Raw genomic sequence first — 48,062 nt, 5'->3', positions numbered from 1 at the left:
AATGTGGTCATCGAGCGAAGTCGAGATGTGAAATTTTAACTGGTTGTAAAAGTCCTCTACTGTTCTCAATACTTCTTTTACTTTCGTTTTACTACAGCAAAAGAAACTCGAACTGACAAGGTTTTCGACTCCGCTCGAACACCGTGATGTAATCGTTCAAAAATTAAAATAATGTGGTCATCGAGCGAAGTCGAGATGTGAAATTTTAACTGGTTGTAAAAGTCCTCTACTGTTCTCAATACTTCTTTTACTTTCGTTTTACTACAGTAAATGAAACTTGAACTGACAAGGTTCTCGACTCCGCTCGAACACCGTGATTAGATCGTTAAAAAATTAAAATATGGGTCATCGAGCGGAGTCGAGATGTAAAATCTTAACTGGTTGTAAAAGTCCTCTACTGTTCTCGATACTTCTTTTATTTTCGTTTTACTACAGTAAAAGAAACTAGAACTGACAAGGTTCTCGACTCCGCTCGAACACCGTGATGTAATCGTTCAAAAATTAAAACAATAAGGTCATCGAGCGAAGTCGAGATGTGAAATCTTAACTAGAGGTAAAAGTTACAGACTCAACCCAAAGGCTCTTTAAAAAAATTAGTCTATAAAACAGGCTAATTCATATAGGCAATTCTCCAAAACGTCTATTGGGTACTAAAAAGAAAGGAATTAGTTTTACCTTTGAAAAGGGATCTTCTAAAGTGGGTTTACAAAACACGAAGAGGAGCTATCCCCATAGAATTGATAAAAAAATAAAGATGTATAAAAACAAAAAAATAACGTTGTTCTCTCATCTCTTAACCTGGGTGGTTTTGTTTAGCATGCCCTATATTTTGTCTTATGAAAAACAAGATATCAATAGAGTGATTGCTCATTTTTGGATTCCAATTTTCTTTTATGCGGTGCTATTTTATTCCAACTTTTTTTTATGGATTGATAAGTTTTTGTTTGCCAAAAAAACGGTTCAGTTTATAGTCATCAACATAGGGCTGATTGCTTTGTTTATGACTTTAAAAGAGCAAATAGAAAGTGTTTACTTTGAAGAGTTTTTAAGAAAAAAAGCAGATAAAAATGAAGGGGGAGGACCTCCGTTTTCTTTGTTTATTTACGTGCAAACGCTGTCTTATATTGCTCCGTTGTTGTTTTCTATAGCTATTAAAGCCACTAAAAGATGGGCAAAAACAGAAGCAGAGCGTAAAGAAGCAACTACGATTAAGCTGCAATCAGAATTGCAACATTTACGCTATCAAATTCAGCCTCATTTTTTCTTTAATTCTTTAAACAATATTTACTCTTTGGTAGATATTTCACCAGAACAAGCCAAAACTACCATACATAGTTTGAGCAAGTTGATGCGTTATTTGTTGTATGATACCAATACAGAAATGATTAGCTTGTCTAAAGAAATAGAATTTATTAAAAAATACATTTCTTTAATGGAGTTAAGGTTGACAGATAATACGGTAATTCATACTCGTTTTCCTGCTAAAAATACAGAAGTTAAAATAGTTCCTTTGTTGTTTATTTCTTTAATAGAAAATGCGTTTAAACACGGAGTATCTTCTCAACATAAAAGTGATATTGAGTTTGAAATGTATATAGACAACGATATTTTGTATTTTACTAGTAAAAACGACAATTATCCAAAGGAACAAAGTGACAAAAGCGGTTCTGGAATTGGCTTGCAGAATTTAGAAAAAAGATTGCAATTGCTATATCCTAATAAACATCAATTTACAACTAACGTAGTTAACAATCAGTTTGTGGCTCGGTTAGAAATACATCTTTAAAAAACAGAAAAATGAGTATTAGTTGCTTGGTAATAGACGATGAACCCATTGCTTTAAGTTTGGTAGAAAGTTATGTGTTAAAAACCCCTTTTTTAAGTTTAAAAGGAAAATTTAGCAATGCAATTCAGGCCATGGAGTTTTTAAATACAGAACCGGTAGATTTATTGTTTTTAGACATTCAAATGCCCGATATAACAGGTTTAGAACTATCTAAAATGATTCCGCAACAAACCCGTGTTATTTTTACCACCGCTTTTGATGAATATGCCTTGGAAGGATTTAAAGTAAAAGCCTTAGATTATTTGTTAAAACCGTTTGATTATGCAGAGTTTTTGGTAGCAGCCAGTAAGGCCAAAGAATGGTTTGATTTGGTTAACAAACCCGATGTCAGCATTCAATCCAACTTACAAAATGATTTTTTGTTTGTAAAATCTGAGTACAAGCAGTTAAAAATTAAACTAAATGATGTGTTGTATTTTGAAAGCATGAAAGATTATATTAAAATTTGGCTAATAAATGAAAGCAAGCCTATTTTAATGTTGATGAGTTTAAAAGCTTTGGAAGAAAAATTACCCGAAACAAAGTTTATGCGGGTTCACCGATCTTTTATTGTGAATTTAGAAAATATAGAAGTGATAGAGCGTAGTCAAATAATCATCAACAAGCAACGCATTACCATATCAGAACAATACAGAAACAAGTTTTTTAAATACATAGAAAACAACTCTCTTTTATAAAAAAAATCCAGTAATTACTTACTGGATTTTTTAGTGGTATCAACTGGTTTTAATAAGCCATTTCTACTATTTTTTCTACATCGGCAGGAGTTAGGTTTTGGTGTTCTCCCAATCCGTTCCATCCTCTGTCTGTAAATCTTTTAGAGATTTCTTGTGCAGTTCCTTTGTAATCTTTTGTGTAATCAGACAATTTAGTATCTATGTCTAAACTCTTAAAAAAGGCTTCTGTTTTGGCAATACCTGCTTTGGCTTTTTCTTCCAAAGTTCCTTCGGTAACATTCCATACACGCTCTGCGTACTGTGCTAATTTTTCTTTTTTAGTTTCAAAATTATAAGTGTAATGGCTTGGAGCAATTACAGCTAAAGTTCTAGCATGGTCTATTCCAAACAAAGCGGTTAGTTCGTGTCCAATGGCATGTACTGCCCAATCTGTAGGAACTCCTTTCTGAATCAATCCGTTTAAAGCCATGGTACAACTCCACATAAAATCTGCAGCAGCTTTGTAGTCTTTAGGATTGTTAATAACGGTTGGAGCAATTTCTATAAGCGTTTGTAAAATACTTTCTGCAATTCGGTCTTGCAACAATGCATTTACAGGATAGGTCATGTATTGCTCTAGCACGTGGTTAAAAGCATCAGTAACTCCATTCACCAACTGTCTTTTAGGAATTGAGTGAATAACGGTAGGATCTAAAACTGAGAATTGAGGAAACAAACCAGGACCTCCCATGGCCAATTTTTCTTTGGTTTCTGCTCTTGTAATAACTGCACCCGAGTTCATTTCTGATCCTGTAGCAGGCAATGTTAACACCGTACCAAAAGGCATTCCCTCAGTAGTTCTAATGTTTTGCGTTAAAATATTCCAAGGAGCTTCTCCTTTGTACAAGGCTGCAGAAGCTAAAAATTTAGTTCCATCAATAACAGAACCACCACCTACAGCTAACAAATAGGTGATTTTTTGCTCTTTAATTACACTTAAAGCTTCCATTAATACCGCATATTCTGGATTGGCAGGAATTCCACCAAACTCAACAACATCGTATTCTTTTAGAGCAGAAGTTACTTGATCGTAAATCCCATTTTTCTTAATGCTTCCTCCTCCAAACAATAATAATACTTTGGCATTTTTAGGTATTTCGTTTCCAATGCTTTCTATTTGATCTTTACCAAATAAAATTTTTGTTGGGTTTTGATATTCAAAATTCTTCATTCTGTTTAAAATTTTTGGTTTGTATTTATCTTGTGATCGATAGCAATTCTTTTTGTAAACAAAGGCAATTATTCAATTACCGTTACCAAATCTTCTGTGCTTTTTCTAACTTTTACCAAAGAAGACAACCAATCGTTATCTGCATCTCTGTAGCCAATAGGCAACAATACAGTACTTCTTAATCCTTTGGCTTTTAGATCTAAAATTTCATCAACAGCAGCAGGATCAAAACCTTCTACAGGAGTAGCATCTACTTCTTCATAGGCAGCCGCAGCAATAGACATTCCAAAAGCAATATAAGCTTGTTTGGCAGCGTGCTCAAAATTTACAGAGGAATCTCTTTTCGGATATGCACTTAACAACATTTGTCTGTAGTTTTCCCATCCTTCGTTTTTAAAACCACGAACTTCATTGGTCAAATCAAACATATAATTAATACGATCTTCTGTGTACGTATCCCAAGCAGCAAACACCAATAAATGAGAACAATCGGTAAGTATAGATTGATTCCAACCCACCGCTTTAATTTTTTCTTTGATCTCTTTGTTTTTAACTACAATAATTTCAAAAGGTTGCAAACCACTAGAAGTAGGAGCTAACCTTGCAGCTTCTATAATCTTGTTTACTTTTTCTTCGGGTACTGCCTTACCATTCATTGCTTTGGTTGCGTACCTCCAGTTTAATTTATCTAATAATTCCATATCTATATGTTTTTATGATTTGTGTTCTGTTATTTTTATACTATCCCAAGCCATTTTAAAAGCTTGTTCTTTACTTTCGTCGGTTAATTCGTAATCATCTCTTTGTTTTGCATTGATTAAAAAAGCTAATGGATACACCGCATATGCATACAAAACGTAAGGACAAGCCTTTTTTATAATACCATCAATCTGACCTCTTTCCCATAAATCGAGTAGGGGTTGTAAATGTTTAATTCCTTCTTTTCTACTTTCATCATCTATAATGGGAGTATTGTCACAATGAGATAAAAACAAAGCTTCTGCTACCTCTTTTAGTCTATAATCTGCAATTTGATACCAAATAATTTTAAAACTTTCTTCTACAGGAGTATTATTCGTATAATTCTGAAAAATAGCTTGTGTAAATTTTTGTTTTACATGCAAGTAGACATTATTAATTAGGTCTTGTTTGTTTTTGTAATACAGATAAATGGTTCCTGGAGATATGCAAGCTTCCTTGGCAATTTTAGACATAGGAGTGGCATGAAAACCATTGCTAATAACCAATTTAATGGTTGCATTGATCAATGCATTTCTTTTAATATCACTCTTACTTAATGCTACCATGTGTTTTATTTGATAAGACAAAGATAATAAAAATGAATGAACATTCATTTTTAAAAAGATTAATATTTTTTATTGTTTTTTTAAGCTGATTTACAGAGTGTTATAAGGAAGTTGTGCAAAAATTAATTTATTTCTATTTAGAAATTAAACCTTTATTAAAACCTAGGGTCAAAGCTTAGATTCGATTATTAAATTGATATAAAATAAGATTATGAGGTAGGGATATTTATGTAATAGAATCAAAACAAAGAAATAATTATAATAAAAACTAAAAACATTAAAGAAAATGAAATCACAAAAAATCACAGTTATCGCATCAGCAATTTGTTTATTTGCTACCGTTAGTGCTTTTTCACAAGAGCAAAAACCAAAACCATCTCCAGAAAAAATGTTTAAAAAGTTTGATACAAACAAAGATGGAAAAATTACAAAAGAAGAGTTAGAAGGAAAAAAGATTGCAAACAGATTTGATAAAATTGATAAAGACGGTAACGGTGCTATTTCTTTAGAAGAGTTAACAAACTCAATAAACAAACAAGGGAAAGGAAATGGTGATAAGCCTAAAAAAGCAAAACCTGCTCATAATCATGATGAAGATGATAACGATGGAGGAGAAGAATAACTAATTCTTTAAAAAAAAAGCACTTACTATTATTAGTAGGTGCTTTTTTAGTTACAAGTAAATAACTGAGTCAATACATAGTTTTTTTATATGGTTCTGAAAAAATAATTCTCTAAATTTAAAGGACATAATTTAAACATATTTGCTATGACAACAAATTTACTTTTAAAGATGAGAATCTTTTTATTACTGTTTTTAGGATCCATAGGTTTTATCTCAGCCCAAACAGAAACTATTTATATAGATTTTGGATACGGTTCTACAAGTAGTGCCTCTCCTTGGAACAACATTACCAACAATACACCGGGTACTGTTACCAGCCTTATTAATACAAGTACTGTAGAAACAGGGATAGGACTTAAAGTTACAGATGGTTTTGAGGGAATTAATGGAACAGGTACAACTTCCCCGAACGGAAGTTTAGGTTACCCATCTAACGCTACAAGTGATAGTTTTTTTGGTAGTACATCAGATACAGCTTCTTTATTACTTAGCAACTTGGTAGTTGGTAAAAGTTATACCATAGACTTTTTTGGATCTAGAGTAGGTGTTGCAGACAATAGAGAAACTGCTTTTGAAGTGGTTGCAGAAACAACACAAACAGTTTCTGTAGATACTGCAGAAAACACGAGTAATGTGGCTACACTTACTTTTAAACCCAAAGCTGATGGAACTGCAGTTATAAATGTTGCAAAAGGACCTAACAATACCAATAGTTCTGGATTCTTTTACTTAGGAGCTATAGAATTGGAGTATGCTACAGAAGCTCCAACATTCTCTAACAATGCCTTGTTGGTAGATTTTGGAATTAACACCAATACAAGTGCTGCAAACTGGAACAATTTAACAGATCCTTTAGCAACAGGTAGCCTTAGCAACTTGGTAAATAACGGAGGGACTACCACCAATATTAGTTTAGCCGTTACCGATGCTTTTAACTATATCAATGAATTTGGTACCACCAAAGCAGGTCAGAGTTTAGGGATTCCGGCTACAGCAACTGCAGATAGCTTTTTTGGAAACACCACAGAGTTTGAAGGAAAAACAGAAACTTCTGGAGCGATAGCGTATAGTAATTTTGATCCAGATACAGATTTAACGCTAACAATTTATGCATCTAGAGTAAATTACGAAGATACAGACAATAGAGAAGCACAGTATACCATTGAAGGGTTGACTACTGAAACTGTATACCTGGATGCAGAAAACAATACAAACAACTTTGTAACCACCACAGTAAAACCAAAAGCTGATGGTACTTTAACAATTACTGTTTCTAAAGGACCCAACAACAACAATCCTAATGGGTTTTTCTATTTAGGAGCTATGGTTGTGGAGTACGATTCTACTCCGTCTATTACGGTTAGCAATCCTAATGGGGGAGAGTTTTGGCAACAAGGAAAAATAACCAAAATTACTTGGGATTCTTCTAATATTTTTGCAAATGTAGATTTAGAATATTCTACAGACAATGGTGCTAATTGGAACGCTATTGCATCTATAACAAACAATACTACAAATACTTATAATTGGACAGTGCCTAGTGCTGTTTCAGAAAATTGTTTGGTAAGAGCAACTACAAATTCAGTAAATGATATTAGTGATGCTGTTTTTGAAATTTCTGATGATGAAACAATATGTAATATTGTGGTTTTAGGTTCTTCTACTGCCGAAGGAATTGGAGCTTCTTCTACAGACAAAGCTTGGGTAAATTTGTATGCTGATGCTATTTATCAAAACAACACAAAACTGAATGTAATCAACCTAGGAAAAGGAGGATATACCACCTATCATGTTTTACCTACAGGAAGTTCAATTCCTAGTGGAGTGACTGCAACAGTAGATACCGAAAGAAATATTACCAAGGCATTGAGCCATGATCCTATAGCGATTATTGTAAATTTACCTTCTAATGATACTGCGGAAGGATATGCGGTGGCAGATCAATTGTCTAATTACAGTACTATATACAATCAGGCAGCTAGCAACAGCGTACCTATGTGGATTGCAACTTCACAACCCAGAAATTTTTCAGCTCCAGCAGATATACAAAAACAAATAGATGTTAAAGATGGTATTTTATCAGCCTATGGTACCAAGACCATTAATTTTTGGACAAACATTGCAGAAACAGATGGAACTATTTTAGCAAGTTTAAATTCTGGTGATGGTGTGCATTTAAATGATGCAGGACACGCATTGTTGTTTGACAAAGTATTAGCAACAGATATTGATGATTTAGAATGTGAAGACGATACAACATTAGACGTAGCTGAACTTGATGTTACAGATACTTCTTTCCAAACCTATCCAAATCCTGTTAAAGACAACTTAAACATTCGTTTTACAACTCTAGATAACGGAACATTTACTTTACAATTGTATGATGTTTTAGGTAGAAATATATTAAGTACATCTGCTAAATTTAGCAAAGGAGACAATGTATTTACGTATAGTTTGAGCGAATTAACTCCTCAGATTCTTGTAGGTAAAATTGTGTTTAAAAAGGCTAATGGAGAAGTATCTCAAAAACAATTAAAATTAATTATTGAGTAACCCTTATTTCTTTACACATAAAAACTAGTTAAAAAAAGCACTTACCAATTTTGGTAGGTGCTTCTTACTTTGTGGCATTTTGTTTGAAAGGTTTTGAGAAAAAATCACACTAAGAGTTACACAATTAGATGTTGTTTTTCTTAAGTAAAACAGTATCAGAAAGATAACATTAATAAGAAAATTCCTTTTATGAAAACACTCTATTCTATTTTAGATTTGGCTTTAGTTTCTAAAGGTCAAACTTTACAAGAAACCTATAACAATACATTGCAATTGGCACAACATGCCGAAAAACAAAAATATACTCGTTACTGGTTGGCAGAACATCACAACTCGTCTAACATAGGGAGTAGTGCAACCTCTGTTTTAATTGGGTATGTAGCCCAAGGAACACAAACCATTCGTGTAGGATCTGGGGGTGTTATGTTGCCCAACCATTCTCCCTTAATTGTGGCAGAGCAGTTTGGAACTTTAGGTTCTTTGTATCCAAACAGAATAGATTTAGGATTGGGAAGAGCTCCCGGAACAGATAGAGAAACGGCAGAGGCCATTCGTTCTGATTTTATGCAAGCGACTCATTCTTTTCCCAACGAATTAAAAAAAATAGAAACGTATTTTTCTACAGACAATGCTAGCTCTAATGTCCGTGCCACTGTAGCAGAAGGGGTAAATGTACCTATGTATATTTTAGGATCGAGTACAGACAGTGCTCATTTGGCAGCCAAAAAAGGATTACCTTATGCGTTTGCTAGTCATTTTGCAACCACACATTTGTGGAACGCACTAGATATTTATCGCAATGAGTTTAAGCCTTCTAGTGTTTTGCAACAACCGTATGTAATTGTAGGGATAAATGTGATTATTGCAGATACCGATGAAGAAGCAGAACGTTTGTACACCTCTTTAATCCGTATGATTATGGGCTTGTTTACAGGAAAACGAGATTTTGTACAACCACCCACAGCTATGACCGATGATTATAGAGAAATATTAAAAAATCCACAGATTCATCAAATGTTAAAGTATTCTTTTGTGGGGAGCAAAGCCACAGTAAAAGCTCAGGTAAAAGAGTTTAAAAAACAAACTCAAGCAGATGAGTTGATTGCGGTAACCAATATTTATGATGTAAAAGATCGAATTAAATCTTACCAATTGTTTTCTGAAATTATGGAAGAATTGAATGCTTAAATTCTAATGCCTATTTTTACAGAAAACCCATTGCTTTGATTTTAAAATACATTCAAAAACAAACAACGTTATTTATTTCTATAAGTATTATTTTTAGTGCTACGTTGTTTGTTTTTTTTGCTACCGAAGCTAGTTTTAACGCCATAGACAAAGCTTCTTTGTGGGTACGTAATTACTTTGGCTATTTTTATCTTTATGTAGGTTTGGTCTGTGTTTTGGCTTTGTTGTGTATTGCTTTTTCCAAATACGGAAATATCAAACTAGGTAAACCTTCCTCTAAGCCAGAACACTCTTTATGGGCATGGATCGCTATGTTGTATAGTGCAGGTATGGGATCTGGTATTTTGTTACGTGCTGTGCAAGAACCCGTTTTTATGCAGCAAAATCCTCCGTTTTCTTCTAATCTATCTACGGAGATTCTAGCTTTAGAATTCACCTTTTATCAATGGGGATTAACCGCTTGGGCATTTTATGGTCTTTTTGCAGTAATTGTAGGTTATGCCATGTATCTTCAAAAAAAGAAAGTAACCATTCACGCAACCATAGAGAATTATGTAAAAAGTAATTCAGTAAAAAAAGGAGTAGATGTTATTACGATTATTACCACTGTTTTTGGATTGATCGCTGCTATAGGTTTAGGAACTACTCAAATTAATGGGGGACTGAATCATATTGCTGAGTTTGATTTTGGACTTAATACCACGCTTTTTCTTTGTGTGTTGATTGTTTCTGTAGCCTGTTTTTCTGCTTGGCAAGGAGTGAATAAGGGAATTAAAATATTTTCTAAGTTAAACATAATCATCACCTTTGCACTACTATTATTTGTGTTTGTAACAAGTGATGTAAATGCAATTTTAAGCTCTTTCTGTATGGCTACTTACCATTACATTGTAAATTTTATTCCGTTGAGCTTGGCTTTAGAACCTTACAATCCAGGGATCCAATTTTTAACAGGTTGGACTTTTTATTATTGGGCTTTTTGGTTGGCTTGGGCACCGTTTACCGGTATTTTTATTGCTCGTATTTCTAAAGGAAGAACCATTCGGCAATTGTTGTTAGGAGTTTTAATCATTCCGTCTATAGGGACTTTTTTTTGGTTCTCTGTTTTTGGAACTTCAGCCTTTAACTTGATTTATGAATGGGGAACTTACAACCACGAGTTTGGCAATGTGTTTTCTTCTATTTTTGTGTTTTTTGAACACTATCCCTACGCTACATTTTTAAACCTAACCGCTATCTTTTTGTTGATTAGTTTTTTAATCACCTCGGTAGATTCGGCTGTTTTTGTATTGAGTATGTTTACAGACAAAGGTTCTAAAAATCCTAGCAAAACGCATCGAGTTATTTGGGCGGTATTTATTTTATTAGCCACCATTGCTTTGGTGCTTTTAGGAAACATAAAGGCAAACATCAATGTTTTAGAAACTGTACAACGCTTGTTAATTATAACATCTTTGCCCTTTTCTTTTTTAATTGTTTTGATGTTAATTTACTTTGTAAGAGATCTTAAAAAGAACTCCCAAAAAACTATGGAGTCTTAGTTTCTAATAAATGTACAACCTTAGTTAACGACTCACATTTAGCCTCTGCAATGGCATATTTAGGATTAGATGTGCTACTGGTTAAAACAATGGTAAAAGCTCTAGATGCTTTGGCAGCAATCATTCCTGTAACCGAATCTTCTAAAATAAAGCATTCTTCAGGTTTGGAATTTAGCTTTTCCATCACCCTAATATAAACAGCAGGATTGGGTTTTCCGTAGATCTCATCATCAGCACTACAAATTTCATCAAAATAGCTTTTTACGTCTAGTTTGCTTAACACAGCTTCAATAATTTTCCAGCTAGAAGATGTAGCCAAACCTATTTTAAACTTTTCTTTTTTTAAATACATCAACAAATCGTTTAAACCTTTTATGGCTTTTCCGTTTTGGAGAATGTTAGTAGCTACCTGATCTATAATTAAAGTTTCTAATTCCTTAGCATCAATTTGTAAATGGTGTAAGTCACACCAAGTTTTAGCAACCAAGTCAATTCTTTTTCCCATGGTATGGATTTCACAATCTTGCACGGTAATAGCAACCCCCAAATTTTGTAAAATATTAATTTGTGCTTGTTGCCAAAAAGGTTCAGAGTCTATCATGACTCCATCCATATCAAAAATAAAGGTGTTTCTCATACTTTAAATGTTGATTAAATAGTTTTTCTCATACATTTTATCATATACATCTTTGCTAAACATATATAGTTGTGCAGGTTTTTTAGATACTCCTATTTGTTTTTCATCCAACGGAATAATGTATTTTTTATTGATAAGTTTTCTTCTAAAGTTACGATTGTCTATTTCTATATCTAAAATAGATTCGTACACGTCTTGTACATCATTAATCGTAAACTTATTAGGTAACAATTCAAAAATAATAGGCTCAGCCAAACACTTTGTCTTTAAATCTTCGTAAGCCTCTAGAATGATTTTTTTATGATCAAAACCTAATTCTGGTAATTGGTGAATAGAGAACCATTCTGCTTGGTTTTTGTTATGAGTCAAATCTACATCTTCTGTTTTTACTAAAAAGTAATAGGCTATGGTTACCGTTCTAAAGTTGAATTTTTCGTTATCAATCCAAAGAATGTCTTTTTCGTTCCTCAATCTATCAGGATCTCCAAAAGCTTTAAACTGTTTTTTGTATTGATTGGTCAATCCTGTCAATTCTTTTAAAACTCTGGTAGCTGCATCGTCTAGCTTTTCGTGTTCATATATGTGATATCCTGTCAATACATAATCATCTACCAATACTTTATGGTCTGTTTCAGACTCTAAATATCTTTTGATTAATAATAAGTTTAATGATTTTGTATTGGTGTCATATCCAAACACCACACAATCTACAGATATATTCGAGTTTTTAATCAATTCCGTCATCTATATGTTTTTTAAGTTCAATACTCTTTGTTTAATAAACGTAGATAATACACTAAATATTGTTTTCTATCTAAATTTTATATTTACAAATATAGTGATGTTATTTTGTAGTATCATCATTAAAAACACTGTATTTGTTGGTTTTAATTATTTTATTGTCATTTTTTTTAATTTTTATTTGTTTTCTACTATTTAAATTATATACATTTGTAAAACAAACGTCATTTGTACGTTTTATAAAAAACAAACAAAATAACACTTCATATCATGGAATTAAAAATGAATAAAAAGTCTCAGAAAAAATCAGCAAAAACAAACCATACTGTTTTGACAATTTCTCTAACACTAACGATGTTGTTTTTAGGGTTGATGAATGTAAATGCACAAGAAGCAGAAAAAGCAACAGATACCTATAAAGCATTTGATGCCGGTTTACGTGTAAAGAACATGCATTTATGGCATGGGTTTGTTGTACACCCTGGTGCAATGATCGCGACCAACTTAGATTTTTATTCAAGAGATAAAAAATTCAATTTTGGAGTTTGGGGAGGTGCTAGTTTTTCAGGAACCGATGTAACCAATCAAACTACAGGAGAAACGGTAAGTTCACATTACAAAGAATTTTCTATTTATACTTCTTATAAGTTTTCAGACAAGTTTTTTATAGAAGCAGTGTCTCACAACAACTATACAGGTGTAGAAGAAAGAGGAGATGATTTGCATTATTGGAGTTATGACATTACACAAGGATACAATTTTGTAGACGTAAACTTTGGGTATAACATTACCCCAAACACCTTATTGTACTTAGCAACCATTATTGGTGGTGGTTCTGGAGATTATGAAGTGAAAGATGATGGTTCTACAGAAAACTCTTGGACTCATTATTTTGAAGTAAAAAGTAAAGTTTGGGAAAGAGAAAACACTAGTTTGTCTGTTTTTGCAGGAGGTGCTTGGTCTTTTTTAACGGACAAAACTTTTTATACTAACAATTCAGGTAACCTAATTAATGTAGGAGCTACATTAAGCAAACAAATTAATGTAGGGAATTTTAAATTGCCTGTAGATGTTACAGCAATGTGGAATCCAGAGCAAGAAAAGACAGTTCTTCAAGTAGATTTGGTTATCTTTTAAAGAACATCAAAAAAAACAATAAAAATTATTTAAAAAAATACAAATCATGAAAAAATCAAACTTAAAATTTTCACTAAAAAGAATTGTGAAGCCTTTAATGATTGCTGCTTTTGCTTTTAGCGTTGTTAGCTGTGCAGAAAAAATAAATTCAGCAGAAAGAGATGAGAACAAAACAAAAGCAACTGGTGAATTGATAGAAAGTAAAATTCCGTTAGAGAGAATTAAAATAGGGTATTGTTCTCCAACTTTAAACGCTCCTTATTACCAGGCATTGATGCAGAGTATTAAAGCGACTACAGAAAAAAATGGAATGACTTTGTATGCTGCTGATGGACAAGATGATATCAACAAACAAATTTCTGCCGTAGAAGATTTAATTACCAAAGGAGTAGATGCGCTGTTGTTAAACCCTAAAGATCCTGATGCTTTAGTAGGAGTAACCAAAATGGCAAAAGCTGCAGGTATTCCAGTATTTATTATAGATGGTTCAATAAGTCCTTCTGCAGATTATGTAACTACCATTCAGTCGAACAATTTAGCGAACGGTGAGTTGGCAGGAGAGTGGTTGGTGAAAAACTTTAAAGGAAAACAAATGAATATTGCTTTATTAAGTGGTAATGCAGGAAACCCAGTGGGTAGAACACGTAAACAAGGTTTGTTGCAAGGAATTACAGAAGAACAACTAAGATCTCAAGGAAAAATAGATTTGAATGTGAAAACACAAGCCTATACAGAATGGTCTTATGCAGGTGGGTTAAAAGCCATGGAAGATATTTTGGTAGCATTCCCAGATGTAAATGTGGTAATTACAGAATCTGATGTTTGTGTATTAGGAGCTATTAAAGCCATTAAACAAGCAGGAAAAACAGATGATATTTTAATTGTTGCAGGTGCAGATGGACAAAAAGAAGCGATTAAGTACATTATGGAAACTGATTTTTATGGTTGTACTGCTATGAACAGCCCAGTACAAATTGGGAAAAACGCAGTAAAATATGCAGTGCAATATTTAAATGGGAAAAGAGACTTTTCTAAAACATCTTTTACAAAACCGTTGTTGATTACCAAAGAAAATGCAGCTAAGTATTACAATCCAAACGCAATATTTTAATCTTAAAACCGAATTCATATGCAAAATTCAGAAAGCGATTATCGTTTAGAAATGACTGGAATCTCCAAAAGTTTTGGTGTTGTTTCGGTACTAAAGGATGTAAATCTAAAAGTAAAGCCAGGAGAAATTCATGCTTTGTTAGGAGAAAACGGTGCAGGTAAATCTACCTTGATTAAAATATTAAGTGGAGTGCATCAAAAAGATAGTGGGCAAGTTTTACTTAACGGACAAGAAATCAACCCAAAAAACACACACGACGGTCAGGTATTGGGAATTAGTGTGGTGTTTCAAGAATTGTCTTTGGTGAATGATTTGTCTGTTGCCGAAAACATTTACCTACACAAATTAGGAAGCAGCAAGTTTTGGATGAACTGGAAAGAAATCACCCAAAACGCACAAGAGTTAATAGATTCTTTAGGATTTGAAATTGATGCTTCTGCTACCGTTAGAAATTTAAGTATTGTACAAAAGCAAGTAGTAGAAATTGCCAAAGCTTTGTCTGAGGATACAAAAGTATTGGTCTTAGATGAACCCACTACGGTTTTTGATCCTACCGATACTAAAAAACTATTAAACAATCTTTTTAAGTTAAGAGATAAGGGAATTTCTATCATTTACATTTCTCATCATTTAGAAGAAGTGTTTAAAATAGCAGATACCATTACGGTGCTTAGAGATGGAGTAGATACAGGAAGTTTAACGGCTTCAGAAACCCATACAGATCATGTAATTAAATTAATGATTGGTAGAGAATTAAAGGATTTGTATCCTGCTAGAAATTCTAAAATTGGGAAAACTCCCATTTTTGAAGTCAAAAACTTAACCGCAAAAGACAATTTGGTACACGATGTTTCTTTTGATGTAAAACCTGGGGAAGTTTTAGGAGTTGCTGGTTTGGGTGGAAGTGGAAGAACAGAAATGGCTAAACTTATTTTTGGACTGTACAAAAAGAAATCTGGTAGCTTGTTTTTAGAAGGGAAAGAAATTAAAACTCAGACTCCGGTACAAGCTGTAGCACATAAAATTGGATTTGTATCTGAAGACAGAAAAGAAGAAGGAGTGTTTTTACCCATGTCTATTAAAAAGAACATTAGTGTAACCAACTTTAATTTTATCACAAACAAACTAGGATTTTTAAAGATGGACAAGGAACAAGAAAACGTTTCTAGCTTAATCACCAAATTGAATATTAAGACTCCTAGTTCCGAAATAGCGGTTAAAAATTTAAGTGGAGGTAATCAACAAAAAGTAGCATTGGCTAAATGGTTGAGCATAGATAGTAAAGTAATTATTATTGATGAACCTACTCGTGGAGTAGATGTTGGAGCCAAAATAGAAATTTACAATTTGATTAATGAAGTGGCCGAAAAAGGAGTAGGAGTGATTGTGATTTCATCAGACATGCCAGAAATTATGGGAATTGCTGATAGAATTCAGGTCATGCACACCGGAACTATTTACGGAGAACTTCCCAAAGAAAAATTCTCAGAAGAAAACATTTTACGCTACGCAATAGGGAAACCTTTAAAATAAAAACTTAGACAATCTTAAAAAATATAATATTATGAATGCAACTATAAAACAACAATTAAGCTCACCAGGAGGATGGCTTTCTTTTTTAATCAAATACAACACTATTTTTATTTTCATCTTGCTGGTTATTTTTTCAGCATGTATTTCAGATGTGTTTTTTACCTCTGTAAACTTATCTAACTTATTAAAACAAGTTTCGGGAATTGGAATTATTAGTGTAGGTATGTTGATTGTAATCCTTACGGGAGGAATTGATTTGTCCGTAGGTTCTATGGTGGCTTTACTAGCCGTAACCTTTGCTATTCTGGTCAATTTGGTCATTTTACCCTTGGCTATTTTAGGAACCATTGCTATTGGTTTTGCTCTAGGAAGTGTAGCAGGGTATTTAGTAGCTTATCAAAAAATGGCACCTTTTATAGCTACGTTAGCTTTAATGACCATTGCCAGAGGATTAGGATTTATTTACTCTAACGGATCTCCAATTATTTTTGAAACCAAAGGAGGTTTGTTTATGTCTAATTTTGCAAACAACTCACTTTTAGGAATTCCTAACATTGCTTTGGTCTTTTTTATTATTGTGATTGGAGCCGCTATCATGTTAAAATACAATGTGTTTGGTAGATTGATTATTGCGTTGGGGAGTAATGAAGAAGCTGCACGTTTGTCTGGAATTAAAGTAAACAAATACAAATTTTTAGTCTATGCCATTTCTGGAGCGTTGGCTGCAACGGCTGCTATTATTGTCGCTTCAAGAACCAATTTAGGATCTCCAAACATGGGAGTCTCTTGGGAATTAGATGCCATTGCTGCAGTAGTAATTGGTGGAGCTAGTTTAAGTGGTGGTAAAGGAACGGTTGTAAATACTTTAATGGGAGTTTTAATCTTAGGGTTGATTAGCAACATTCTAAACTTATTAAATGTTCCTTCTTATCCGCAACAAGTTGTAAAAGGAGCCATTATTGTTTTTGCAGTATTGTTACAACGTTTTGAAAGCAAATAATCTTTTAAAAAAAAATCACATGAAATCATATAAATTAAACAATCAAAACTTGTCTTTATTCAAAGATCAAGTTGCCATTCCAACATACGACAGAAGTCAAGTAAAAGCAGGAATTGTACACGTAGGTATTGGTGGTTTTCACAGAGCACATCAAGCTTTGTACACAGATCAATTATTGCATGAGCCGAATGCTAACGAGTGGGGAATTTGTGGAGTTGCTTTGTTAGAATTTGATCAAAAAATATACAACACGTTACAAGAACAAGACGGTTTGTATACGTTGGTGGTAAAAGAGTTAAATGGAACATTTACCAAAAAAATTATTGGTTCTATGGTAGAAACGTTGTTTGCTCCAGAAAATCCATCCAAAGTGATTAAAAAAATGGCCAGTGTTCATGTGAAAATCATCACCTTAACCATTACAGAAGGAGGATATAATTACAATGAAGCTACGGGAGAATTTGATTTTAACAATCCACAAATTCTACACGATTTAGAAAATCCGTTAGCTCCTAAAACCATTTTTGGATATTTAACACAAGCGTTAAAAACTAGAAAAGAACAAGGGTTGGCAGGAGTGACGATTCAATCTTGTGATAACATTCAAGGAAATGGTCACATGACAGAAAAAATGTTGTTGAGCTATGTACAACAAGCCGCACCAGAATTGGTGTCATGGATAGAAAATAACGTTTCTTTCCCTAACAGTATGGTTGATAGAATTACCCCAGCAACGGCACCAAAAGACATTACAGACTTGCAAGAAACTTCTGCAATAGAAGATGCTTGGCCAGTGGTTTGTGAGCCTTTTAAACAATGGGTGATAGAAGATGATTTTGTAGCGGGTAGACCTGCTTGGGAAAATGTAGGAGCACAGTTTGCAAAAGACGTTGTTCCTTACGAAAAAATGAAGTTGAGTTTATTGAATGCAGGACATTCTGTGTTGGGGATTTTAGGAGCTTTGGTAGGTTATAATACGATTGATGAAGCAGTTCACAACAAAAACATAGCGACTTTCTTAAAAAATTACATGGATGTGGAGGTCACTCCAACTTTAGGAACTTTAGAGGGAGTTGATTTAGAAGTATACAAACAATCTTTAATAGAGCGTTTTGGAAACATCAATATCAAAGATCAAATAGATAGAATTTGTTCAGAGAGTTCTGCTAAAATTCCAATTTTTATTCTGCCAACGGTACAAGCACAGTTGCAAGGTAAAAAGTTAGTAAAGCATGCTGCTTTTGTATTGGCTGCTTGGGCGGTTTACAGCATTGGAACAAATGAGCAAGGGAGTGCTTTGGCTATTAAAGATGCTTTAAAAACAACATTGCAAGCTACTGCAATTGAGTCTCAAAAGAATCCAAAAGCATTTTTAGAAATAGAAACGGTGTTTGGGAATTTAAAAGAGAATGATCTGTTTGTAGATGTGTTTGTAAAAGCCTATGAAAATATTACAGCAAACGGAGTTGAAAAATGTGTGATAGAAATTAATAATACACTTTAAATTGGGAAAAAGATGAAAAACATAGTTTGCTTTGGTGAAGTGTTGTGGGATGTTTTTCCTAATCACAAAAAAATAGGAGGTGCACCATTAAATGTTGCTGTTAGACTACAATCTTTAGGCAATAACGTTGGCATGATTAGTAGTGTAGGACAAGATACAGATGGTGATAAAATCATAGATTTTGTAAAAGAACACGGTGTTGATGCGAATAACATTCAAATCAACCCTGCGCAGCAAACAGGAAGTGTAGCGGTAACTTTAGACGATGAAGGATCTGCTACTTATGAAATTGAGCATCCTAGAGCTTGGGACAAAATAGCATTGTCTAACACTGCTATTGAAAGCACCAAAACTTCCGATGCATTTATATTTGGAAGTTTGGCAGCAAGAGATCAAGTTTCTAGATATACACTTAACGAATTGTTAAAAATTGCTCCGTATAAAATTTTTGATGTGAACTTAAGAAAGCCTCATTACAGTTCAGAAATTTTGAATGAGTTGATGCATCAAGCAGATTTTATCAAGTTTAACGATGATGAGATGTTAGAGATTGTAAAGAATTATACCACTGATATTGATACTGTAGAAGAAGCTATTCAGTTTATAGCCAAACAAACCAACGCAACTTCTATTTGTGTAACCAAAGGAAACAAAGGAGCCGTGTTGTATTACAAGGGAGAACTTTATCAAAATCCGGGATATAAAATTACAGTGGTTGATACCGTTGGAGCTGGAGATTCGTTTTTAGCCTCGTTAATCAATCAACTGTTAAACAATTCTACACCACAAAAAGCCATTGATTTTGCTTGTGCGGTGGGAGCAATTGTCGCGAGTAGAGAAGGTGCCAATCCTACTATTGAAACTGCAGCAATTGAACAATTAATGAATACATAAGTATAATTAAATACCCCTATATTTTATATTTAGCACTTTTTATCTTTGTTGTGGGGATAAAAGGTGCTTTTTTTATTTTTAAGATTCTGAATAGTCTAATTTTTCAAAAAGATTACGTTTGTAGGTAATTCCAATAGGAATGGTTTCTTTCTTTATTTGGATGACATCTTTGTCAATCTTACAAACTTTTTGAACAGCAATAATGTATGATTTGTGTGTTCTTACAAACAATTCTGAAGGAAGTGTTCTTTCTAGTTCTGATGTGGTGGTGGTAGCCACATAAATACGTTTCATGGTGTACACTTTTACATAATTGCCATAACTCTGTAAAAATAAAATGTCAGAAAGAGGAATATCTACAAAATCACTTCCTATTTTTAAGTTGATGAATTCTGGATGTTTGGGAACTGTTTCTGAAAGCAGACCTTTACTTTTTTGATTGAGGTGCTCTATCGCTTTTAAAAAACGAGGATAAAAAATGGGTTTTAGCAAATAATCAATCACTCCATGGTCGTAGGCTTTTAAAGCAAACTCGCTGTAGGCAGTTGTTAAAATTGTTTTGGGAGGATTGTCTACTTTTTGCAAAAGTTCTAAACCTGTAATGTCTGGCATATCTATGTCTAGAAACATCAAATCTACCGAGTTGTTTTCTAAATAAGCAATGGTATTGGTTCCGTTGTATAATTGGTGTACCAACGTTAATGAACTGCTTTTATTTATGTAATCTGTAAGTACATAATGAGCAGCAGGTTCATCATCAACAATAATACATTTTATCATTTTGGTTGCCATACAATTCTAATCTAGTTTTATTTTTAAAACAACGTTGTAATCAGGCTCTTTGGTTATTTTAATAGTGTATTTCTCACCATAAATCAACTCCAATCTTTTTAACGTATTTTTAAGTCCAATTTTGGTAGACACAATCTCCTTTTTGTTTTTTGGAATGGAGTTGCACACTTTAAATAGTAAGTTGTTTTTTTCTACACGGACATCAATCTTAACAAAACAATTTTCTGTGGTTGCACTCCCATGTTTAAATGCATTTTCTACAAAGGTAATCAATAACATAGGAGCAATGTTGTAGGTGTTTTCTTTGGCAATATCACTGTTAAATTTGATATAGCAACGGTAACCTACACGCTCTTTTTCTAAAAGCACATAACTTCTTATAAAATTAATTTCATCCTCTAACAATACTTTGGGAGCATCGCTACTTTCTAACTGATATCTCATCAATTGAGAAACATGCATCACCAAATCAGAAACACGGTCTGGATACTTTAAACTAATCCCGTAAAGTGTGTTAAAAGTGTTGAATAAAAAATGTGGATTTAGCTGTTCTTTTAAAGAGTTTAGCTGAACGTTGTTGTACAATAATTTCTCTTTATCAAGTCTTTTGTTGTTTCTATAAAATTTAAGAATTAAAGAGATAGATAGGATACAAACCAAGGTTACCATAAGTGTAGCTCCTTGAAACCCTAGATTTTTTTGTGCGATGGACTTGTATAAAAAACAGTTTTTATAAATCCAAAAAGAAGTAGCATAATACGTAAGTACTGTAAACACACAAAGCAAAACAACGGTGCTAAAAAAATAGACTACTGGCTTGTGTTTTTTTAACAACAAGGGCAGTAAAAAGATTCTATTTAATTGCGCATGTGTGTACAAAAGCAAAAAATAAATACATCCTCTTAGTAAACTAGGAAACGATTTGATTAAAATCCAATCGTTTAAGGTAAATAACAAAAATGAGAACAAAAGAATAAAAAGCTCTTGCCACCATTTATTCTGAATAATTCTACCAAGGTACTTGTTCATTAAAAATAGGTTTAAAGAACAAATTAATTAAATAAAATTGACTTGTAGCCGAACTAAATGATGAATTTAATTCGTCATTTGATAAGTTGAATTGGTCATTTAACAAAAGGAATAGGGTTGTGTATCAGCTACTTTTGACCAAAAATAAATTTAAAATGAATTCAATTACTTATTATTCAAAATTGTATTTAAAGAGAATGCTCTTTTTGATTTTTCTAAGTTTTACTTGGTCAAAAGCACAATCGCAAACACTTAATTTAAAAAATGCCATAGCTAGCGGAATGGAAAATTACGGAAGCATTAAGGCCAAAGAAAATTATAGCAAAGCCGCTACAGAAGAGATTGCACGTGCAAAAAGAACGTATTTGCCCAATTTTAATTTGGCAGCACAGCAAGTGTACGGAACTGTAAATGGTCAGAACGGACCTATGTACGGTTCTGGAGGCTTGGGAGTAGCTTCCTCTGGTTTGCCTTTAGAGGAACAAAACTGGAACGCAGCCTTTGGTTCTTTGTATTTGGCCAATGTAAATTGGGATTTTTTTACGTTTGGAAAAATTAGACAACAAATACAAGTTGCCAAAGCAACATCTGTACAATCAGCAAAAGATTTAGAACAAGAAAAGTTCAAACAAAAAATAAAGATTACCACGTACTACCTTAATTTATTAGCGAGTCAGCGAATGTTGGTGTCTCAGCAAAAGAATTTAGACCGTGTGATTGTTATTCAGCAAAATGCAGCCTCACGCGTAAAAAATGGCTTGTTGCCAGCGGTTGATTCCATTTTAGCATCGGCAGAAGTATCTAAAGCCAAAATAGCTTTAAATCAAATCAAACAACAAGTTAAAACGCAAAACAATCAATTAGCGAGTAGCATAGGAATAGTGGCTCGTGAGTTTGTTTTAGATACCCATTTGGTTTCTAAAACACCTCAATCATTGACTTTCTTTGAAGAAGAAACAGTTTCAGAAAATCCTATTTTATCTTTTTACAATAGTAAGATTGAAGTAGGGACTTCTCTATTAGAACTCAATAAAAAGGAATTGTATCCAAACTTTTCTCTATTTGGAGTTTTTCAGACAAGAGGTTCTGGGTTTAGTTCCAATTATGCCACCAATCAAAATGCATATACAACCAATTATCTAGACGGAATAGATCCTGTAAGACACAATTACTTAATGGGAGTTGGTTTGTCTTGGAACTTGACCGAGGTGTTTCGGATTTCTAAAAAAATCACCACTCAAAAATTCATCAATACAGGATTAGAAGAAGAGTATAAAATGATTGACAATGAGTTAAATAATCAACTAAACGAATCTAACACACGCTTGCAATATGCTTTAGAAAATTACAAAGAAGCTCCTTTGCAAGTACAAGCGGCTCAAAAAGCTTATGAGCAAAGAATGGCACTTTACAAAAACGGATTGACCAATTTGGTAGATGTTACACAGGCTTTATACATTTTAAATAGAGCAGAAGTAGATCAAGATGTTATCAATACCAATGTTTGGCAAGCTTTGTTAATGAAAGCTGCTGCTACGGGAGATTTTAATCTGTTTTTTAATCAATACAAACAATAAAAAATATGAACTTAATAAAATTCGCACTCCAAAAACCCATCTCTATTATAGTCCTTGTGTTAGGATTGTTCTTTTTTGGGATTGGAGCTGTAAAATCGGTAAAAGTAGATATTTTGCCCAAAATGGATTTACCCGTTTTGTATTTGGCACATCCGTTTACAGGATACACACCAGATCAAATGGAGTCTTATTTTGGTAAAAACTACATCAATATTATGTTGTTGGCCAATGGCGTAAAATCTATTGAAACCAAAAACTTACAAGGATTGACCTTGATGAAAGTAAGTTATTACGAGGGAACCAATATGGCACAGGCAACGGCAGAATTAAGTGCTTTGACCAATAGAGTACAAGCCATTTTTCCTCCAGGATCGCAACCTCCTATCATTATTCGTTTTGATTCTTCTACGCTACCCATTGGTCAATTGGTGTTGAGTAGTAAAAAAAGGAGTAATAACGAGTTGCAAGATATGGCCAATATTTATGTGCGTTCTTCATTTACATCTGTTCCGGGGTTATTATCTCCAGCACCATTTGGAGGAAGTCCTAGAACGATAGAGGTGAATGTAGATCCGGCACAATTAAGAGCTCATAACCTTACTCCAGATCAAATTGTAGAGGCGATTAAGTTAAACAACCAAACCGCACCGTCTGGAAATGTAAGAGTGGGAGAAAAAGATTATTTAACACCTACCAATAACACCATTAAAGATTTAAAAGATTTTGAGAAAATCCCTTTGTTTAAAGGAGATGTACAGAATTTGTATTTGGGTGATGTAGCTACGGTAAAAGATGGAGCCGATATTATTACAGGGTATGCATTGGTCAATGGAAAAAGATCGGTGTATTTAAACATTGCCAAAGCAGGAGATGCTTCTACTTGGGAAGTGGTGAAGAATTTAAAAGCAGCCTTGCCTAAAATTCAGAGCACTTTGCCAGAAGATGTAAAAGTAAGTTATGAGTTTGATCAATCTGTGTATGTAATGAATTCTGTAAAAAGTTTAATTACAGAAGGAGTGATTGGTGCGGTGTTAACTGGTATTATGGTGATTTTATTTTTAGGAGATAGAAGAGCGGCTTTAATTGTGATTTTAACCATTCCGATTTCTATTATTTCTGGAGTCTTGTTCTTAAAATTATTTGGACAAACCATCAACCTAATGTCTTTAAGTGGTTTGGCCTTAGCGATTGGTATTTTGGTAGATGAAAGTACGGTAACTATAGAAAATATTCATCAACATTTAGATATGGGCAAACCTAAAGCATTGGCTATTTGGGATGCATGTAAGGAAATTGCGTTGCCTAAATTGTTAATTCTACTTTGTATCCTTGCGGTATTTGCTCCTGCATTTACCATGACAGGAATTCCGGGTTCTTTGTTTTTACCATTGGCATTGGCAATTGCTTTTTCTATGGTAACTTCATTTTTACTATCACAAACATTTGTGCCTATTATGGCCAATTGGATTATGAAAGATAAAGGACATGGAACTCCAAACGATACAAAAGATGGAAAAGCAAAAAAGAAAACCCTTTTTGAAAAATTTAGTGAAAAATACCAGGCGTTTATTGATAAAATGTTACCTAAAAGAAAAGGAATTTCTTGGGTGTACTTGTTAGGAATTACTAGTGTTGCAGCTTTTATTTTTGTCAATATAGGACAAGATGTATTTCCTAAAGTAAACTCTAGCCAGTTTCAGTTAAGATTGCGTGCCCCAGACGGAACACGCTTGGAACGTACCGAAGAAAAAGCCTTGAGTGTTTTAAACGAAATTGAAGGACTTGTAGGTAAAGAACACATTGGAGTTACCTCTGTATATGTAGGGAAACATGCTCCGTTATATGCCTTAAATCCTATATATCTTTTTATGGCAGGATCTCATGAAGCCGTGTTGCAAGTTTCTTTAAAAGATTACCATGCAGATATGGATGTTTTTAAAGATCAACTAAGAGCTAGAATACACAAAGCTGTTCCTGATGTAAAAATGTCTTTTGAAGCCATAGAACTTACCGACAAAGTATTAGGACAAGGATCTCCTACACCTATAGAAATTAGATTGGTAGGAAAAGACAAAAAACAAAATGAAGTTTATGCTAATAAAATTATGGATAAAATGAGGGAAGTCCCTTATTTTAGAGATGTACAAATAGGACAATCTATTCATTACCCCGCATTAGATATTACAATTGATAGAGTAAAAGCGGCTCAATTAGGAGTAGATATGAATGATATTTCTCGTTCTCTTGTGGCAGCAACTTCCTCATCTCGTTATACAGAAAAAAATATTTGGATAGATGAAAAAGTAGGATTTCCGTACAGTGTACAAGTGCAAGTTCCGTTAGATAAAATGAACACGGTACAAGATATTAATGAAATTCCTTTGCTTAAAAATTCGGCAAGACCTGTGTTGGGAGATGTGGCAAGCATTGAACAATCAGAAACACATGGGCAGAATAACAATTTAGGAGCCATGCCTTATATATCTATTACAGCAAATACAGACCACACCAATTTAAGTACAGCTTCTACAGATGTAAAAAGAATTGTAAATGAGTTAGGAGAATTGCCAAGAGGGTTGGTAATTGAACAAATTGGTTTGGGTAAAGTTTTGGTAGAAACCATGAGCAACTTAAACATAGGATTGTTAGTAGCAATTGTAGTGATCTTTTTAATGTTGTCTGCCAACTATCAATCTTTTAAAGTATCCTTTGTAGTACTAACAACCGTACCTGCTGTAATTTTAGGGTCGTTGCTATTGTTATTAGCTACCAATTCTACCTTAAACTTACAATCTTATATGGGAATTATTATGGCCGTGGGAGTGTCTATTGCCAATGCCGTTTTGTTAGTAACCAATGCAGAACAATTAAGAAAAGTAAGCGGAAACGCTTTAGAAGCAGCCAAAAAAGCAGCCTCTCTTAGATTGAGACCTATTATTATGACCAGTGTGGCCATGATTGCGGGAATGTTGCCCATGGCTATTGGACATGGAGAAGGAGGAGAGCAAGTTGCTCCACTAGGAAGAGCTGTTATTGGAGGCTTGTTATTTTCAACCTTTACGGTATTGCTAATCCTTCCCTTAATTTTTACGTGGATTCAGAACAAAACAAGTACAGCTTCTGTATCACTAGATCCAGAAGATACAGAAAGTAAGTTTTATATAAATAAACAATAAAGACATGAAAAAATACATTATCAAATCAACACTAATAATTGGCTTGCTTGTAGCAGTAGGCTGTTCTAAAAAAGAAACAAAAGCAACACCCGTAGCAACGGTGGCTCCAACACCCAAAATAGAAACTTTTGAGTTGAAAAAAGACAAACTATCCTCAGAAGTAGTAATTCCTGCAGAAATAACTGCTTTTCAATATGTGGATTTGTACGCAAAGGTGAATAGTTATGTAAAAGAGTTAAAAGTAGATATTGGGAGTGTGGTAAAAAAAGGTGCTGTTTTGGTGGTGTTAGAAGCTCCAGAACTGACCTCTAAATTAATAGCAGCCGAGGCACAATTACATGCACAAGAAGCAGTGTATATGGCAAGTAACAGCACTTACAACCGTTTGTTAGAAACCAGCAAAATAGAAGGAACCATTTCTAAAAATGAAATAGAACAAGCATTGGCAGTTAAAAATGCAGATTTTGCAAAATTACAAGCAGCCAAAGCAATGCACAAAGAGTACGAGGTAATGCAAAGCTATTTAGAAATAAAAGCTCCTTTTAATGGAGTAATTACCGCTAGAAACATTCATACAGGGGCTTATGTTGGGCCTTCTGGAAAAGGATCGGTATTGCCTTTGTTAGAGTTGCAAGATGTTAACAAATTACGATTAACCGTATCTGTACCTGAATCGTACACTGGGTTTTTGGATGTAAATGTTCCTGTTAACTTTAAAATACATTCGTTGCCCAACCATCAGTTTTCTGCCAACATTACTAGAAAATCTGGAGTGTTAGACAAAAAACTAAGATCTGAACGTGTGGAGATTGATTTAGAAAACAACCCAGTTTTAAAACCGGGTATGGTTGCCGAAGTAACCATTCCTTTAACCCCAAAAGACAGTACTTTTGTAGTGCCTAAAACATCGGTATTAACGTATAGCGAGGGTACTTTTGTAATCAAATCTGTAGGAGGAAAGGCACACAAAGTAGCGGTTAAAAAAAGAAGAGAAACGGCTGACTTTATAGAAGTGTTTAGCAAGGGTTTAAACACCAACGATCAACTTGTAAAAGTAGCGAGTGAAGAAATTAGAGAAGGAGTAACCTTGGCTATATAAACACTCTTTTAGTATATACAAACTAAAACCCCTCCCTAAAAATGTGATTTTTAGAGAGGGGTTTGTTGTAATATATATTATTTAAAATTCTTTACGTACTTTTTGTGGATTGTCATGTATAAAACCACTAGCACCTTGTTGTACTAATTGTTTTATTATAGGTGTTTCCATAGCTTTAACAGTCATCCAAATAGGGATGTTTTTTTTGGCTAAATCAGTCACTAATGTAGGATGGTCTTCTAACCAATTTGGCCACAAACGAATGGCATTTACTTTATGTAAAATAAAAACATCTGTTTGTTCTGGTTCCGGAATAAAGCCCAATACTTGTACATTGGCATCTAATTTTTTACAAGTTTTTAATTCTTCTAAAGTTCTAACACCTATACAAACTTGTTGTTTTAGTTGGTGTTTTTCTAAAAGTTGAAATAATAGTTGGTAATCTAAACGTTCACCTGCTTTTATGTCTAACAACAACTTACTATTCCCTTTTTTTACTAAGACCAAGGCCTCTTGTAACGTAGGGATTTTTTGTAGCTGTCCTAAAGACAATTCTTGCAATTCTGCCAAGGTACAGTTGGCTAGTTTTTTAGAATTTCCTGTCATGCGTTGTAAAGAAGCATCGTGAAACAATACCATTTTGTGGTCTTTACTTAAACGAACATCGGTTTCTATCATGGCTACATTTGTGTCCATACAATGCTGAAAAGCAAGCAAGCTGTTTTCTGGAATATTGGCTAAAATGCCACCTCTGTGTGCTATTAACAAAGGAGCTTTTTCTTGAGAAAACCCCAACAAATTAGAACAGAAACAGATAAGTAATAGAATGTTTTTCATGATTTGTAAATTTAAAAACCTTGGAATTCAAAGGTTGTTTAATTTATAGCATTTAGAGGTTTTTAGAGTATTAGCTTATTGTTAAGGAAAAGAATACAATGATAGTTATAAACTATTTGTGTTGATAACATTTGTTATCGTAGAGTATAAGTTTTTTTTAATTTCTCTATTTTTAAAGGGAAGCTTAAAGCTCTAATAAAAATTACATGGAATACATATATTTAAATGGTAAAAAGTCAGTTGCTATTCAATACAAAAAAGATACTTCAGAAGTAGAAAGTGTATTAATTAATGGTTCTGTTCATGATTTTAAGGAAGAAAAAAATCCTAATAAAATGGATTATGCAATTGGTTCAAAACGCAGCATGTATAAACAATTTTTAAATAATCAGTTTGAAAATTTATCAGTATTAACTGGAGCTGGCTCTTCTGTAGGAATTGGAGAAACAAATAAAGGGAGGTTATTAACTCAATTATGGGATGATGTCGAAAATAAAATTACTTTAGAAGTATTAAATAGATTTTGTGATTTAGTAGATTACAATGATAAATATGAGGATGGTAGTCGTATAAAAAACCTTGAAAAGCTATTATCAATAGCTAATGTTGCAAAGAATTATATTTTTGATAAACCCGAAAATGGTACTTCTTTAATTAAAATTGATGAAATTATTAATAAGATTGAAATTGTAATAAAAAAGAAATGTACAATAACATTACCAAAAGAAAGTCCTCATAAAGAATTCTTAGAAAAAATAACTAAAAGAAAAGTAACAGCCCCTAGAGTCAAAGTTTTTACATTAAATTATGATACATTATTTGAACAAGCTGGTAGAAATAGTAATTATACTATCATTGATGGTTTTTCATTTTCCATTCCTAGAAAATTTAGTGGTAGGAATTTTGATTATGATATCGTTTCCAGAAACTCTAGTAGAGTTAAAGAAGAAGATAATTTTATAAATAAAGTTTTTCATTTATACAAACCACATGGTTCTATTGATTGGGAAAGGGATAACAAGGGAGATATTTATCAAAAAGACAATGTTAAGAATTCTTTGATGATATACCCAAAAGACAGTAAGTATGAAAGTTCATACGATCAACCTTTCTTTGAAATGATGTCACGTTTTCAACAAAGTTTAAGAAACGACAATGTTCTATTAATTTGTATAGGATTTAGTTTTAACGATAAACACATCGTCTCTGCAATAATTGAAGCTTTAGAACAAAATCCAAGTTTTCAGCTTATGGTTGTAAATAAAGGTATTGATGAAAAGTCTGAAAGTTTTAAACCCTTTTTTGAAGCTGCTAAAAAATACAATAACATAGCTTTAGTTGATGAAGAGTTTGCTGATTTTGCTAAACATTATCCAGATTTAAAATCTTATAATCATGAGGATAGTAAAAAAATTATCATAAATAATAATATTTCTACAAATGTCTAATATTAGCCCTTTCAATCACACTCATTTTATTGGTTATATAAATCAAGTTACACCTCAATTTGTAAAAGTTCATTTTCCTTCTTCCGTTTTAATGAAATCTTTTTCATTTTATGGAGAACAATTAAAAGGAGGTTTAGTAGGTAATTATGTAGTTATAGAAGGTGAACAGTTTGGTTTTTTAGGAAAAATATTAGAACTAAATTTACCTGAAAAAGAACGTTTAGAATTGAGTGAGAAATCATTTAACACTAAAGAGTTTCATCCTGTAGGAAAGGTTGAAATATTATTATCTTTTGAGATATTTAACCCATCTAAAATTGATAAAGGTCTAAACTCTTTACCTGTAATAGGTGCGAAAGTTTTTATTTGCTCATCAGAGTTTATAAAAGATTATTTTAAAGGGTTTGGGGTTACAGAAAATGATAAAAATGATGCTCCAACAATTGATTTTGGTCATTTGACTTATGATAAATCTACTTTAATAGAGCTATCACAACAAGCTCTTTTCGGAAGGCATTGTGCTATTGTTGGAACCACGGGAGGTGGAAAGAGTTATACTATTAGTAAACTCTTAGAAGGTATTGTTTCAAATGGAAGCAAAACAATAATAATTGATGCTACAGGAGAGTATAATAATCATGATGAAAAGGATTATTCTGAGGAGTCTTTAGTTTTATCCGTTAATTCTTATTTTCCTTATTCAAGACTCTCAGTTAGTGATTTATTTGCATTATTCCGTCCTGCTGGACAAGTGCAGCAACCTATATTATTAGAGGCTATAAAGTCTTTAAAAATTGTTCATTGTTTGATGAGAGATAAAGAACAATATGAATTTACAGAAGACGAAAATATAATTACATTTAAGATTAAAATAAAAGATGGATCAAAGAAGGATTTAATTATTGAAAAAGGTTGCTTAAAAAAGCAAGGAAATGAAATAAGTCCATTTGACAGATGTTATTTTAAATATGTAGATGAAATTGAAGATAATACAAGAAGTGATTTTGAAATTCTGAATCTTATAAAACAGATTCAAAATGAATGTTTTCAAATTAATGGAACAAAATGGAATACTTATGTAGATAGTCGAAACTCTAGTAACAGCACAAGTTTATTAATGCGTATAAATAATGTTCTAAATAATGATTCTTTTAAAAAAATATTTGGTTTTCAAATAAATGAAGAAATTGATTTAATCGAAGCAATTAATACTTTTCTACAGTCAGATAATAAATCCTCAATATTAAGGATAGGTTTTGAAAAAGTTCCTTTTAATTTTCAAGTAAGAGAGATTTTAGCTAATGCAATAGGTAATTACTTATTAAATCAAGCTAGGTCAGAAGTTTTTAAAGATAACCCTCTTGTTTTTTTTGTTGATGAAGCACATCAATTTTTAAACAAGAGTGTTAAGGATGATTATTTTGAATCAGAATTAAATGCTTTTAATTCAATAGCTAAAGAATGTCGTAAATATGGATTGTTTCTTTGTATTGCAACACAAATGCCTAGAGATATTCCAAATGGAACATTAAGTCAAATAGGAACTTTTATTTCACACAGATTAATTAATTATCAAGATAAAGAAGCTGTAGCAAATGCTTGTTCAACAGCAAATAGAGAAACATTAGCTTTTTTACCTGTTCTTGGAGCAGGTGAAGCAATATTAATGGGAGTTGATTTTCCTATGCCTGTAATGTTAAAAGTTAAAACACCAGAAATAAAACCAAATTCAAGTACTCCTTTATTTAAGAAAAGATAAACGAGTTTTAATCTCTCAACATTGAGCAGAATCAACATCGGTTTTCCGTTAATTTGCAAGTGTTTACGTAAATTTAAGCAACGTAAAACATAAAAAAATATGCGATCTCTCTATTACTTGCTTATTCAAAAACCATCAGAAATACCAAGTCCACATAATAATGATCCTTTGGATACATCAAGCCCTTTAGAAATAACGGTTTACATTATTCTGCCCATTCTTATTTTTGCCTTGTATTTTTTATGGAAAAGAAAAAGAAGAAAATAAACGTTTCTATTCTATTATAATAAGTACTAAACCCCCACAACTCTAGAATGTTCCATAAAATAGGAGTCTAAACGTTTGATACCTGGTGTTAATTTTTCGGAATAAATTACATATTGGCATTTTGTAATACTTTCTGTAATTGCCAATAAAGATTTGTAGGCATTTGCTTGTGCTAAAAATTCCGCATCATCAATACTAAACAACTTTACCTGAGACAAGTTTACTCCATACAACCTAAGCAATTTGTCTAGGGTATTAGGAGTTACAATTAAAACATCTACACCTTCAAAAATTTCAGATTTTAACAAATCAATATGTTCTTTTTCGTTGGCATGATATACACGTATTTCGCTGTATCGGGTATAAGCCAAAAAAGCTTCATTCATTTCTTTTCCTTTGTCATTATCTGCTACCAATACAATAGCTCTAGGAGTATTTCCTTCGGCTTCGCATTTTAATTTTTGTAACGTAGTTAAAACAAGAGTCGTTGTTTTTCCGCTGTTTTTTTCTGCGGTACAAAACAAATTGGTACCACTTTTAATTAAAGAGATGCTCTCTTTCTGAAAATCTGTAGGAGTGTTTATTTCTAAACGTTCTAAAGTTTCTAATAGGTGAGAATGTAATTTTTTAAAAGGTGCAGGAAATACAGGCATAAACAATAAATTTTTAGAGACTTTTTAGGCCTCAAAATTACAAGTTTTATAGGCTAAATAAATAAAATTAAACAAAATTTATTTAGAGCATTGATTTGTAGTGTTTTATGTTCTTTAAAATTATATAAATAAAATTTTAATTTAAATATTTTAATTTAAAACTATTGCTACTATTGTCTCATAATAATTACACCAAATCAATCTGTAACCATAAGTGTTCTAGTAAGATAGGAGGTAGATAAACAATATTTTAAAACAAAAAAAACATAAAATGAAATCACAAAAAATCACAATTATTGCAAGTGCAATTTGCATCTTAACTTCTGTAGCATCTTTTTCTCAAGAAAAAGAAAAACCATCACCAGAAAAATGGTTTAAGAACTTAGACAAAAATAAAGATGGTAAATTAACCAAAGCAGAATTAGAGGGTAAAAAAATTGAAAACAAATTTGATGCTATGGATAAAGACGGAAACGGTTCTGTAGTTTTAGAAGAGTTTTTAGCATTTGCTCAAAAAGGAAAAAAACCAAACGTGGCTAAAAAGCCTATGAAGATTGTAGACGAATCTGAAGACACTGAAGATACAGAAGACGGAGGAGAAGAATAGATCTAATCTTTTTCTAAAATAATATTGAACTCTTTGCTATGCGTAGCAAAGAGTTTTTTTATGCAAGGGGGTTCGCAATCAGTTTGATTAAATAGTATATTTGAAAAAAACTCAAACAATACTTTTCCCTTTTGAAAAAATCATCTATAAAAAATTTAACGATAAGTCAAATTGTAGAAATCCTTGGTGAAGCTGACCAAGGGGATGGTTTGCATGTGAATATATCACGAGATAAATTTGAAGAAATCCCTATAAAGTATCCTTTTAGGAGTGATAATTTTTCTATTATGTTGCTTCTTTCGGGTAGTTTTACTTTACAGCTAAATTTAATTTCACATACACTTGTTAAAAATGAAGCCATTATTGTAAAACCACAAACAGTAATGCACATACTTAAAATGTATCCTCGCTTAAGTTTGATTTGTATTAGTTTTACCGTTGATTTTATTCTTAAAAACGGATTTAAAAAAGAAGATTTTGATGCTTTTGAGTTTTTTACTGCCAATAATATTCCTAAGATAAAATTAACAGAAGAAGAAATGGATTCTGCTGTGTCTACAGCAGAAATACTAGAAAGAAACAAAAGGTTTTCTTTAGAAGATATTCCTTATAAAGAAGAGTTAATTCAGTCTTCTTTTAAGTTTTTATTGTATCATTTTGCATCCCTTTATAGAAAAACATATCCTAATTTAGGAGCTAATTTATCTAGGCAAGAGGATTTAGGACTGCGGTTTGTAAACTTGTTAAATGAAAATTTAAAGCAAGAAAGAACCGTTCAGTTTTACGCAGACGTACTTTGTGTAACTCCAGGGTATTTGTCTAAAGTATTAAAAGAAGTTACAGGAAAAACAGCCAATCAACTGATAGACGAAGCGGTTCTTTTAGAAGCTAAAATATTATTAAATACACCTAGTTTAAGTATTGCTGAAATTACCGAAGAATTGCATTTTAGCAATGCCTCTTTTTTTGGGAAATTCTTTAAAAAACACACAGGCCATTCTCCTTCAGCTTTTAGAAAAATATACAAAAAACATTCAGTCTAATAACAACGTTTGTGTACTATGTGTTTTTACGGAGTGTAGCTAGTAAACTAAGTATTACTAAGCCTTTGTTTTATTTCACATTTCCTAAACAATAAAAAAAATAACGGTTTTAGACCAATTTATACTTTTTATAGACCTTTTACAATTGTTTCAATAAGGGCAAATTTGTAGTGTAAAAAATAACTAAATCAATATTTACACAAACAACCATATCTATGAGACATTTATTAATGCTAACAGCATTCGCTTTTTTGTTAGCAAGTTGTTCCCACAAAGAAGAGCCTAAAATTAAGGAACCAACACAGAAAGCAACGGTAAAAGAAATTACATCCACTTCCGAAAATGAACTACTAACCTATAGCGGAACTATTGAAGCAGACAATATTGTTTCTTTAGGGTTTTCCGTTGGGGGGAGAGTAAACCATCTAGCTGTTCAAGAAGGACAAAGAGTTGAAAAGGGACAATTATTGGCTTCTATAGAAGACATTAGTTATCAAAATGAATTTATTATTGCAGAAGCCAGTGCAGAACAAGACACCGATAATTTTAACCGATTGAATGGTTTGTATAAAAAAGGAAGTTTGCCAGAACGTGACTTTATTGCTGCAAAAGTTGCCATTGCCAAAGCAAAAGCAAATAAGAGCATGGCTGCTAAAAATTTAGCTGATACCAAATTATATGCTCCATTTACGGGGATAATTACGGCAAAAACCACTGAGATTGGTGCAACTGCTACACCTGGAGTTCCTGCATTTACCATTATGAAAACTGATAAAATGTATGCAAAAGCATCTATTACAGAGTCAGAAATATCTAAACTAACTCTTGGCAAAGAAGCTACGGTTACCGTTGCCTCTTTAAACCAAACATTTAAAGGAACTATAGATATTTTAAACCCTAGTGCAGATGAACTTACCAGAACGTTTACAGTGAAAGTCGGTTTAGACAATAGTGACCATAAATTATTACCAGGAATGATTAGTAGCATTCTAATAAACACAGGGAATCCTGTGAACGTGATTAGCATTCCTTCTGTTTCGGTAGTGAGAGATGCTAACGATCTATTGTATGTTTTTGTGGCAGAAAATGGAAAAGCCATTAAAAAAAGAATCACCGTTAGTGGTTTTAAAGGCAATAATATTATTGTAACCTCTGGTATAAAAGTAGGTGATAAAGTGCTAGTAGAAGGGCAGAAAAATGTAAAAGAAGGACAGGCAATTGCTTTGTAATTTAATCCGAAAGACACTTTAAAAATGAAAAAAGTAAAAATAAATTTCATAGAAGCTTCTATGAAATACCATCAGGTAACGCTTGTAATAACTGCAATTCTTATGATTGTAGGTATTTACTCGCTAATGACTATGGCCCGAAGTGAAGATCCTCAAATTACAGTACGTAAAGGTTTGGTAGTTGCTGCTTTTCCTGGAGCTGATGAAGTTCAAGTAGAAAAACAATTAACAGATCAATTAGAGCAATATTTATTTGGTTTTGAAGAGATTAGAAAAGAAAAAACAATTTCTGACACCAAAGAAGGACAAGTAATTGTAACGGTAGAACTGAATGAAAACGTAAAAGATACAGATCGATTTTGGTCTACATTACAACGTGGATTGAGTACCACTTTTAGACAAAACTACACAACACCTCCTGGAATGATTGGACCTATGGTGAATAGTGATTTTGGAGATGTAGTTGCACAAATGATTACCGTTTCTGCACCCGGACGTAGTTATGCAGAACTAGAAACCTATTTAGATCAATTAGAAGATGGATTGAAAGTAATTCCGGAAACTTCTAAAATTAAAAGATACGGAGGACAAAAAGAACAAATTTATGTTACTGTTAAAGATGAAAAACTAAAACAATATGGATTTGATTTTTCTACCATTGCTCAAGTTATTCAAATGGAAAACAATACTGGATATGCTGGTGGAATTACGTTAAAAAATTCGGAAGTTTCTGTGTTTGCAAAGAATCAATACAAAAATGCAACTGATCTAGAAAACCAAATTGTGTACAGTACTCCTAACGGAAAAGTAGTTCGCTTAAAAGATGTAGCAAGTATAGAACGTCGTTATCAAGAAACTGAAAGTTTTATAAAAGTAGGAGACGATAAAGTAACCATGATTGCTATAGAAATGCAACCAGGAAACAATATTGTAGAATTTGGAGAAAAACTAGAAGTTGCTGTACATAAAATAGAGCAAGAACTACCTGAAGATGTAAAAATACAGACAATTGTAAATCAGCCAGAAGTGGTAGAGGAAAGTATTAGCCACTTTATGCTAGAGTTTGCCATTGCTATTTTAGCTGTAATTTCGGTAGTTATTCTGTTGCTTCCGTTTCGTTTTGCAGTTGTGTCTGCAGTGGCAGCACCTGTTTCTATATTTATCACGTTTGGAATTTTAAACATGATGGGAATAGAAATTCATCAAGTAACCTTAGCAGCCTTAATTATTGTACTAGGAATGGTGGTAGATGATGCTATTGTTGTGGTTGATAATTATGTTGAAAAACTGGATGAAGGAGAAGATTCTTGGACTGCTGGTTGGCAAAGTGCTACACAGTTAATGGTTCCTGTTTTTACTGCAACTATGGCTATTATTTGCTCGTTTTTACCTTTGGCTTTTTTCTTAAATGGAATATCAAAAGAGTTTATTCAAGCTTTACCAATTGCGGTTGCTGTAGCTTTATTTGCATCACTATTGGTGGCTTTGTTGTTAACACCATATTTGTGTTATGTCTTTATCAAAAAAGGATTAAAAGACACCGAGAAAGAAAATAAGGAAAAGAAGAAAGACAGTATGTTAGACCGTTTGCAAAACGTGTTTAATAAAGCCTTAGACCGTTGTTTTAAAAGTCCTAATTTAACAATTTTGATTGGACTTCTTACAATATTCTTAGGTTTTGGAGTTGCTTCTCAATTAGAGCAACAATTGTTTCCTACCGCAGAAAGAAATCAATTTAATATTGAGGTTTGGTTGCCAAATGGAGGGAGCTTGGCACAAACAGAATCAGTAGTAAAACGTGTAGAAAATGAAATACAAGGAGATGATAGAGTTGTAGGTCTTGCAAGTTTTGTAGGTACCAGTTCTCCTCGTTTCCATTCAACCTATGCACCAGAATTTCCAAGAAAAAACTTTGCCCAAATTTTTATAACCACTACAGGGAAAGATGCTACCAAAGAGTTAGCTAAAGAATATTTGGTGAAGTTTAAAAACTTTGTGCCAGATGGTTACATAAGAGTACGTGAGTTGTCTTTAAACGAAGCACCTGCACCTGTTGAAGTGAGAATTGTAGGAGAGGACCTTAACAAACAAAAAGAAGTAGCAGTACAAGTAGCCAAAATTTTAAACAATACTAAAGGTACTAACTGGATAAGAACCTCGTATCAAGATGATTATTTAGGAGCCAAAATAGAATTAAAAGATGATGTTGCCAATAGGCTAGGAGTGACTAATACCAATGTATTACAAACTTTAGGAGCAGGACTAAAAGGATATCCGGTAAGTACGATGTACGAAGGAGACAAGGCTATTGATATTTTAATGCGTTATGATGAAAAGGATCGAAAAGATATTGATGATTTAGGAGCTATTAATATTTCTACCGCTTTTGGAACCAAAGTTCCATTAAGAGAAGTAGCCAATATTACTCCAGAATGGCACACAGGAGTTATTACACACAGAAATGGATTGAGAACCCTTACGGTAAGAGCAGAATCTCAATTAGGAGTAAAAGCTGCAACTATTCAAGCGGAAATTATGCCTAAAGTAAATGCTTTAAAATTGCCAGATGGAATTAGCATTCATTACGGAGGTGAGTTTGAAAGTATCAACGAAACTGGACCAGGAATGGGAGCATCTATGGGAGTTAGTTTGGTGCTTATCTTTTTAGTATTGTTGTTTCAATTTAAAAATTTCACAAAAGTATTAATTGTTCTATCTACGTTTCCTTTAAGTTTATTAGGAGCCTTTTTAGGACTGTATCTAACAGGAAATCCTTTTGGGTTTACAGCATTTATGGGAGTTATTAGTTTGATTGGAATTGTGGTTCGTAACGGAATTATTCTAGTAGACTATGCCGATGAATTAATTCTTGAACATGGATACAGCAAGTTTGAAGCGGCTAAAGCTGCAGGAAAAAGACGTATGAGACCTATTTTTTTAACATCAACCGCAGCAGCAATTGGAGTAGTACCTATGATTGCAGGAAAATCTCCACTTTGGGCACCTTTGGGTAGTGTTTTAGCAGTAGGACTGTTAGTGTCTATGGTAATGACTTTGTTTATTGTTCCTGTTTTGTATTACAAATACGTAAAAATAGAAGAACCAGAGTTTCATCCGCATCCTAATGCACAAACTTTTGAGTCTATTCTATATAAACCCAAGAAAAGTAGAACAGCCAGAAAGTTAGCTGTCTTAAAACACAAATTAAAAAAACGAATCTAATAACTAAGAACTATAGTATACTACGCTCTTTATAAAAAGCGATTGTTCCAAAAAGCCAAGAGGTAGTAGCTATAGTTTGTATTAAAATAAAAATAATGAACACTTATAAATATATACTGTCCTTTGTTTTTTTGATGGGTTTTTCTGTTCAGCATATCCATGCTCAAAAACAAGTATTGACTTTAGAAAAAGCAAAGACACTTGCCAAAACAAACAATAAAAAAACATTAAGAGCTTTACAAAATATAGAGGCCGCAAAAGCTGCAAAAGCTTCTGTGTCTGCAACAGACAAACCCTATGTAGAAGCTAGTGCAATGGGAATTCATGTGGGAGATCCTTTAAATGTATTGTTGCCAGATTTTCAGGCATCTGCATCATTAGGAGTTACACAAGTTATTTATGCAGGAGGAAAAATAAGAAACTCTAAAAAAATGAGTGCAACTGCTATTAATTTGTACAGTGCTCAGAAAGAATTGACCGAAGCTGAAGTTTTGTTAGATGTTGAAACGACGTATTGGCAAATTATAAATGTGAATGCAAAAGTAGATTTGGCTCACAAATACAAAGACCTGTTAACCGAGTTGTTAAAAGATTTGACCAATTCTTACGATGCGGGTCTTATTTACAAAAACGATGTGTTACAAGTGCAGGTACAGCTAAATCAGGCCTTGTTAGATTTGATAAAAGCAGAAGATGGATTGTCTATTTTAAAGTTAAGAATGGCACAATTGATAGGTCTTAACAATTCAGATTTTGAAATAAATACTGAAATGAGCAATAAAACTTTAGTTTCTCATAAAGTAAACTCAGAAGAAGCATTGGCTCAACGACCAGAAATTAAAATGCTTACAGAATCTGTTACCTTGGAGAATTTACAAACCAAAGTACTAAAAGGAGATAGAAAACCAACGGTTTCTTTAAATGTAAGTGGTTTGTACGCTACCGGAAAAAACATCAATTTTAGTGATGGTGGGAACAATTTAGCTTCTTATTACGGTGTATTAAATGTTAGTATTCCTGTGTTTGATTGGGGGAAAAGAAAACAAAAAGTAAAAGAACAAGAGTTTAAATCTGTAGCAAAACAATTAGAATTAGAAGAAACAGAGGAATTGGTGGTTATACAAATTGAAAATGCTTATTTAGAATTGCAGCAAGCTTTAAAAAGAGTAGAAATCACACAAAAATCTTTAGAGCAAGCAGATGAAAATTTAAGATTACATCAAGATCGTTTTGAGGCAGGTACCGTTATTGGTAAAGATGTTTTAGAAGCACAAGTATTGTGGCAACAAGCTTATTCCGAAGTGATTGATGCAAAAGCGATTCAGCATATAAGTCTTGCTAATTACAAAAAAACAATTGGTGAAATTAATTAAAACCCATTAGAAAATGTTTGTCAAAAATCACATTTTAAAAGTATCCAAAGCGTTGTTTTTTAGTTTTGGTATTCAGAATATTAGTATGGATGATATTGCTAATAAATGTGGAGTTTCTAAAAAAACAATTTACAAACATTATGAAAACAAAAGTAATTTATTAAGCCAAACCATTGTGTTACAGGTAGAAGAATTAAAAAGTAACCTAACCAAAACGAGTGCAGTTTCTAGAAATGCTTTAGAGGAATTGCACTCGTTTTTTAAATACATTAACGAGATCTCTTATGTAATATCTCCTGTTTATGGGAAGGAGTTAAAAAAGTTTTATCCTAATAAATATATGGAAGTGTTTCAGTTTAAAAACGAAATTATTATTCCGTTTGTTTTGCAAAATATTGAAAAAGGAATAGAAGAAGGGTTGTACAAACAAGAGTTAAATATTCAGGAAACCTATGAGTCTTTCGATAATATTTCTAAAATTATTTTTACATCAGAAGCTTCTTATAGCTATCAAACAAACAAGAACGCAGTTGCTTTTTTAAATTCACTTTTTATGTACAGATTAGTTTCTGTAACAGGTTTAAAGCTTTTAAATGAATTGAACAGGAGTTGAGTTTTTTTTAAAATCAGTTAAAAATCTTCATTTTATCATAGGAGGGAAGTGTCTTACATTTAAAAATGAGTAGAAATAAATATTCCTACTCATTTTTTTATTGTACTTAACAAGGTTTATTTGAGTTTTACCCCTGTTATTCATTTCTTTTTAAGACTATAAATCAATTTTTTAACAATTATGGGTTGTTAAAACCTTTATAAATACATAAACTTCCATTTTTAATACTTTAATTCAGCTTGGTAAGGAATTACTTTTGGTGTATAATTAAAAAATCACACCATGAAAAAATCTTATTTAACCATTGTCGCAAAAATTGAAGTAGCAGAAAAAGACCGAGAATTTATGCTATCAGAACTTATGGAATTGGTAAGTATTAGTAAAACAGAAAAAGGGAATATAGATTATATTTTGCATTCTGATAATGAGAACCCAAATCAATTTTTTATGCTTGAAAAATGGTCTACTATAGAATCATTAGAAAGTCATACTCAAACCAAACACTTTATCCATTTTAAAAAGGTTACAGAAGGTAAATTAAAAGAATTTGTTGTCCATAAAATGACAGAAATTATAAACTAACCGTTATTATAATAATCTTAATAAATAACAACATGAAAAAACATATTTTAGTTTTAATTACGCTTATTTCTGTAATGTCTTACGGACAAATACCAATAACTGAAGTTGAAATATTTACAACCACCAGTCAGGCTGTTGGTAATATTACTTTTACACATACAGGAGATTTAGTGTATAGTCATCATCCTTTTTTTTCACCAGATAACAGAGTTGTAATTATGGATGCTGAAACAAAAAACACAAAACCATTTCCTAATAAATATTGGAACACACCTAGAGATACGGACGATAATTATTTAAGTAACGTGTTGGGAATTAGAAATGATGAAAACGGTATTATTTGGATGTTAGATATGGCTCAACGTAATAAAGTAACTCCTAAAATTGTAGGATGGAATACCAAAACCAATCAATTAGAACGTATTTATTACTTACCTAAATCCTCAGTTCCAAAAGAATCTCAACCTAATGACATGGTGATAGACACCAAGCATGACTACTTTATATTTGTTATTTTGTATTATAATTTATATTATGTTAAATAGATTTTATTAAAGAAAAGGACTGTGCAAACTACAGTCCTTTTTATGATTATTGCTTAGCTTCTGCCTCTGCTTGCTTTTTCATAGTTTCATTCGCAATAATTGCCAATTCAACTCTTCTGTTTTTAGCTTTTCCTTCAGCAGTAGAATTATCAGCAATTGGTAACAATTCACCTTCTCCTTTAACAGTAAACCTATCTGAAGGTACTCCTAAATTATGTTAAATAGATTTTATTAAAGAAAAGGACTGTGCAAACTACAGTCCTTTTTATGATTATTGCTTAGCTTCTGCCTCTGCTTGCTTTTTCATAGTTTCATTCGCAATAATTGCCAATTCAACTCTTCTGTTTTTAGCTTTTCCTTCAGCAGTAGAATTATCAGCAATTGGTAACAATTCACCTTCTCCTTTAACAGTAAACCTATCTGAAGGTACTCCTAAAGTTTGTAAATAGTTTGCAACAGCTTGAGCTCTGTTTTTTGACAACGTTAAGTTATAAGATTCAGCTCCGTCAGAATCTGTATGTCCAGTAACAAATAAATTTGTCTCTGGGTATTTTTGTAATACTTCTGCCAATTTAGACAACACATTTTTTGTATCAGCATTAATATTAGTTGCATTAGATCCAAAATAGATTCCAGAATCTTTATCAAAAACAACATCAATTCCTTCACCAACTCTATATACTTGAGCACCAGGAATAGAATTTCTTAATTCTTCGGCTTGTTTGTCCATTTTTTTACCAATAATAACTCCTGTAGTTCCTCCAACAGCAGCACCACCAATAGCACCAATTGCAGCTCCTTTTTTACCTCCAATTAAAGCACCAATACCAGCACCTATTGCAGCTCCAGCACCTGTTCCAAAAAGACCTCCTTTGGTTGTGTTGTTCATGCTAGAACATCCAACAAACATACTTGTACTTAAACAAACTAAAACTAAATTTCTAAAAATTTTCTTCATGGTTATATTTTTTATTGTTTCGCAAAAATAAATTCTTTTTTTGTTATAATGACAATATAATAGACCAATGGATAAAATGTAATTATAATTTAACATATGATAACCCTGAACAGAAATATTGAATAATAAAAAAGCCATCTTTTTATAGATGGCTTTTTTATTATTCTTTAAACTTCATGTTGATAGAAGTGTTTAATTTTCTTTTGTAATCTTCTTCCAACCACATAATATAGTTTTTGGTACTTTTTATCATGTAATGAGAATATTTTTTAATTCTATCTTTAATATCATCATCTAACAAAATAGCTAAATCTCTAGCATCAAAAACATCTTCGGCGTTCTCGTAACACATTTGTGCGTGTTGTTCTACAGACTTATCTAAAACTATTTTAGATTTAATTCCGCGTTTTATTGCCTTTTCATATTCTTCTTTTACTTTAAAAGTAATATCTGTAGAATTTTTAAATTTTTGCCTTACCTCTGTTGGCATTTCGTAAATAAACTGACGTTCTATTTCTTCGTCATTAATTAAATTATCTAAATAATAGTCTGGTGATTTAAAGATACGTTTCCAATTGATAGGTGCACTCCACAAACCAAATCTAGCTGCATTATTTCCTAAATCAATTACATTAAACGTTTTTTTATTTTTAAACACACGAGATCCACGACCAATCATTTGGTAATAAAGTGTGATAGATTTTGTAGCTCTATTTAAAATAATAGTATCCACACTAGGTTCATCAAATCCTGTTGTTAAAATACTTACCGATGTTAAAATAGCATCTGGTGTTGTTTTAAACCAACGTAATATTTCGCTTCTTTCTTGTTTAGAAAAAGTATTATCTAGATGACGAACATTTTCGTAACCTGCTGCCTTAAAAGTATCATAGACATGCCAAGAGGTGTTAATACCATTGTTAAAAATTAAGGTTTTCTTTCCTAAAGACTGCTCTACATAAGCATGTAAAAGCTTGTCTTGCATTAGGTTACTAGAATATAAATCATCAGAAGATTTTACGGTATAATCACCATTTATTCCCACTTTTAACCCACCAAGGGCAACATCAAAAGTATAGGTTGTTGCTTTGGCCAAAAAACCTCTATCTATTAAAGTTGTAATAGGTTCCCCTACCAACAACTCATCATAAATTTCGTTCATTGGTAACTTTATGTTAGAGCTTAATGGTGTTGCGGTTACTCCTAAAATAAAGCAATTCTGAAAATATTTAAATAATTTTCTAAAAGAGTTATAGTGAGCCTCATCAATAATAACCATGCTCACATCTTGCATGTCTAGTAAATCATCATTCAATCGATTTTTTAGTGTTTCTACCATAGCAACAAAACACATAAACTCATCCTGATCGTCTAAGGATTTTACATCACTTGTAATTACTTTGTTAGCAACTCCAAATTCAGCCAACATTTTAGAAGTCTGACTACTTAATTCTATTCTATGTGTTAGTATTAAAACCTTTTTTTTAGATTCTTCTATAAAACGTCTTGCAATTTCAGAAAAAATAACGGTTTTCCCTCCTCCAGTAGGTAGCTGAAATACCAAGTTATAGTTGTCAGGTTTTTTTTCAATTTTATCAAATACTTTATCAATATTTTCTTTTTGATAGTCGTATAATTGTTTTCCTTTTTTGACCTTTTTATTTTCTTCTACTTCCATATATTCTTTGTGAGTTTTGCAAAACTACGCAGTTTTTAAAGTTCTACGAAATTATTACTCCACTTTTAGCAATAAATATGGTATTAAAATGGATTTTATGAGTAATAACTTTTTTTGAAAGGCTTTCTTATCTCATAATTGCTAGGTGTTACATACTCTGTTAAAGGTTTTAAAACAAGGTGTAACAACGGATTGGTGTGTTTTATGTATAAATTCATTTCTTTAGGAATGGCTCCTAAAGAACTTTTCATAATTTCGGCTGTTCTACCCAATCTTAATTCGATTACTTTTTTATGAATAGCAAGTTTTACATAATCATACAAAATTCTTTGGTATATAGGCAATGTTTGATTTATTTGATAATTAATCCCTACAAAATTAGCATCTAAATAATGGTTGTTTAAACAGGCTGTGCTAAAAGCTATTAGTTGATGATCTTTAAAATAACCTGTAAAAATAAACTTCTCTTTTAAATTTATTTTTAGTTGATAAAAACTATCTACAGACAAACGTACCATATTAAAGCTGGCTGTTTCTAAAACCGAATTGTACAATTGATGAATGGTGTTTGCATGTGTTTTAATATCATTTGCTGTAAAATTTTGTACAACAATACCCTCTGTTTTTTTGAATACACTTTTAGCTCTGGTTCTGTACTTGGTCACCATAAAAGCTAAATAATTATCAAAAGAAGTCCATTCTTTATGAATTTCTAAAATCATGTTAACGTCTATTTGAAAACGAGCATTTTTTTGACACAGTTCTTTTTGAATTTTGATTTCTTGATCTAGCCAAAATTCTTTTACCATGATAAATTTAAGTTTTGATGTGTTTTTAACGGCACACAATTCAACTTTTAATTTATTAATTAGTAACGGAATTGTTTTTGGAGATAATTTAGAGGTAAAATAAAAACCATGTGTACCCGTAGCAAAAAAGTTACCGCAGAGTAATAAATTTCCGTTGACACTTTTTAAAATACGAGCTGTTATTTTAGAATGAATTTCATTGGGAAATTTTTTTTGATTAAAAAAATCGGTTCCTACGTGAATCCATTGAAAATACAAGACTCCAACAGGTTTGTTATTTTGATAAACAATAACATAGATAAAAATAATATCTGACAAAATACTATTTTCCAACGCGTTTAAATAAGCAGGTTGTAAATATATATTGGGAATACCAACTTGATTCCAATCATTCTCTAAGCTCTTTAAGTTAAAAGAGTATGTAAAACAAGTTGTAGAATTTATTATAACCTTTTTAGGTATGTGAGTCATAGGTGTAAATACAGTGTATAAAAAAACACCTTAGTAGTTGCTTACCAAGGTGTTTCCTTACAAAGAACAATAACAATTAATAATCCTTAAAAATTGCGTGCATCATTCTTTTCTTATCGTTTATACTTTCTTCCATAGAGATCATGGTTTCGGTTCTTCTAACCCCATCAATATCATCTATTTGAAAAATAATATCTTTTGCTTGGTTGGTATCCTTAGCTCTAATTTTACAGAAAATATTATATTTTCCTGCAGTAATATAGGCTACTGTTACATTTGGAATATCTTCTAAAGATTGTAATACACCTCTAATTTTTGAGCTGCTCTCTAAAAATAAACCTACGTGAGCAATAAAATTATATTGCATTTTTTCGTAGTCTAATGTTAATGTAGATCCTTTTATGATTCCCTCATCTTCCATTTTTTTTACACGTACGTGAATGGTTCCTGCAGACACTAATAATTTTTTAGCAATATCGGTAAAAGGTGTTCTTGCATTTTCGATCAACGTATCTAATATTTGATGATCTATTTCGTCTAAATGATGTTTTTTCATGGCTAATGAGTACTTTACTTTCTATAATTTTTACAAGTGACAAAAATACAATATTTTAAAATTCTATTGCATAATTACAAACTAAATATAGGGATTCTTAACGATAATATAAACTAAAATTCCTGATAGCCGTAAAATTTTTCCAAATCCCCTCTTTGATACTCTACTAATTTACTTACTAATTTATTGTTAACTACCTCATATTCATACTGAAAAGCAACAGAAGAGACCTTGTTGTTGTCTGTTTTTAAATTTCTAATAATAAGGTCATAATTTTGCTTTCCATTGTTCGGAATTTCAAAATAAGGTTCATAATTGGTATATGTATCGTTATAAACTAAGTATTCTAGACCACTAAGCAGTGCATAAAAGTTAAATTTACGTACAATATCCCTATCATAATCATTTTTATAATGACCTGCTTCTATTAAAATAGTGTTGTGTCCTAGCTTTTGAAAGTTATCTCCGGTAGCAGTAGGATAAAATTCATCAGTATACCTACCTACATGGTTAGGTATAATTTGTTGTAATACAGAATTCATAGCTACAATAGCTGCCATCGTTTCTTTTCTTCCTTTTGTTAAAGTTCTTTCTATATCTATAGAAGGAGCTAGAAAAGAAATTGTTGCTGGATTATTATAGCCCTCTACATTAAATATAGTTCTTTGATCATGTAGGTTAAAACAAAACTGAGGATTAAAACTATCTAGTATATGCCTTAACAAAATACTTTCTTTTGCTTTTAAATCTACAGCATCTCTATTTAAATCTACATTATTAGCATTTACTCTAGTAAAGTTGTTAGATCCATCTGGGTTTAACATAGGAATAAAAACCAATGTACATTTTTCTAATAAATCCTTTACAAAAGTATTTGTATGCTCTGAGTCATTTATATATTTAAACAAATCAAACAGTGCTTTGGTTCCCGTGCTTTCGTTCCCGTGCATTTGAGACCATAACAATATTCGCTTAGGTCCTGTACCTAGTTTAACTTGATAAATAGATTTTCCTTCTTCTGAATCCCCAATTTTTTCAAGCTTAAAAGGAGTATTTAATTTTTTAAGTATTGGCTCTATATCTTCTAATAAAATTCGTCTACCTACTAATTTATTCTCAAAATTAGCCGCATACCATTTTTCTAAAATATCTAATTCTGTTTTTTTCATGTTACAAAAGTAAACTAAGTTTTGTTTACAATTGTAATTTACAAAAGTAAACTGATGATTGTTGTGTGGTTTACATAATGACAAATATGTCTTTCACACCTTAAGCTGTTTTATCACAAAAACATACCAGTCTAAAAAACTACAGGTATTTTGTTTCAAGTATTTAAAAAAGAGATACTTAAACACCTTAAAGTAAAGTTGTTTAGATGCTTTAATAAAATGAGTCTGCTAAAAACATCATTGTGTTATATATTTTGATTACAAATGTAAATTGATTATTTTTACTGTATAAATCAACAAGTTTACAATGTTAAATCAAGAAGCGTTTATAGACAGATTACATAAAGTATTTAATCATTACGGATTAAGTGCCTCTACTTTTGCAGATGATATTAAAGTACAGAGATCTAGTATATCCCATTTACTATCTGGTAGAAATAAACCTAGCTTAGAGTTTGTGTTAAAAATTGTAGACACCTATAAAGAGGTGGATTTGGATTGGTTGTTGTATGGAAAAAATACATTTCCAAAAAGAAAAAACACAACAACAATAGACAAAGCTGTTAGCAACACCCTATTTAATCAAAAAGAAACTGAGGGAAATGAATTAACAAACACAGATGAAGATTTGATACAAGAACAAAAAAAAACAACCCCTTCTAAAATTGAAAGGATTGTTATTTTTTATAAAGACGGGACGTTTAAAGAGTACTCCGAAAATAATTAAGTTTTATATTTAATCTATAGCAAGTTTTCTAATTCCTTGCTCTAAAAGATCTACCAATTTGGTCTGATTAGAATTTTTAACCTCTCTTTGCTTTTCTATAACTCTTCTTAACACTCTAATGGCTTCGTAATTAAAATTGTACTTTTTATACCTAAGTCCTTTTTCAACAAAATCATCTACTAGTACTTCTATGGCTCTTTCGTTGCTGGTACTTGCTACCCAATCAAAAGCATCTTCAAAATCTTTTTTAAATTTTTCATCCTGTATTAAATACATTCCTGTTAGTAGATATTTAGCAACAAAGGTTACATGTTCCTCTTTTCTGTCTTCTAAATACAT

At 32.2% G+C, this 48,062-nt stretch carries 42 protein-coding genes (1 of these 42 only partly in view); 27 read left to right on the top strand and 15 right to left on the bottom strand.

The window, feature by feature from the left end; all coding sequences use genetic code 11:
* The first annotated feature begins 754 nt into the window (after window positions 1-754).
* Complete coding sequence (locus tag FHR24_RS14440; RefSeq protein ID WP_167190516.1) at window positions 755-1,786, top strand: sensor histidine kinase; 1,032 nt, start codon at window positions 755-757, stop codon at window positions 1,784-1,786.
* Window positions 1,787-1,797: 11 nt separating this feature from the next.
* Entirely contained in the window at window positions 1,798-2,523 is a 726-nt protein-coding gene (locus FHR24_RS14435) for a LytR/AlgR family response regulator transcription factor (RefSeq protein WP_167190512.1), read from the top strand.
* Window positions 2,524-2,572: 49 nt separating this feature from the next.
* Here the strand turns inward: FHR24_RS14435 and FHR24_RS14430 are convergent, their stop codons facing one another.
* The 3 genes from FHR24_RS14430 to FHR24_RS14420 form a co-directional block, all read right to left on the bottom strand.
* A complete protein-coding gene (locus FHR24_RS14430) occupies window positions 2,573-3,733 on the bottom strand; it encodes an iron-containing alcohol dehydrogenase (RefSeq protein WP_167190509.1) in 1,161 nt (386 codons plus the stop codon).
* A gap of 68 nt (window positions 3,734-3,801) precedes the next feature.
* Window positions 3,802-4,434 carry a nitroreductase family protein gene (locus FHR24_RS14425; RefSeq protein WP_167190506.1) on the bottom strand — a complete coding sequence of 211 codons (633 nt, stop codon included), beginning with the start codon at window positions 4,432-4,434 and terminating at the stop codon, window positions 3,802-3,804.
* A 12-nt stretch (window positions 4,435-4,446) separates the two neighbouring features.
* Entirely contained in the window at window positions 4,447-5,088 is a 642-nt protein-coding gene (locus FHR24_RS14420) for a TetR/AcrR family transcriptional regulator (protein WP_243846564.1), read from the bottom strand.
* Window positions 5,089-5,326: 238 nt separating this feature from the next.
* Here FHR24_RS14420 and FHR24_RS14415 point away from each other — a divergent pair, with 238 nt between their 5' ends.
* The 4 genes from FHR24_RS14415 (at window position 5,327) to FHR24_RS14400 (ending at window position 10,947) form a co-directional block, all read left to right on the top strand.
* Window positions 5,327-5,662 carry an EF-hand domain-containing protein gene (locus FHR24_RS14415; protein ID WP_167190502.1) on the top strand — a complete coding sequence of 112 codons (336 nt, stop codon included), beginning with the start codon at window positions 5,327-5,329 and terminating at the stop codon, window positions 5,660-5,662.
* A gap of 147 nt (window positions 5,663-5,809) precedes the next feature.
* Window positions 5,810-8,218 carry a GDSL-type esterase/lipase family protein gene (locus FHR24_RS14410; RefSeq protein ID WP_167190499.1) on the top strand — a complete coding sequence of 803 codons (2,409 nt, stop codon included), beginning with the start codon at window positions 5,810-5,812 and terminating at the stop codon, window positions 8,216-8,218.
* 189 nt (window positions 8,219-8,407) lie between these two features.
* Window positions 8,408-9,406 (top strand): LLM class flavin-dependent oxidoreductase, encoded by a 999-nt coding sequence (locus tag FHR24_RS14405; protein WP_167190496.1) that lies wholly within the window; start codon window positions 8,408-8,410, stop codon window positions 9,404-9,406.
* Between the two features lie 35 nt (window positions 9,407-9,441).
* A complete protein-coding gene (locus tag FHR24_RS14400) occupies window positions 9,442-10,947 on the top strand; it encodes a BCCT family transporter (protein WP_208412372.1) in 1,506 nt (501 codons plus the stop codon).
* Here the strand turns inward: FHR24_RS14400 and hxpB are convergent.
* The gene (gene hxpB, locus FHR24_RS14395) at window positions 10,934-11,584 is read right to left on the bottom strand and encodes a hexitol phosphatase HxpB (protein WP_167190493.1); all 651 of its coding nucleotides are present in this window, start codon (window positions 11,582-11,584) and stop codon (window positions 10,934-10,936) included. The two genes, FHR24_RS14400 and hxpB, sit on opposite strands and share 14 nt — an antisense overlap.
* 3 nt (window positions 11,585-11,587) lie before the next feature.
* The gene (locus FHR24_RS14390; RefSeq protein WP_167190490.1) at window positions 11,588-12,328 is read right to left on the bottom strand and encodes an NUDIX hydrolase; all 741 of its coding nucleotides are present in this window, start codon (window positions 12,326-12,328) and stop codon (window positions 11,588-11,590) included.
* 267 nt (window positions 12,329-12,595) lie between these two features.
* Between FHR24_RS14390 and FHR24_RS14385 the strand changes: the two genes are divergently transcribed.
* Genes FHR24_RS14385 through FHR24_RS14360 form a run of 6 tightly spaced genes read left to right on the top strand, consistent with a single transcriptional unit; the run spans window position 12,596 to window position 19,504 of the window.
* On the top strand, window positions 12,596-13,462 hold the full coding sequence (locus FHR24_RS14385; RefSeq protein ID WP_208412371.1) for a hypothetical protein: 867 nt from the start codon (window positions 12,596-12,598) through the stop codon (window positions 13,460-13,462).
* A 46-nt stretch (window positions 13,463-13,508) separates the two neighbouring features.
* The gene (locus FHR24_RS14380; protein ID WP_167190487.1) at window positions 13,509-14,573 is read left to right on the top strand and encodes a substrate-binding domain-containing protein; all 1,065 of its coding nucleotides are present in this window, start codon (window positions 13,509-13,511) and stop codon (window positions 14,571-14,573) included.
* Between the two features lie 18 nt (window positions 14,574-14,591).
* The gene (locus FHR24_RS14375) at window positions 14,592-16,106 is read left to right on the top strand and encodes a sugar ABC transporter ATP-binding protein (protein WP_167190484.1); all 1,515 of its coding nucleotides are present in this window, start codon (window positions 14,592-14,594) and stop codon (window positions 16,104-16,106) included.
* Window positions 16,107-16,137: 31 nt separating this feature from the next.
* On the top strand, window positions 16,138-17,106 hold the full coding sequence (locus tag FHR24_RS14370; RefSeq protein WP_167190481.1) for an ABC transporter permease: 969 nt from the start codon (window positions 16,138-16,140) through the stop codon (window positions 17,104-17,106).
* Between the two features lie 19 nt (window positions 17,107-17,125).
* On the top strand, window positions 17,126-18,610 hold the full coding sequence (locus tag FHR24_RS14365) for a mannitol dehydrogenase family protein (RefSeq protein ID WP_167190478.1): 1,485 nt from the start codon (window positions 17,126-17,128) through the stop codon (window positions 18,608-18,610).
* A 12-nt stretch (window positions 18,611-18,622) separates the two neighbouring features.
* Window positions 18,623-19,504 (top strand): carbohydrate kinase family protein, encoded by an 882-nt coding sequence (locus FHR24_RS14360; protein WP_167190475.1) that lies wholly within the window; start codon window positions 18,623-18,625, stop codon window positions 19,502-19,504.
* A gap of 78 nt (window positions 19,505-19,582) precedes the next feature.
* On the opposite strand, the gene FHR24_RS14355 is transcribed toward FHR24_RS14360, so the two are convergent.
* Window positions 19,583-20,296 carry a LytR/AlgR family response regulator transcription factor gene (locus tag FHR24_RS14355; protein WP_167190472.1) on the bottom strand — a complete coding sequence of 238 codons (714 nt, stop codon included), beginning with the start codon at window positions 20,294-20,296 and terminating at the stop codon, window positions 19,583-19,585.
* A 6-nt stretch (window positions 20,297-20,302) separates the two neighbouring features.
* Window positions 20,303-21,325, bottom strand: coding sequence for a sensor histidine kinase (locus tag FHR24_RS14350; RefSeq protein ID WP_167190469.1), 1,023 nt, complete (start codon window positions 21,323-21,325; stop codon window positions 20,303-20,305).
* A 155-nt stretch (window positions 21,326-21,480) separates the two neighbouring features.
* Here FHR24_RS14350 and FHR24_RS14345 point away from each other — a divergent pair, with 155 nt between their 5' ends.
* The 3 genes from FHR24_RS14345 to FHR24_RS14335 are packed head-to-tail and all read left to right on the top strand — an operon-like array spanning window position 21,481 to window position 27,177.
* Complete coding sequence (locus tag FHR24_RS14345) at window positions 21,481-22,902, top strand: TolC family protein (protein WP_167190466.1); 1,422 nt, start codon at window positions 21,481-21,483, stop codon at window positions 22,900-22,902.
* A gap of 5 nt (window positions 22,903-22,907) precedes the next feature.
* Complete coding sequence (locus tag FHR24_RS14340; protein WP_167190463.1) at window positions 22,908-26,078, top strand: efflux RND transporter permease subunit; 3,171 nt, start codon at window positions 22,908-22,910, stop codon at window positions 26,076-26,078.
* A gap of 4 nt (window positions 26,079-26,082) precedes the next feature.
* Window positions 26,083-27,177, top strand: a complete 1,095-nt coding sequence (locus FHR24_RS14335; protein WP_167190460.1) for an efflux RND transporter periplasmic adaptor subunit — start codon at window positions 26,083-26,085, stop codon at window positions 27,175-27,177.
* Window positions 27,178-27,258: 81 nt separating this feature from the next.
* Here FHR24_RS14335 and FHR24_RS14330 read toward each other — a convergent pair whose 3' ends face one another.
* A complete protein-coding gene (locus FHR24_RS14330; RefSeq protein WP_167190457.1) occupies window positions 27,259-28,014 on the bottom strand; it encodes a glycerophosphodiester phosphodiesterase in 756 nt (251 codons plus the stop codon).
* Between the two features lie 206 nt (window positions 28,015-28,220).
* Between FHR24_RS14330 and FHR24_RS14325 the strand changes: the two genes are divergently transcribed.
* The 3 genes from FHR24_RS14325 to FHR24_RS14315 all read left to right on the top strand — a co-directional run bounded on the left by FHR24_RS14325 (window position 28,221) and on the right by FHR24_RS14315 (window position 31,488).
* Window positions 28,221-29,462 carry an SIR2 family protein gene (locus tag FHR24_RS14325; RefSeq protein WP_167190454.1) on the top strand — a complete coding sequence of 414 codons (1,242 nt, stop codon included), beginning with the start codon at window positions 28,221-28,223 and terminating at the stop codon, window positions 29,460-29,462.
* Window positions 29,455-31,221, top strand: coding sequence for an ATP-binding protein (locus FHR24_RS14320; RefSeq protein ID WP_208412370.1), 1,767 nt, complete (start codon window positions 29,455-29,457; stop codon window positions 31,219-31,221). Before FHR24_RS14325 ends, FHR24_RS14320 begins: the two co-directional genes overlap by 8 nt.
* A 99-nt stretch (window positions 31,222-31,320) precedes the next feature.
* The gene (locus FHR24_RS14315) at window positions 31,321-31,488 is read left to right on the top strand and encodes an adenylosuccinate synthetase (protein ID WP_167190451.1); all 168 of its coding nucleotides are present in this window, start codon (window positions 31,321-31,323) and stop codon (window positions 31,486-31,488) included.
* A 26-nt stretch (window positions 31,489-31,514) separates the two neighbouring features.
* On the opposite strand, the gene FHR24_RS14310 is transcribed toward FHR24_RS14315, so the two are convergent.
* The gene (locus FHR24_RS14310) at window positions 31,515-32,141 is read right to left on the bottom strand and encodes a DEAD/DEAH box helicase (protein WP_167190448.1); all 627 of its coding nucleotides are present in this window, start codon (window positions 32,139-32,141) and stop codon (window positions 31,515-31,517) included.
* A 271-nt stretch (window positions 32,142-32,412) separates the two neighbouring features.
* Between FHR24_RS14310 and FHR24_RS14305 the strand changes: the two genes are divergently transcribed.
* The 8 genes from FHR24_RS14305 to FHR24_RS14270 all read left to right on the top strand — a co-directional run bounded on the left by FHR24_RS14305 (window position 32,413) and on the right by FHR24_RS14270 (window position 41,355).
* Window positions 32,413-32,748: an EF-hand domain-containing protein gene (locus FHR24_RS14305; protein ID WP_167190445.1), complete on the top strand. Its 336-nt coding sequence runs from the start codon at window positions 32,413-32,415 to the stop codon at window positions 32,746-32,748.
* A 131-nt stretch (window positions 32,749-32,879) separates the two neighbouring features.
* Window positions 32,880-33,791, top strand: a complete 912-nt coding sequence (locus FHR24_RS14300; RefSeq protein ID WP_167190442.1) for a helix-turn-helix domain-containing protein — start codon at window positions 32,880-32,882, stop codon at window positions 33,789-33,791.
* Between the two features lie 215 nt (window positions 33,792-34,006).
* Entirely contained in the window at window positions 34,007-35,020 is a 1,014-nt protein-coding gene (locus tag FHR24_RS14295; RefSeq protein WP_167190439.1) for an efflux RND transporter periplasmic adaptor subunit, read from the top strand.
* Between the two features lie 24 nt (window positions 35,021-35,044).
* Complete coding sequence (locus FHR24_RS14290; protein WP_243846563.1) at window positions 35,045-38,242, top strand: efflux RND transporter permease subunit; 3,198 nt, start codon at window positions 35,045-35,047, stop codon at window positions 38,240-38,242.
* A gap of 95 nt (window positions 38,243-38,337) precedes the next feature.
* Window positions 38,338-39,615: a TolC family protein gene (locus tag FHR24_RS14285; RefSeq protein WP_167190435.1), complete on the top strand. Its 1,278-nt coding sequence runs from the start codon at window positions 38,338-38,340 to the stop codon at window positions 39,613-39,615.
* Window positions 39,616-39,628: 13 nt separating this feature from the next.
* A complete protein-coding gene (locus FHR24_RS14280) occupies window positions 39,629-40,228 on the top strand; it encodes a TetR/AcrR family transcriptional regulator (protein ID WP_167190432.1) in 600 nt (199 codons plus the stop codon).
* Window positions 40,229-40,510: 282 nt separating this feature from the next.
* Window positions 40,511-40,810, top strand: coding sequence for a putative quinol monooxygenase (locus FHR24_RS14275; protein ID WP_167190429.1), 300 nt, complete (start codon window positions 40,511-40,513; stop codon window positions 40,808-40,810).
* A 32-nt stretch (window positions 40,811-40,842) separates the two neighbouring features.
* The gene (locus FHR24_RS14270; RefSeq protein ID WP_167190426.1) at window positions 40,843-41,355 is read left to right on the top strand and encodes an L-dopachrome tautomerase-related protein; all 513 of its coding nucleotides are present in this window, start codon (window positions 40,843-40,845) and stop codon (window positions 41,353-41,355) included.
* 271 nt (window positions 41,356-41,626) lie between these two features.
* Here the strand turns inward: FHR24_RS14270 and FHR24_RS14265 are convergent, their stop codons facing one another.
* The 5 genes from FHR24_RS14265 to FHR24_RS14245 form a co-directional block, all read right to left on the bottom strand.
* Window positions 41,627-42,313 carry an OmpA family protein gene (locus FHR24_RS14265; protein WP_167190423.1) on the bottom strand — a complete coding sequence of 229 codons (687 nt, stop codon included), beginning with the start codon at window positions 42,311-42,313 and terminating at the stop codon, window positions 41,627-41,629.
* 160 nt (window positions 42,314-42,473) lie between these two features.
* Window positions 42,474-43,991, bottom strand: coding sequence for a DEAD/DEAH box helicase (locus tag FHR24_RS14260; protein WP_167190419.1), 1,518 nt, complete (start codon window positions 43,989-43,991; stop codon window positions 42,474-42,476).
* Window positions 43,992-44,086: 95 nt separating this feature from the next.
* On the bottom strand, window positions 44,087-45,271 hold the full coding sequence (locus FHR24_RS14255) for a peptidogalycan biosysnthesis protein (protein WP_167190416.1): 1,185 nt from the start codon (window positions 45,269-45,271) through the stop codon (window positions 44,087-44,089).
* A gap of 76 nt (window positions 45,272-45,347) precedes the next feature.
* The gene (locus tag FHR24_RS14250; protein WP_167190413.1) at window positions 45,348-45,827 is read right to left on the bottom strand and encodes an Lrp/AsnC family transcriptional regulator; all 480 of its coding nucleotides are present in this window, start codon (window positions 45,825-45,827) and stop codon (window positions 45,348-45,350) included.
* A gap of 113 nt (window positions 45,828-45,940) precedes the next feature.
* Window positions 45,941-46,996, bottom strand: coding sequence for a M14 family zinc carboxypeptidase (locus tag FHR24_RS14245; RefSeq protein WP_167190411.1), 1,056 nt, complete (start codon window positions 46,994-46,996; stop codon window positions 45,941-45,943).
* Window positions 46,997-47,303: 307 nt separating this feature from the next.
* Between FHR24_RS14245 and FHR24_RS14240 the strand changes: the two genes are divergently transcribed.
* Window positions 47,304-47,723 carry a helix-turn-helix domain-containing protein gene (locus tag FHR24_RS14240; protein ID WP_167190408.1) on the top strand — a complete coding sequence of 140 codons (420 nt, stop codon included), beginning with the start codon at window positions 47,304-47,306 and terminating at the stop codon, window positions 47,721-47,723.
* Between the two features lie 9 nt (window positions 47,724-47,732).
* On the opposite strand, the gene FHR24_RS14235 is transcribed toward FHR24_RS14240, so the two are convergent.
* Window positions 47,733-48,062: the 3' end of a M1 family metallopeptidase gene (locus FHR24_RS14235; RefSeq protein ID WP_167190405.1), read on the bottom strand. 2,142 nt of this gene lie beyond the right edge of the window; the window shows 330 of its 2,472 coding nt (coding positions 2,143-2,472); the start codon falls outside the window, past its right edge; it ends in the stop codon at window positions 47,733-47,735.

The organism is Wenyingzhuangia heitensis, from assembly GCF_011762155.1.
GTDB classification, from domain to species: domain Bacteria; phylum Bacteroidota; class Bacteroidia; order Flavobacteriales; family Flavobacteriaceae; genus Wenyingzhuangia; species Wenyingzhuangia heitensis.
This window is presented reverse-complemented; position numbering and strand designations above follow the sequence as displayed.

Excerpts from the sequence above, each read along its gene's own strand:
- FHR24_RS14440 (WP_167190516.1), top strand. The coding sequence starts at position 755 with ATGTATAAAAACAAAAAAATAACGTTGTTCTCTCATCTCTTAACCTGG.
- FHR24_RS14435 (WP_167190512.1), top strand. The coding sequence starts at position 1,798 with ATGAGTATTAGTTGCTTGGTAATAGACGATGAACCCATTGCTTTAAGT.
- FHR24_RS14430 (WP_167190509.1), bottom strand. The coding sequence starts at position 3,733 with ATGAAGAATTTTGAATATCAAAACCCAACAAAAATTTTATTTGGTAAA.
- FHR24_RS14425 (WP_167190506.1), bottom strand. The coding sequence starts at position 4,434 with ATGGAATTATTAGATAAATTAAACTGGAGGTACGCAACCAAAGCAATG.
- FHR24_RS14420 (WP_243846564.1), bottom strand. The coding sequence starts at position 5,088 with ATGAATGTTCATTCATTTTTATTATCTTTGTCTTATCAAATAAAACAC.
- FHR24_RS14415 (WP_167190502.1), top strand. The coding sequence starts at position 5,327 with ATGAAATCACAAAAAATCACAGTTATCGCATCAGCAATTTGTTTATTT.
- FHR24_RS14410 (WP_167190499.1), top strand. The coding sequence starts at position 5,810 with ATGACAACAAATTTACTTTTAAAGATGAGAATCTTTTTATTACTGTTT.
- FHR24_RS14405 (WP_167190496.1), top strand. The coding sequence starts at position 8,408 with ATGAAAACACTCTATTCTATTTTAGATTTGGCTTTAGTTTCTAAAGGT.
- hxpB (WP_167190493.1), bottom strand. The coding sequence starts at position 11,584 with ATGAGAAACACCTTTATTTTTGATATGGATGGAGTCATGATAGACTCT.
- FHR24_RS14390 (WP_167190490.1), bottom strand. The coding sequence starts at position 12,328 with ATGACGGAATTGATTAAAAACTCGAATATATCTGTAGATTGTGTGGTG.
- FHR24_RS14385 (WP_208412371.1), top strand. The coding sequence starts at position 12,596 with ATGGAATTAAAAATGAATAAAAAGTCTCAGAAAAAATCAGCAAAAACA.
- FHR24_RS14380 (WP_167190487.1), top strand. The coding sequence starts at position 13,509 with ATGAAAAAATCAAACTTAAAATTTTCACTAAAAAGAATTGTGAAGCCT.
- FHR24_RS14375 (WP_167190484.1), top strand. The coding sequence starts at position 14,592 with ATGCAAAATTCAGAAAGCGATTATCGTTTAGAAATGACTGGAATCTCC.
- FHR24_RS14370 (WP_167190481.1), top strand. The coding sequence starts at position 16,138 with ATGAATGCAACTATAAAACAACAATTAAGCTCACCAGGAGGATGGCTT.
- FHR24_RS14365 (WP_167190478.1), top strand. The coding sequence starts at position 17,126 with ATGAAATCATATAAATTAAACAATCAAAACTTGTCTTTATTCAAAGAT.
- FHR24_RS14360 (WP_167190475.1), top strand. The coding sequence starts at position 18,623 with ATGAAAAACATAGTTTGCTTTGGTGAAGTGTTGTGGGATGTTTTTCCT.
- FHR24_RS14355 (WP_167190472.1), bottom strand. The coding sequence starts at position 20,296 with ATGGCAACCAAAATGATAAAATGTATTATTGTTGATGATGAACCTGCT.
- FHR24_RS14350 (WP_167190469.1), bottom strand. The coding sequence starts at position 21,325 with ATGAACAAGTACCTTGGTAGAATTATTCAGAATAAATGGTGGCAAGAG.
- FHR24_RS14345 (WP_167190466.1), top strand. The coding sequence starts at position 21,481 with ATGAATTCAATTACTTATTATTCAAAATTGTATTTAAAGAGAATGCTC.
- FHR24_RS14340 (WP_167190463.1), top strand. The coding sequence starts at position 22,908 with ATGAACTTAATAAAATTCGCACTCCAAAAACCCATCTCTATTATAGTC.
- FHR24_RS14335 (WP_167190460.1), top strand. The coding sequence starts at position 26,083 with ATGAAAAAATACATTATCAAATCAACACTAATAATTGGCTTGCTTGTA.
- FHR24_RS14330 (WP_167190457.1), bottom strand. The coding sequence starts at position 28,014 with ATGAAAAACATTCTATTACTTATCTGTTTCTGTTCTAATTTGTTGGGG.
- FHR24_RS14325 (WP_167190454.1), top strand. The coding sequence starts at position 28,221 with ATGGAATACATATATTTAAATGGTAAAAAGTCAGTTGCTATTCAATAC.
- FHR24_RS14320 (WP_208412370.1), top strand. The coding sequence starts at position 29,455 with ATGTCTAATATTAGCCCTTTCAATCACACTCATTTTATTGGTTATATA.
- FHR24_RS14315 (WP_167190451.1), top strand. The coding sequence starts at position 31,321 with ATGCGATCTCTCTATTACTTGCTTATTCAAAAACCATCAGAAATACCA.
- FHR24_RS14310 (WP_167190448.1), bottom strand. The coding sequence starts at position 32,141 with ATGCCTGTATTTCCTGCACCTTTTAAAAAATTACATTCTCACCTATTA.
- FHR24_RS14305 (WP_167190445.1), top strand. The coding sequence starts at position 32,413 with ATGAAATCACAAAAAATCACAATTATTGCAAGTGCAATTTGCATCTTA.
- FHR24_RS14295 (WP_167190439.1), top strand. The coding sequence starts at position 34,007 with ATGAGACATTTATTAATGCTAACAGCATTCGCTTTTTTGTTAGCAAGT.
- FHR24_RS14290 (WP_243846563.1), top strand. The coding sequence starts at position 35,045 with ATGAAAAAAGTAAAAATAAATTTCATAGAAGCTTCTATGAAATACCAT.
- FHR24_RS14285 (WP_167190435.1), top strand. The coding sequence starts at position 38,338 with ATGAACACTTATAAATATATACTGTCCTTTGTTTTTTTGATGGGTTTT.
- FHR24_RS14280 (WP_167190432.1), top strand. The coding sequence starts at position 39,629 with ATGTTTGTCAAAAATCACATTTTAAAAGTATCCAAAGCGTTGTTTTTT.
- FHR24_RS14275 (WP_167190429.1), top strand. The coding sequence starts at position 40,511 with ATGAAAAAATCTTATTTAACCATTGTCGCAAAAATTGAAGTAGCAGAA.
- FHR24_RS14270 (WP_167190426.1), top strand. The coding sequence starts at position 40,843 with ATGAAAAAACATATTTTAGTTTTAATTACGCTTATTTCTGTAATGTCT.
- FHR24_RS14265 (WP_167190423.1), bottom strand. The coding sequence starts at position 42,313 with ATGAAGAAAATTTTTAGAAATTTAGTTTTAGTTTGTTTAAGTACAAGT.
- FHR24_RS14260 (WP_167190419.1), bottom strand. The coding sequence starts at position 43,991 with ATGGAAGTAGAAGAAAATAAAAAGGTCAAAAAAGGAAAACAATTATAC.
- FHR24_RS14255 (WP_167190416.1), bottom strand. The coding sequence starts at position 45,271 with ATGACTCACATACCTAAAAAGGTTATAATAAATTCTACAACTTGTTTT.
- FHR24_RS14250 (WP_167190413.1), bottom strand. The coding sequence starts at position 45,827 with ATGAAAAAACATCATTTAGACGAAATAGATCATCAAATATTAGATACG.
- FHR24_RS14245 (WP_167190411.1), bottom strand. The coding sequence starts at position 46,996 with ATGAAAAAAACAGAATTAGATATTTTAGAAAAATGGTATGCGGCTAAT.
- FHR24_RS14240 (WP_167190408.1), top strand. The coding sequence starts at position 47,304 with ATGTTAAATCAAGAAGCGTTTATAGACAGATTACATAAAGTATTTAAT.